This window comes from Actinomycetospora chlora, from assembly GCF_039542135.1.
GTDB lineage: Bacteria > Actinomycetota > Actinomycetes > Mycobacteriales > Pseudonocardiaceae > Actinomycetospora > Actinomycetospora chlora.
On sequence record NZ_BAABHO010000007.1, the window covers coordinates 1 to 57286 of the forward strand.

The window sequence follows — 57286 nt, forward strand, 5'->3', positions numbered from 1 at the left end:
GACCGCCAGGTCGTGGGAGAGTAGGACACCGCCGGAACACCCGACCACCCCCACCAATCCACGGGGGAAATGTCACGAACCCGAGACGTCGTGCGACGTCTCGGGTTTTTTGTCGTCTCCAGCACGAGCCGTTCGGGGGCGTGGACTCCTCCGGCCGCCCGAGCCGACGGCGCAGCGCGGCACGCGCCCGTCCCCACCCCCGTCACCTGTCCACAGGCGGGCGGCTCGCGCTCGCACGGCCGCCGCCCCCGCGCCGATGCTGCTCGGGGCGGGCCGGGGAGCACCTCGGCCGCAGGGGCCGAGCGGAGGTCACGGTGAACGAGACGATGGTGACGGTGACGGGCAACGTCGCGGGGGACGTGGTGTCCCGGCGGGTGGGCGCCAACGAGGAGCACCTCCTGGTGACGTTCCGGGTGGCGAGCTCGGAGCGGCGCTGGGACAAGGCCTCGGAGTCGTGGGTCGACGGCGACCGCTTCACCGCGTCGGTGAACTGCTGGCGGCGCCTGGCCGAGGGTGCGATGGCGTCGCTGGTCAAGGGGGATCCCGTGGTCGTGTCCGGCCGGCTGTCGGTGCGCGAGTACGAGACCGAGGCCGGCCGGCGCTACATGACCGAGATCGCGGCCACGGCCGTGGGGCCGGACCTGGCCCGCTGCTCCGCACAGATCCGCCGCTGGCGACCCTCGGTAGTGGAGGGTGGTGACGGGGCCGTCACCGGCGAGAACGCCGCCGGTGGCGGTGAGGGCAGCGGCCCGTCGACCACGGCGCCCGGGTCGGCGCACGCCGCCGGCGACGGCTCGGAGGTCGGCACCGCCGACACCCCGACCGCCGGCCCCGTGGGGGCGACCAACGCCGGGGTCGCCGCGGGCGACCGCCGGCGGGGCGAGCCCTCGCTGGCGAGCGCCTGAACCGCCCCCGGGGCCGGTGGGCGCCGAGTCGTGGCAACTACCATCGTGGGCGTGGCTGAGTTCATCTACACCATGAAGAAGGTTCGCAAGGCCCATGGTGACAAGGTCATCCTCGACGACGTCACGCTGAACTTCCTGCCCGGCGCGAAGATCGGTGTCGTCGGCCCCAACGGGGCGGGCAAGTCGAGCGTTCTGCGGATCATGGCCGGACTCGACCAGGCCAACAACGGCGAGGCGTTCGCCGCCCCGGGCGCCAGCGTCGGCATCCTCCAGCAGGAGCCGCCGCTCAACGAGGAGAAGACGGTCCTCGGCAACGTCCAGGAGGGCGCGGGCGAGGTGGCCGAGAAGCTCGCGCGCTACAACGAGATCGCCGAGCTCATGGCCACCGACTACTCCGACGAGCTCATGGAGGAGATGGGCGCGCTCCAGGAGGACCTGGACACCGCGGACGCGTGGGACCTCGACTCCCAGCTCCAGCAGGCGATGGACGCGCTGCGCTGCCCGCCGGGCGACGAGCCGGTCACCCACCTCTCCGGTGGTGAGCGCCGCCGCGTGGCGCTCTGCAAGCTCCTGATCAGCAAGCCCGACCTGCTGCTGCTCGACGAGCCGACCAACCACCTCGACGCCGAGAGCGTGCAGTGGCTCGAGCAGCACCTGGCGAGCTACGAGGGCGCGGTGCTGGCCGTCACCCACGACCGGTACTTCCTCGACAACGTGGCCGAGTGGATCCTCGAGCTCGACCGCGGGCGGGCCTACCCGTACGAGGGCAACTACTCCACCTACCTCGAGAAGAAGGCCGAGCGCGTCGCCGTCCAGGGACGCAAGGACGCCAAGCTGCGCAAGCGCCTGGCCGACGAGCTCGCCTGGGTGCGCAGCGGGGCGAAGGCCCGGCAGGCCAAGAGCAAGTCGCGGCTCGCGCGCTACGAGGAGATGGCGGCGGAGGCGGAGAAGACCCGCAAGCTGGACTTCGAGGAGATCCAGATCCCGCCGGGTCCGCGCCTGGGCAACGTCGTGGTCGAGGTGAGCCACCTCGACAAGGGCTTCGACGACCGCCTGCTGATCAAGGATCTGTCGTTCACGCTGCCGCCGAACGGCATCGTCGGCGTCATCGGCCCGAACGGTGTCGGCAAGACGACGCTGTTCAAGACGATCGTCGGGATCGAGAAGCCGGACTCCGGCGACGTCCGGGTCGGTGACACGGTCAAGCTGTCGTACGTCGACCAGAACCGCGAGGGCCTCTCGGGCACCGACAACGTGTGGAAGGTCGTCTCCGACGGCCTCGACCACATCCAGGTCGGCCACGTCGAGATGCCCTCACGGGCCTACATCTCGGCGTTCGGCTTCAAGGGCCCGGACCAGCAGAAGCCGGTGAACGTGCTCTCCGGCGGCGAGCGGAACCGGCTCAACCTGGCGATGACGCTGAAGCAGGGCGGCAACCTCCTGCTCCTCGACGAGCCCACCAACGACCTCGACGTCGAGACGCTCTCGTCGCTCGAGAACGCGCTCGAGAACTTCCCGGGCTGCGCCGTGGTGGTCTCGCACGACCGCTGGTTCCTCGACCGCGTCTGCACCCACATCCTCGCGTGGGAGGGCACGGACGATCACCCGGCGTCGTGGTTCTGGTTCGAGGGCAACTTCGCGGACTACGAGGAGAACAAGATCGCCCGGCTCGGGCCCGACGCCGCACGCCCGCACCGGGTCACCCACCGCAAGCTGACCCGGGACTGAGGGGTCCGGGCGACGTGGAGGTGCCGGCGCGGCAGCCCGCTCCCGGGCTGAGCGTGAGCGCGATCCTGGAGGTCGCGGAGGGTCTGCGGTGGACCGATCCGCAGCTCTCGGTCGCGCTCGCCGAGCACGCCGCCCGGGCCGCCGGGGCCGACGTCGGTGTCCGGGGCGCGGCCGAGCGGTCCGCCGTGCTGGCCCTCGGCCAGTCCGACCGACCGGCCGAGCTCGTGGTCCGGGCCCTGCCGCACCTGCGCGAGGCCGAGAGCGACGGCCGGGCGACCGACGCGGCGGTCCTGCGGTGCGAGCTCGCCCGGGCCGCCGTGCGGTGCGGCGATCCCGGCGCGGCCGAGGCGCTGCTCGAGCCGCTCGCCGGCGGGCGGGTCCTCCCACCGACGGCACGGGCGGACGCCCTGGTGGCCTGGGCCGCCGCCCGTGCGGCGCTGCGCGACGTCGCGGGCGTCGACGCGGAGGCGCGCCAGGTGGAGGACGTCCTCGCCGAGGCGCCCGCCGACCCGCGCCGCGTGGCGGTCCAGCGGGCGCGGGCGCAGGCACGCCGGGTCTCGGCCGACGCGGCCGGCCCGGACGCGGTGCTCGGCGTCGCGACGGCCGCCCGCGGCGGGGACGGTGGCCACGAGGCGGCGCTCGCCCTCGCGGACCACGTCGACGTGCTCGCCGAGCTCGGGCGCCCCGACGAGGCCCGCGCGGCCGGCGCGCCCGCCCTGGCGACCACCCCCGGAGCGACCACCTCGCTGGCCCTCGGACGTGTGCGCTGCGCGCTGGCGCGCTGGGTGCACCTGCCGGCCGGGGATCTCGACACCGCCGACCGGCTGGCCCGGGAGGCCGAGGCCGACCTCGCCGCCCGGGGGCACGAGGCGCAGGTCGCCGAGGCGGTGGAGGTGCTCGCGGACGTCGCGGCGCGTCGCGGCGAGACGGACCGCGCCCTCGAGGAGGTGCGGCGGGCCCACCGGCACGCGACGGCTGCGCACGACGAGACGACGCGGGCCCGCATCGCGCTGGCCGTGGCCCTGGCGGCTCCCGACGACCGCCTCCCGGCGTCCGGCACGGGCCACTCCGCCGCCGCGGACGCGGCACCGGAGGCCGACCTGCCGTCGGTGATCCTGCCGGCCGGCCCCGTGGCCGACGACGGGCCCGACGGCTCCGACGACGGCAGGCTGCGGTCCGACGACGGGCCCGCACGGTTCGACGACCTCCCGGCTCCGTCCGACGGCGGGTTCGCTCCGCCCGAAGGCGAGGCCGAGTCGTCCGACACGTCGTGGATGGCCGCGTCGCTCGCGGCCCTCGACGCCGCCATCGCCGCGAGCGCCCGACCGCGCGCGCCCGCCGAGCCCGCGCCCGTCGCAGACGAGCCCCCGGAACCGTCGCAGCCCGCCGAGCCTTCGGCGGACCCGGACGTCCCGGCCGAGCCCCGCCGCCGGCGCTCGCGGTACCGCGAGGACGCCGAGCCCGACGGACTGCTGGCGGCGGCGCTCGCCGCCCGTGCCGGGGCCGCCGCGGAGGCGAACGGGACGAGCGCGGACGACGCCCGCGGGGCGGCCCCGGACGAGGACGGTGCCGCCGGCCACGAGCCGGCCGACGACGCCGCGGCGACCCGGAGCCGGCGACTGGCACGCGCCCGCGCGCGGTGGGAGACCAGGGACACATGGCTGTCCCGGCGTCCGGACGGCGCGGGCCGGGACGACGACGAGCGGGGCGGACCGTCGCCGGACCTCGGCGGCGACGACCTCACATCGTTCCGCACCGGGCCCTCCGCGCGGGACGACGCCGGCGGCCGCTCCGCGTGGGGCGACAGCAGCCGCGAGCCCGGCGACGATCTCCTCGCCCCGCGGGCCGACGACCGCGCCGTCGACCCGGACCCGGGACGCAACGGGCACGACGGCCACGACCGCCACGACCGCCACGACCGCCACGTCAACGGGCACCGCGACCACGACACGCACACCCCCAGCGGCGCCGCTCCGGACGCGGTGTCGGGGACGCCGTCCCCGGCACCCGCGCTCCCGGTGCTGTCCGCGCCGCCCCGCCCGGCCGGCGTCGACGACGAGTGGGCGCAGGAGCTGGCCCTGACGCTGGTGGACCTGCTCAGCGAGTACCAGGACCCCGGGGTCCCGCTCGGCACGACCCGCAGCCCCGGCATCCCCGCGGCGCCGCCCCCGGCCGCCGACCGCCCGCCGTCGGTCCGGCCGGCGGCCCCGAGCGGTCCGCCCGCCCGCTCCGACGGGCGCTCGTCCGCGCCGAACGGCGGCGTCCCGGCGGCCCGGGGCGACGGCGCCGAGCCGCGGCTGGCCGACCTCCTGGCGGAGGCGATGGACGTCTACCACGCGGCGGGATCGGCCGCCGGGCCCGCCGAGGACCGCCGGGCACGCCGGTGAGCATCGTTAGGGTGGTTCCGTGATCACTCCTCCGTGCCGTGGACGCCTCCGGCCGGGGAGGGCGACGGGATGACCGCGACCACCAGCTCCGGCCGGACGGGTGCCGACGCGACCGGCGGGTGGCCGACCGACCGGGCCGTGCTGCGCGCGGCGGCCGCCGAGGGGGACCCGCCGGATCCGGCGCTGGGGGAGCTGGCGGTCACCTACTTCGACCGCGTGCCCGACGACGAGCTCGTCGCGGACCCCGCGGACGCGCTCGCCACCGTGCGCGCCCACCGCAGCCTGGCGCGTCTGCGCGTGCCCGGGAAGCCGGTGACGGCGGTGCTGGACACCCCGGGGGTGGCGGAACGGATCTCGGTGCTCGTCGTCACCGACGACATGCCGTTCCTCATCGACTCGCTGCTCGCCGAGCTCGACCGCACCGGCGCGTCGGTGCACCGCGTCGTGCACCCCGTCGTGGTCGTGCGCCGCGACGTCCGCGGCGAGCTGCTCGACATCCTGCCGTGGGCGGACGCCGCGGCGCCGCCGCCGGGCACGGTGGCGGAGTCGTGGGTCAACATCGAGCTCGGCGACCTGCCCGGCTCCGATCCGGCACGCGACCTCGCCGCGGACCTGCACGCCCGGCTGTCGAGCGTGCTCACCGACGTCCGCGAGGTCGTCGAGGACGGCGACCGGATGGTGTCCACCGCCCGCGGGCTCGCCGACGAGCTGGCGGCCGCCGTCGGCGAGGACGACGGCCCCGAGGTCGTCGACACCGTCGCGCTGCTGCGCTGGTTCGCGCAGGGCAACCTGATCTTCCTCGGCTACCGCCGGCAGGAGGTCGTCGACACCCCGGAGGGGCCGGCGCTGCGCGGGGTCCTGGCGTCCGGGCTGGGCGTCCTGCGCCGGGACAGCCTGGTCGCGCGCACCCTCACCGCGAGCCCGGACAGCGTGGGGCCGGCCGGCACGGCCGGCGACCCGACGCCGCGGCGCCTGCTGGTGCTGACCCGCGCGAGCGCCCGGAGCACCGTGCACCGCCCGGAGCACCCGCTCTACGTCGGCGTGAGCATCCACGACGAGGAGGGCCGCCTGGTCGGGGAGCACCGGTTCCTCGGCATCCTCACCGTCGCCGCCCGGCACGCCGACGTGCTCGGCATCCCCGTGGTCTCGCGGCGCGTGCACGACGTCGTCGCCGAGACCGGGCTGCCGGTGGACTCGTGGTCCGGCCAGCGCCTCCTCGAGGTGCTGCAGACCTACCCGCGCGCGGAGCTGCTGTGCACCGACCGCGCGTCGCTGGAGGCGACCGCCACCGGCGTGCTGGACCTCGCCGAGCGGCGCCGCGTGCGGCTGTTCCTGCGCCGCGACCCGTACGGCCGCTACTTCTCCTGCATGATCTACCTGCCGCGCGACCGCTACACCACCGCGGCCCGCACGCTCATGCAGGACGTCCTCATGCGCGAGCTGCACGGCACCGACCTCGAGCACACCGCGCGCGTCACCGAGGACCAGCTCGCGCTCCTGCACGTCACCGTGCACACCGGGCGCGAGGAGCCGGTGACGCCCGACCTGGAGGCGCTCACCCACGAGCTCGCCGAGGCCGCGCGCACGTGGTCGGACCGCCTGCGCGAGCACGCGACCGGCGAGGAGCGCGCCGTTCTGGCGACCATCGGCGAGCCGTTCGCCGAGTCGTACAAGGAGGACTTCGGTCCGGAGCGCGGCCTGCTGGACCTGCGGGTCCTCGACGGCCTGACGGTCGCGGGCGACGACGGGCCGGGCCGGGACACCGCGGTGCGGCTCTACCACCCGACGAACCCCGACGCGGGCGACCGCCGGCTCAAGCTCTACCTCGCCGGCCGCCGCGCGACGCTGTCGTCGGTGCTGCCGGCGCTGCAGTCGCTGGGCGTGGTCGTGGTCGACGAGCGCCCGTACGAGGTCACCCGCAGCGACGGCGTCACCTGCTGGATCAACGACTTCGGCCTGCGGCTCGGCACCACCGACACCGTCGACGCCGTGCCGCCGGGCACCGAGCAGGACCTCACCGAGCGGTTCGCCGAGGCCTTCGACGTCGTCTGGACCGGCCGTGTCGGCGCCGACGGGTTCAACGCCCTCGTGCTGCGCGCCGGCCTGACGTGGCGGCAGGCCGCGGTGCTGCGCGCGTTCTCCCGCTACCAGCGCCAGATCGGCAGCCCGTACGGGCAGAGCTACATCACCGAGGTGGTGAACGCCCACTGCGACGTGGCCGTGGGCCTGGTGGAGCTGTTCGAGGCGCGGTTCGACCCGGCGCTCCCGGTGGGCGAGCGGGACCGGCGGGTCGCGGAGGTCGACGCCCGCGTCACCGCCGCCATCGCCGAGGTCACCAGCCTCGACGCCGACCGCATCCTGCGCTCGCTGCTCGGGGTGGTGCGGGCGACGCTGCGCACCAACTTCTTCCGGCGCGACGAGCAGGGCCACCCGCGCCCGTTCCTCGCGCTGAAGCTCGACCCGGCGCAGGTGCCGGGCGTCCCGGAGCCGGTGCCGGCTATCGAGACTTTCGTGCACTCCGCCCGCGTCGAGGGCGTGCACCTGCGCTTCGGCGCGATCGCGCGCGGCGGTCTGCGCTGGTCGGACCGCCTGCAGGACTACCGCACCGAGATCCTGGGCCTGGTCAAGGCACAAGCGGTGAAGAACGCGGTGATCGTGCCCGTCGGTGCGAAGGGCGGGTTCGTGGTCAAGCGGCCGCCGGCCCCGACGGGCGACGCCGGTGCGGACCGCGAGGCCCAGCGGGCGGAGGGCGTGGCCTGCTACCGCATGTTCATCGCCGGCCTGCTCGACCTCGTCGACGACCGCGCCGGCCACGCGGCGGACTCCGCGGTGCGCACCCCGGCCGACGTCGTGCGCTACGACGGCGACGACCCGTACCTCGTGGTGGCGGCGGACAAGGGCACGGCGACGTTCTCCGACACGGCCAACGCCGTCGCCGGCGAGTACGGCTTCTGGCTGGGCGACGCGTTCGCCTCGGGCGGCTCGGTGGGCTACGACCACAAGGCCATGGGCATCACTGCCCGCGGCGCGTGGGAGAGCGTGCGGCGGCACTTCCGCGAGCTCGACCGCGACCTCGCGACCGACGAGATCACCGTGGTCGGCGTCGGCGACATGTCCGGCGACGTCTTCGGCAACGGCATGCTGCTCTCCGAGCACCTGCGGATCGTCGCGGCGTTCGACCACCGGCACGTGTTCCTCGACCCCGACCCGGACCCGGCGGTGTCGTTCGCGGAGCGCCGGCGGCTGTTCGAGCTGCCGCGCTCGTCCTGGGCGGACTACGACACCTCGCTGATCAGCGAGGGTGGCGGGGTCTACCCCCGCACGATGAAGGCGATCCCGGTCTCGCCGGAGGTGGCCCGGGCGCTCGGCACCGAGCCCGGCGAGGTCGACCCGCCGACGCTGGTGCGCGCGGTGCTGCGCGCCCCGGTGGACCTGCTGTGGAACGGCGGCATCGGCACCTACGTCAAGGCGTCGGGCGAGACCCACGCGGACGTCGGCGACAAGGGCAACGACGCGGTGCGCGTCGACGGCGACGAGCTGCGGGTCAAGGTCGTCGGCGAGGGCGGCAACCTGGGGCTCACCCAGCTCGGGCGCATCGAGTACGCGCGCCACGGCGGCAAGGTCAACACCGACGCGGTGGACAACAGCGCTGGGGTCGACTGTTCCGACCACGAGGTCAACATCAAGATCCTGCTCGACTCGCTGGTGGAGCGGGGCGAGCTCGCGGCCCACGAGCGCGACGAGCAGATCGCGGCCACCACCGACGACGTCGCCGCCCTGGTGCTGGCCGACAACGTCGCGCAGAACGAGGTGCTGGGCGTCTCGCGCGCGCACGCGGCCGGGATGATGCACGTCCACCGCGACCTCGTCGCCGACCTCGAGGCGCGCGGCCGGCTCGACCGCGAACTCGACGTGCTGCCCGACGACGAGGGCTTCGCGGCGCGCATGGCCGAGGACGAGGGCCTGTCGAGCCCGGAGCTGTGCACGCTGATGGCGCACGTCAAGCTCGACCTCACCGACGCGCTGGCGGACTCCGAGCTGCCGGACCTCGACGTGTTCACCCGGCGGCTGCCGGCCTACTTCCCGCCGGCGCTCGCGGAGAGCTACCCGGAGGCCGTGGCCGTGCACCCGCTGCGGCGCCAGATCGTCACCACGATGCTGTCGAACACCGTCGTCGACGGCGGCGGGCTGTCGTACGTGTTCCGGCTGGTGGCCGAGGTCGCGGCGAGCCCGGCGGACGCGGTGCGGGCGTACCACGTCGCCACGGGGGTGTTCGGGCTCGACGAGCTCGCCGCCGACCTCGCGGCGGCGGACGTCTCGGCCTACCTCGCCGACCGCCTTACGCTGCAGGCGCGCCGCCAGCTCGACCGCGTGGCCCGCTGGTTCCTCACCCGGCGCCCGCAGCCGCTGGCGGTGGGGGCGGAGATCCACCGGTACTCGCGGGCGATGGCGCTGCTCGGTCCGAAGGTGCCCGAGCTGCTGCGCGGGCAGGAGGCCGAGGGCCTGACCCGCCGCGTCCGCGACTACACGATCGCCGGCGCGCCCGCGGACCTCGCCCGGCGCGCGGTCGGCGGGCTCTACGCGTTCGGGGTGCTCGACATCGCCGACGTCGTCGAGATCGCCGAGCGCGAGCAGGGCGGTGTGCACGTCGACGACGGTGAGGTCACCGACGACGAGGTGCTCGCCGTCGCCGAGCTGTACTACGCGCTCTCCGAGCACCTCGGTCTCGACGCGCTGCTCACCGCGGTGGCCGCGCTGGACCGCACCGACCGCTGGCACGCGCTGGCACGGCTGTCGCTGCGCGACGAGCTGTACTCGTCGCTGCGGGCGATCACCCTCGACGTGCTCGCCGACACGAGCTCCGACGAGTCGGCCGACGAGAAGATCGAGCACTGGGAGCAGGCCAACGCCTCGCGGCTCATGCGGGCGCGCACGGCGCTCGCCGAGATCGCCGACCAGGGCCGTGCCGACCTGGCGACCGTGTCGGTCGCCGCCCGCCAGATCCGCAGCATGGTCCGTTAGCAGGAGGTACGAGACGCGTGGCGCCCTACGTCAACGACGTCGCGGTCCGCTGGTCCGACCAGGACGCCTACGGGCACGTCAACCACGCCCGCGTGGTCACGCTGCTCGAGGACGCCCGCACCGGGCTGCTGTTCGACGCCGCCACCCGCGCCGGGGTGGCGGCGTTCGAGGCGGGCCTGCTCGTCGCGGCGCTCGAGGTCCGCTACCGGCGCCCGATCCCGTGGACGCCGGCGGGGGTGCGGGTGGCGATGACCGCACAGGACGTCAGGGCGGCGTCGTTCCAGGTCGCCTACCGGCTGCTGCTGCCCGGCGACGGCGGCTTCGACGAGGCCAAGCCCGCCGTCACCGCGACCACGCAGCTCGTGCCCTACGACCTGGCGACCTCGCGGCCCCGGCGGCTCACCGGCGAGGAACAGCAGTTCCTGGCGGAGTACACGGAGTGACCCTCGGGATTCCCGACGCCGCGCACCGTGCGGCACTCGCCGACGTCGTCGGGCGGGTGGTGCGTCTGGATCCCGCGGTCGCGGTGCGGCTGCGGGCCACGCCGGACGGCGTCGGGCTGTGGGCGGCGACGCCGTTCGACGTGCTCGTCGCGGCCGGGGTACCGGGACGTGTCCATCCGTCCGACGTCACGGTGGTCGGCTCGGACCTGCTGGCCGCGCTGAGCGTCGTCGACGCCCCGGAGCTCGACCCCGGCGCGCCGGTGGACGACCGGTGGCGCGGAGCGCTGCCGCCCGTCGGGCCGTGGCGCGGAGTGGGGGAGGTGCCGGCCGCCGCGGTGGACGACGCGGTGGCGGGCGGCGCGCTCGACGACACGGCGTGGGAGCACGACGGCGTGCGGGTGCCGGCACGCTGCCTGGTCGCCGTCGCCGGGATGGGGTGGTCCGACGACGGCGGGCCGGTGCCGGTGGAGCTCTCCGACGACGGTGCGTGGCTGCGCCTCGTCGCCGGGCCGCCCGCCGTCGGCGCCGGGATCGTCCGCCATCGCCGCCCCCGGCTGTCGCTCCTGACGTGAGGCGTCAGCCGAGGTTCTCGCGCAGGAAGTCGCGGGTGGCGCTCCACGCCTTGAGGGCCTGCTCGGGGTCGTAGGTGCCCAGGTGGTTCTCGTCGTTGAAGAACGCGTGCCCGGACGGGTAGATGCGGAAGTCGGGGCGGACGCCGGACTCGGCCTCGATGCGCTCGGCCAGCTCCTCGACGGCCTCCGGCGGAGCCATGTCGTCCTCCTCGCCGAAGTGGCCGAGCAGGGGCGCGGAGAGGTTCGCGAAGCTGGGGTAGTCCTCGCCCAGCACGCCGTAGAACGGCACCGCCGCGCCGATCTTGTCGCCCTGCTGCGCGGCGAGGACCAGCACGAACCCACCGCCCATGCAGAACCCGACGGCGCCGACCTTGCCCCCGACGACGGCCTCGCGGGCGAGCAGGAAGTCGACGGCGCCGCCGAGGTCGGTGGCCGCCCGGTCGACCGGGAGCTCCTGCATGAGCCGGCCGGCCTCGTCGGCGTCGTGGGTGGTGGCGCCGCCGTAGAGGTCGGGGGCCAGCGCGACGAAGCCCTCCGCGGCGAGGCGGTTGGTGACGTCGGCGATGTGGCTCGTGAGACCCCACCACTCCTGGATGACGATGACGCCCGGCCCCGAGCCGGACTCCGGCAGCGCGAGGTAGCCGTGCGCCGTGCGTCCGTTGCTCGGGAAGCTGACGTTCTGGAGCGGGTTGTCGGCCATGATCGCGTTCCTACCAGGCCTTGTTCATCATGCTCGTCGCCGCCATCTCGAAGTACTCCCACATCTGCCGGCGGCGTTCGTCGGGCAGGTCGGCCTCGTCGACGGCGACGCGCATGCAGCGCAGCCACGCGTCGCGCTCGAGGGGCCCGATGGGGAACGGGCCGTGGCGCATGCGCAGACGGGGGTGCCCGCGCTGGTGGGAGTAGGTCTGGGGACCGCCCCAGTACTGCTCGAGGAACATCAGCAGGCGCTGCTCGGCCGGGCCCAGGTCCTCCTCGGGGTAGAGGGGACGCAGGACGGGGTCGTCGGCGACCTGCTCGTAGAAGCGGTGCACGATCGCCACGAACGTCTCGTGCCCGCCCACGGCCTCGTAGAAGGTCTCCGGTGTCCGTGGTGCGCTCACCCGGTCAGTGTCCCGGATCCCGCGCGGCCCGTCAGACGGCCGGGGTCGGACGGCCGGGTCAGACGGCTGGGGTGCCGGGTCCGGCGACCCCGGGCCGCCCGGCGAACGGGTACGGCGCGGGGACGCCGGCGTCGTCGAGCGCCGACTTCACCTCGGCGGCCACCGCGCGCTGCACCGCCCACTGCTCGCCGGGCCGGGTGCGGATCGTCAGGCGCAGCAGCACGCCCTCCGCGGTGACCGACTGGACGCCGAGCATCTCCGGGGGTGCGATCACCTTCGCCGCGATCTTCTCCTCCGCGCACTCGGTGATCGCCGCGCGCTCGGCGATCTCGATGGCCTCGTCGACGTCGGCGGAGTGGCCGACGGGGATGTCGACGACGGCGACCGAGTAGCCCTGGCTCGAGTTGCCCACGCGCAGGACCTCGCCGTTGCGGACGTACCAGACCGTGCCCGCGATGTCCCGCAGCGTCGTGACCCGCAGGCCGACCGCCTCGACCGTGCCGGTCGCCTCGCCCAGGTCGACGACGTCGCCGACGCCGTACTGGTCCTCGAGCATCATGAAGATGCCGGACAGGAAGTCGCGCACGAGGTTCTGCGCGCCGAAGCCGATGGCGACGCCGACGATGCCCGCCGACGCGATGATCGGGGCGAGGTTGACCCCGAACTCCCCGAGGACCAGCACGAACGCGACCCCGTAGATCAGGATCGTCGAGAACGAGCGCAGTACCGACCCGATGGCCTGCGCCCGCTGCGCGCGACGCTCGACCATGAGGGGAGCGGCGTCGCGCAGCGTGCGCACGGCCCGGTCGCGCAGCGGGCGCAGCAACGTCGGGACGCGGCCCTGGCCGGCGCCGGCGGTCAGCCGGTTGATCGCCCGGTGGACGGCGAAGCGCAGGACCACCGCGACCACGAGGATCAGCAGCACGACCACGCCGTGCCCGACGAGCTCGTCGGCGGAGCGCGAGAGCCAGTCGGTCTGGGTGAGCTGGTAGACCCGGGCGCAGAGCGAGCCCTGGTCGGTGGCGCAGGCCGGCGCCTGCACCGGCAGCGGTGACGAGAGCGGCGACGACAGGTCCGGCGTGGGCGTCGTGGTGACCGGGGTGGTGGTCGTCGGGGGCGGGGTCGGCAACGGCACCGTCACGGCATCCGACGGTAGAGCACCCGGCGGCGGGGGCCGCCGGGGCCGCCGGGGCGGCCGATCGGACGGGCGCCCGCCGGGGGATGACACGCCCGTGACGCACCGGCGACGCGCCGGTGCGCTCGGTGAGAACACCCGTGCGGACCGGCCCGTTGTGTGGTCGACTGGGTCCTACTCTCCCGGGAGGTGGTCGTGTGCACGAACGACAACCCGGCAGCGTGACTCCGCTGGTCAGCGAGGTCCCGCCCACCACCGCGCCGCACAGCGCGTCCGACCCTCCCGATCCCGTCCCCGAACTGACCGTCGCTCCCCCGCTCCTCACCGACTCCTCGCACCCGCCCACCCCGCCGCCGCCGTCGCCGCCGTGGGGCCGCCGCCGGGTCCTGCTCCTCAACGCCACCTTCGAGCCCCTGACCGCGCTGCCCCTCCGGCGCGCGATCGTCCTGCTGGTCTGCGGCAAGGCCGAGGTGGTGCACGGCGACGCCGCCGGGCTCGTGCTGCACTCGGCCACCGGCGCGGTCGAGGTCCCGTCCGTCATCCGGCTCGTCGCGTACGTGCGGGTGCCCTACCGCGCCCGGGTGCCGCTCACGCGGGCCGCGCTCATGCACCGCGACCGCTTCCGGTGCGCCTACTGCGGCGGACGCGCGGAGACCATCGACCACGTCGTGCCCCGCAGCCGCGGCGGCACGCACACGTGGGAGAACTGCGTCGCGTGCTGCGCGCGCTGCAACCACAAGAAGGCGGACAAGCTGCTCGCCGAGCTCGGGTGGCCGCTGCGCACCATGCCCACCGCGCCCCGCGGGCGGCACTGGCGCCTGCTCGCCGGGCTCGTCGACGCCGACCCGCTGTGGCTGCCGTACCTGGGGGAGACGGCGGCCTGAGCGGGGCCTGCGCCCGTGCGGCAGCATGGGCCAACCGTGAGCGATCTCCACGAGCTGACGGCCCTCGAGACCGCCGCGGCGGTCCGGCGCGGCGACGTCACGGTCGTCGAGGTCGTCGAGGCGGCGCTGGCCCGGGCCGAACGTCTCGGTCCGGCGCTGGGGGCGTTCAGCGTGCTGACGCCGGACCGGGCGCTCGACGCGGCCCGCGCGCTGGACCGGCACCGTCCCGCGGGCCCGCTGGCCGGCGTGCCCACGGCCGTGAAGGACCTGACGGCGACCGCCGGGATCCCGACGGCGCGGGGTTCGGTAGTCCACGCCGGGCACGTCCCCGACCGCGACGACGACGTCGTCGGTCTCCTGCGCGACGCCGGGACGGTCAGCATCGGCAAGACCGCGGTGCCCGAGTTCGGCCTGCCCTGCTACACCGAGCCCGCGGGTGCCCCACCGGCGGTCACGCCGTGGGACCGCACGCGGTCGGCCGGCGGCTCGTCGGGCGGGGCCGCGGCGGCGGTCGCCGCGGGGATCCTGCCCGTCGCCCACGGCACCGACGGCGGCGGCTCGGTCCGCATCCCCGCCGCGGTCTGCGGGCTCGTCGGGCTGAAGACGACCCGCGGGCGCGTCCCGCAGGGACCGGCGGGCGGGGACCCGGCCGGCATGTCGGTGCACGGGCCGATCGCGCGGACCGTCGCCGACGCCGCCGCGCTGCTCGACGCGATGGCGCGGCCGTCGCCGGGGGAGCCGTTCGTGCCGGCCACGCCGCCCGCCGGGGGCTACCTCGCCGCGGCCGCCCGCGACCCGGGTCGGCGCCGGATCGCGCTCGCGGTCGACCCGCCGATCGACGCCACTGTCGTCGACCCGGCATGCCGTCGGGCCGCGGAGGAGACGGGCGCGCTCCTGGCCGAGCTCGGGCACGAGGTCGAGCCCGTGGCGCTGCGGCTGCCCGACGCGGGCGTCGAGGCGTTCCTCGTGCTGTGGAAGGTCCTGTCGCTCGGCGACCCCGTCGACCCGGCCGACGAGCCCCGCCTCCAGCCGCTCACGCGCTGGCTGCGGGCCCGCGGCCGCGAGTACGGCGGGATGGCGGCGATGGCCGCGCTGCAGACGGTGCACGTCGTCACCCGGGCGATGGTCGCGGAGCGCGCGGGCTTCGACGCCGTGCTCACCCCCACCGTCGCCCTGCCGCCCCGCCCGGTCGGGTGGTTCACCGACGGCGGCGACCCGGCCGAGGACTTCGCCCGCCAGGTCGCGTTCACGCCCTGGACCGCGATCGCCAACCTCACCGGCGAGCCCGCGATCTCGCTGCCGCTGTCGTGGGCGGACGGCCTGCCGATCGGCGTCTCGCTGCGCGGGCGGCGCGGTGAGGAGGACGTGCTGCTCGCGCTCGGCGCGCAGCTGGAGGCCGCGCGGCCGTGGTCCCACCGGCGCCCGCCCGTGGTGTGACGTCCTACGACGGGACGTCGTGGACCCCATCCACTACGGTGCTGCGCGTGAGCCCGCTGACCACGATCCTGCTCTACGTGGTGGCGCCGGTCGGGGGATTCCTCCTCATCGCGGCGGCCACCCTGATCCGCCCGTCCTCGCGCGGCGCGCGCTACCGCTCGGGCGACGAGTGGGACCACGAGCCGTTGTGGTGGATGGGCAACCCCCGCGGCTCCGGCGTCGCCGGGCCGACCGTCGAGGCCGTGCCCGCCGGCCCGGCCGCCGAGCACACCGCCCGAGGAGGCGCTCGTGGCACGTGGTGAGGTCGTCCCCGCCGGGCAGGACGCGCCGGGGGAGACCACCCGGCTGACCAGCGGCCCCGGCATCCTCGAGGACCCGGTCGTCGGGGAGGCGCGCGTCGCGACGGCGTCGGGCCGCATCTCCGAGGCGTCCGACGTCCTCGCCGAGGACTCCCGCACGCCGTTCACGTCGTCCCAGCTCTCCCGCCTCGACGAGGCCCTGACGCTGGCCTGCCGCGAGACCGGGCTGCTGTTCACGCTCTACGTCGGCGCGCTCGGCATCCGGTCCCGCGAGCGCGCCGAGGAGCTGCACGCGTCGCTGGGCGACCGCGCGGCGGAGTCGGTCGTCGTCGCGGTGTCGCCGGGCGAGCGCGTCGTCGAGGTCGTCACCGGCGCCGAGTCCAGCCGCCGCATCGACGACCGCGGCGCCAAGCTCGCCGTGATGAGCATGGTCGCGTCGTTCAAGGAGTCCGACCTCGTCGGCGGCATGGTCGAGGGCCTGACGATGCTCGCCGACCAGGCGGGCCACGCGCACTAGGCCGTCCGGCCCGCCCCCCTCGGAAACGAACGGCGCTCTCGCTGCTTCGGAAGCAGCGAGAGCGCCGTTCGTTCGTTCCGGGGGGTGCCGGGGCGGGTGCTCAGCCCTGGTCGAACTCCCGCGCGGCGAGGGCGCGCACCACGCCCGCGCGGCCCTCGGTGACCAGGCGGCGCAGGGCCGGCGGGTGGTCGCCGGCGAGCCAGGCGTCGGCGGCCTCGACGGTCGCCTGCTCGACGGCCCAGGACGGGAAGAGGCCCTGGACCATCGGCTGCGCCTGCTCCGAGGAGCGCCGCGCCCAGACCTCGTCGACGACGGCGAAGTACTTCGGCACGTAGTCCGCGAGCAGCGCCTGCTGGGCCGGGTGCGAGAAGCCCATGATGATCGCCGAGTTGATGGCGTTGGGCAGGGTGTCGTCCTCGACCGCCCGGCGCCACGCCTCGGCCTTGGCCTCCGGGGTCGGCAGCAGCGCCCGGGCCCGCTCGGCCATGCGCCGGCCGGTGGCGGTGTTGTCGCGGGCGTACTCCTCGTCGATCTCCGCCTCGCCGGCCGCCCCGTGGGCGACGAGGGCGTGAAGGAGGCGCCAGCTCAGGTCGGTGTCGACGGTGAGGCCCTCGAGCGGCTTGTCCCCGGAGCGCCAGCCGGCGATGACGTCGAGCGCCTCCGCCGTGAGCACCGAGCCGGCGAGGGCGTTGACGATCGCCAGCTGGTGGTCCGAGCCCGTGTCGGTGTGCACCAGCTCGAGCAGCGTCGCGACGAACTGCGGCCAGCCCTCGGTCACCGCCCAGCTCGGCTCGGCGTACGACGCGAGCGCGGTCTGCGCCTGCAGCAGCAGCCGCTGCACGACGCCGACCTCGCTCTCGGCCGCGAGCCCGCCGGTCACGAGCGCCACGAAGTCGCGGGCGCGCAGCTCGGCCTCGCGGGTCATCTCCCAGGCCGCCGACCAGCACAGCGTGCGGGGCAGCGGCTCGGCGATGTCGCCGACGCGGTCGATCAGCGTGGTCAGCGAGCGCTCGTCGAGGCGCATCGTGCAGTAGGTGAGGTCGTCGTCGTTGACCAGCACGAGCGCGCCCGCCTCGGCGCCGACCAGCTCGGGCACCTCGGTGCGGTCGCCGTCGACGTCGAGCTCGACGCGGTGCTGCCGGACCAGCTTGCCCGTACCGTCGTCGCCGTAGACGCCGACGGCCAGGCGGTGCGTGCGCAGCTCCCCGGCGCCGGGCCGGGCGCCGCCCTGCACGACCTCGAATGACGTGTACCGGCCGTTCTCGCCGACGGAGAACGACGGCGAGAGCGAGTTCAGCCCCGTCGTGCGCAGCCACTGCGCGCTCCAGCCCGACAGGTCGCGGCCGGAGGCCTCGGTGAGGGCGCCGAGCAGGTCGTCGAACGTGGCGTTGCCGTAGGCGTGGCGCGAGAAGTACAGCCGCAGCCCGGAGAGGAACTCGTCCTGCCCGACGTAGGCGACGAGCTGCTTGAGCACCGACGCGCCCTTGGCGTAGGTGATGCCGTCGAAGTTGACCTCGACGGCCTGCAGGTCGGGGATGTCGGCGGCGACGGGGTGGGTCGAGGGCAGCTGGTCCTGGCGGTAGGCCCACGACTTCTCGACGTTGGCGAACGTCGTCCACGCGTTGCGGTACTCGGTGGCCTCGGCCTGGCTGACGACGCTGGCCCACGTCGCGAACGACTCGTTGAGCCACAGGTCGTCCCACCAGCGCATGGTCACGAGGTCGCCGAACCACATGTGCGCCATCTCGTGCAGCACGGTCTCGGCGCGGCGCTCGTAGAGGTAGCGGGTGACGCGGCTGCGGAAGACGTAGTCCTCGAGGAACGTCACGGCGCCGACGTTCTCCATCGCGCCGGCGTTGAACTCGGGCACGAAGAGCTGGTCGTACTTGCCGAAGGGGTAGGGCACCCCGAAGTTGCGGTGGTAGAAGCCGAAGCCCTGCTTGGTCTCGGTGAACAGCCGGTCGGCGTCCATGTACTCGGCGAGGCTCGCGCGGCAGTAGATGCCCAGCGGGATGCTGCCGTGCTCGTCGGTGTAGGTGTCGGTCCACTTCGCGTAGGGCCCGGCGATCAGCGCGACGAGGTAGGTGGAGATCCGCGGCGTCGGGGCGAACACGTGGCGGGTGACGCCGCCGGCCTCGGTGGCGCTCTCGGCGGCCCCGTTGGAGACGACCTCCCAGCTCGACGGCGCCGTCACCGTCATCCGGATCGGCGCCTTGAGGTCGGGCTGGTCGAAGCAGGCGAACATGCGCTTGGCGTCGGCCGTCTCGAACTGGCTGTAGAGGTAGACGCCCTCGTCGACCGGGTCGACGAAGCGGTGCAGGCCCTCGCCGGTGTTCATGTAGCGGGCGTCGGCGTCGACGACCAGGGTGTTGTCGGCCTGCAGGTCGGGCAGGGCGATGCCCTGCTCCTCGTCGTAGCCGGAGACGTCGAGCGGGGTGCCGTTGAGCTCCGCGGAGCGCACGCCCGCGGCGACGACGTCGATCCAGCTCGTGGCGCCGGGCTGCGTCGCGCGGAACCGCACCGTGCTGATCGACCGGAAGGTGGTCTCGCCCGGCGCGCCGGTCGACGCGTCGGTGAGGTCGAGGTCGACGTCGTAGGCGTCGACCTCGAGCAGCTCGGCGCGTGTCGCGGCGTCGGCGCGGGTCAGGTTCGGGGCAGCCACGGCGACACCCTACGGCGGACCGGGAACACGGCGGGGCCTCACGGGGGTTGCCCGAATGAGGACGTCTCAGAAGGGAACCCGACCGCCATGGCAGACAAGACCCGCGTCGATTTCTGGTTCGACCCGCTGTGCCCGTTCGCCTGGATCACCTCGCGCTGGATGCTCGAGGTCGAGCAGGTGCGCGACGTCGAGACGCACTGGCACGTCATGAGCCTCGCCGTGCTCAACGAGGGCCGGGACCTGCCCGACGAGTACGCCGAGATGATGAAGAAGGCGTGGGGTCCGGTGCGCGTGTGCATCGCCGCGGCGCAGCAGAAGGGCGACGACATCCTCGCGCCGCTGTACACCGCGATGGGCACCGAGATCCACAACAACGGCAACAAGGACTTCGACGACGTGATCGCCAAGGCGCTCGACGAGGTCGGCCTCGACAGCTCCTTCGCGCAGGCCGCGCACACCGACGAGTACGACGAGGCCCTGAAGAAGAGCCACCACGAGGGCATGGACCCGGTGGGCATGGACGTCGGTACCCCGGTGATCCACGTCGAGGGCGCGGCCTACTTCGGCCCGGTCATGACCCGCATCCCCAAGGGCGAGCAGGCCGGCCAGATCTTCGACGGCGCCAAGCTGCTCGCGGGCTACGAGTACTTCTACGAGCTCAAGCGCACGCGCGACACCGAGCTGAAGTTCGACTGACGTCTCCGCACTGATCGTCGATCCGAGGACCTGCCGGGCGCCAGGTGCGGCGGAGGTCCTCGGACCGACGATCACGGAGGTCGATGGAGCCGTGCGGCGTGTGTCTGCGTCGAACACGGTGTGGACATCGACCAGTTCCTCGCCACCCACGACGGTGTCGTCAGCCGCGAGCAGGCGCGGACCTGCGGGCTGAGCGACGACGCGATCGCCTGGCGTCTCGCGACGGGTCGCTGGGTCCGGCGCGCGCCGCGCACGTTCCTCGACACCGCCTGGGCGTACACGCTCGCGGCCCGCGTCCGCACCGCTGCGGCGTGGGCCGGCGAGCACGGCACGCTCGTCGCCGTCACCGCCGCGTGGTGGTTGGGCCTCGGCGTCGCCGACCCTCTCCCGATCACGGTCGCGCTCCCGCCGGGCAGCGCACGCCGTGCCCCGCGCGGGATCCGCGTCGTGCAGCGCGAGGTGCGGGTCGACCGCACGCGTCACCGGGAGCTGTGGGTGACCTCGACACCGCTGACGGTCCTCGACGCCGCGGTGGCCCTCGGTCCCGGCGGCCCGCGGTTCCTCGACCGGGCGCTGCAACAGCACGTCGACCTCGACGCCCTGCGCGCCGCCCAGTCGCGGAACCTGGGCCGGCGCGGCTCGCGGGCCGCCGGCCGCCTGATCTCGCGGGCCTCGGACCGGGCAGCCTCGGAGGCCGAGCGCCGGATGCTCGCGCTGCTGCGTGCCGCGGGCATCACCGGGTGGGCCGTCAACCGGGAGGTGCGACTGTCCGACGGACGTCGCGCGCTGCTCGACGTCGCGTTCCCCGAGGTCCGGCTCGCCGTCGAGGTCGACGGGTGGGCCCACCACGAGGACGTCGACCGCTTCGTCGACGGGCGGGCGCGCAAGCGCGCCCTGGTCGCCGACGGGTGGGTGGTGGTCGAGGTGACGTGGCACGATCTGGTGGAGGCGCCCGACCGCCTCGTCGACGAGCTGCGCCGGACGCTCGTGCGCCTCGGGGCGGCAGCATGACCGTCGATCTGAGGATGTGCCGGGCGCCAGCTGCGGCGGAGGTCCTCGGATCGACGATCACCGAGACGGTGGGCGGGCGCCGCGTCGGGCAGGGTGGGGTCGAACGCCCGAGGGATGCGGAGGCAGTCGATGACGACCGGTACGGACACGCTCACGCGGCACTGGATCGACGGGACCTGGCAGGAGGGTCCGGGCTCGATCGCGGTGGTGAACCCGGCGACCGAGGAGACGATCGCCGAGGTCCCGGCCGGCGGGGCGTCGGAGATCGACACGGCGGTCGTCGCCGCGCGGCACGCGTTCCCGGCGTGGGCGGCGACGCCGCTGGCCGACCGGGTGGCGACGGTGCTCGCGATCCGCGAGGGCATCAAGGCGCGCAGCGCGGAGATCGCCGCGTCGATCACCGCCGAGATGGGGTCGCCGACGAAGTTCGCCAACTCCGTGCAGGTCGGGATGCCGATCGCGACGTCGAAGGGCGTCGCGGGGCTCGCCGAGTCGTTCCCGTGGACCGAGGAGATCGGCAACTCGCTGGTCGTGCGGGAGCCGATCGGGGTCGTCGGCGCGGTGACGCCGTGGAACTACCCGCTGCACCAGGTGGTCGCGAAGGTCGCGCCGGCGCTCGTCGCCGGCTGCACGATCGTCCTCAAGCCCAGCGAGGTCGCGCCGCTGACCGCCGGCATCCTCGCCGACATCACCCGCGAGGCGGGGCTGCCCGGCGGGGTGTTCAACGTCGTGCACGGCACGGGCCCCGACGCGGGCGAGGCGCTCGCGAAGCACCCGCTCGTGGACATGGTGTCGTTCACCGGCTCGGTGCCGGCCGGGCGGCGCGTGCAGGAGGTCGCGGCGGCGACCGTCAAGCGCGTCGCGCTCGAGCTCGGCGGCAAGTCGGCCAACATCGTGCTCGACGACGCCGACCTCACCCAGGCCGTCAAACTCGGGCTCGGCAACTGCTTCATCAACGGCGGCCAGACGTGCACCGCCTGGACCCGCCTGCTCGTGCCCGAGTCGCTGCACGACCAGGTCGTCGAGATGGCCGTCGAGCAGTCGGCCAAGTACACCGTCGGCGACCCCACCGAGGAGTCCACGCGCATCGGCCCGATGTCGTCGGACCGCCAGCGCGAGCGCGTCGAGCACTACATCACGCAGGGGGTCGAGGAGGGCGCCGAGCTCGCCGCCGGCGGCCCGGGCCGGCCCGAGGGTCTCGAGCGCGGCGCCTACGTCCGCCCGACGATCTTCTCCGGCGTCCGTCCCGACATGACGATCGCCCAGGAGGAGATCTTCGGGCCGGTGCTGTCGGTGATGCCGTACGCCGACGAGGACGAGGCCGTCGAGATCGCCAACGCGACGGTCTACGGGCTCGCGGGCGCGGTGTTCGCCGGGTCGCAGGAGCGCGGCGTCGAGGTCGCCAAGCGGATGCGCACCGGCCAGGTCGACGTCAACGGCGGGGCGTTCAACCCGCTCGCGCCGTTCGGCGGCTACAAGCAGTCGGGCACCGGCCGCGAGCTGGGGCGCTACGGCCTCGAGGAGTTCCTCGAGGTCAAGTCGATCCAGCTGTAGACCACCCCCGGTGGCCCGGGGCCTGTCGCTCGCCGCGTTCCTGCCGGCCGGCGGCCTGGTCACGTACGTGCTGGTCGTGTTCACCGGCTGGACGGACGAGGACTGCGCGCCCGGCGCGTTCGCCTGCGACCCTGCCGCGGTGCAGGGCGTCCGGCTCGCCTACGGCCTGGCCTTCGCGCTCGCCGTGCTCCTCGGCGTGCTCGGGGTGCTCCGGCACGGCCGCGGCGGCCGGTGGTGCGCGGCGGCGGCGTGGCCGGTGTGGATCGGGGCGGTCGTCGCCACGACCTGGCTCACCCCCGCGTGAGGCCGGCGCCGAGCGCGCCGCGGGTGGCGACGCGGGCGTCGGTGCGGTCCCGGGCGGCCGCCGCCGGCGTCCCGGCTGCGGCGGCGGTCACGTCGCGGACGCGGATCGGCGGGCCGGTGTCGATCCACGTCGGGACGTACTCGGCGCGGGTCACGCGCCAGCGCCCGTCGCCCGCGCGCCCGAACGTGAACCGGGCCAGGGCGCCGTCGTCGGTGCCGGGCGTCTCCTGGTCCGCGAGCTGGTTGCCGAGCCCGTAGGCGACCCACTCGTCGCCGATCCGCTCGAACGGCTGGACGACGTGGGCGTGGCAGCCGATCACCAGGTCGATGTCCGGGCTCGCCAGCAGCTCCGGGGCGAGCCGCCGCTGCTCGACGTCCGGCTCCGGGTCGTTCTCGGTGCCCCAGTGCGCGCTGAGCACGACGACGTCGGCGCCCTGTGCGCGGGCCCGGTGCGCGGCGGCGAGCACGGCCTCCGGGTCGAGCAGGGCGACGTTGCCCGCGGTGGGGGAGCGGTCGCCGTTGAGCCCGTACGTCGCCGAGAGGTGCGCGACGCGCACGCCGTGGACGTCGTAGAACGTCGTCGCGGCGGCCTCCTGCGGCGACCGGGCCGTGCCCGCGTGCCGCAGGCCGGCCGCGTCGAGGGTGGCGAGGGTGCGGTCCACCCCGGCGGTGCCCTGGTCGAGCGCGTGGTTGGACGCCGTGCTGCAGCCGTCGTAGCCGACGGCGGCGAGCGAGCGGGCGACCTCCGGCGGGGCGTCGAAGTCGGGGTAGCCGGCGTAGGGCCCGCCGGGCGGCGCGAGGGGGGTCTCGAGGTGGCAGAGCGCGAGGTCGGCGCCCTCGATCAGCGGCGCGATCCCGGCGAGCTGGGGGACGAAGTCCGGGGCGCCGCGCCCGTCGGCGATCGCCTGCGCCGTGACGGTCGGGTGGACGAGGACGTCGCCGCCCGCGACCAGCGTGAACGACTCCGGGGGAGCGGGCGCCGGTGCCGGGGCGGCCGCCGGGGCCGCCCCGGGAGCGCAGGCGGCGAGGGCCAGCACGAGCAGCAGGACCCGGATCACGGGCCCCACCCTGGAGGCCTCAGGACGCCGCGTCGAGGTGGGTTGCGATCCAGCCGACGCACTCGTGGATGAACGTCACGCGGTTCTCCGTGCGCTGGATCTCGTGGCCCTCGTCGTCGAAGAGCAGGTAGCGGAACGGCACGCCGGCGTCCTTCGCGCCGTGCACGGCCAGCTCGGCCTCGTGCACCGGGACGTTCGTGTCGAACTTCCCGTGCACGACCAGCAGCGGCGCGCGCAGGTTGTCCATCCGGTGCACCGGCGACAGCTCGCGCAGCAGGTTGCGGTCGTGGATCGGGTGGCCGTACTCGCCGACCGCGGCGTCGGCGATCCACGGCTCGGTGCGCGCGAAGAACGTCTCGAAGTCGGCCATCCCGCACACGTCGACGCCGACGGCGAACAGCTCGGGGTGGAACACCAGCGCCGCGAGCGTCAGGTAGCCGCCGTACGAGCGGCCCATGACGCCGACGCGGGCGGGGTCGGCGACGCCGATCTGGACCAGGTGCTCGACGCAGGTGGCGACGTCGCGGATGGCGGCGAAGCGCCCGGCGCCGTTGTCGGCGTTGACGAACGAGCGCCCGAACCCCGACGAGCCGCGCACGTTCGCCGCGTACACGGCGATGCCGCGGGCGAGCAGGTGCTGGTAGAGCGGGGTGAACACCGGACGCTCCTGCGCCTCGGGCCCGCCGTGCAGGTAGATGACCGTCGGGAGCGGCCCGGCCTGCCCGCGCGGACGGTAGAGCCAGCCGGGCAGCGCGAGGCCGTCCGGGGTGGTCACCGTCTCCAGCGTCGGGTGCACCAGCTGGCCCGGCGACCAGCGCGGCTCCTCCTGCGGGCAGATCAGCGCCGTGGTGTCCGAGGACAGCTCGAAGCACCAGACCGCCGCCGGGACCTCGGGGGACTGGATGCCCATGACCAGCGAGTCGCCGTCGTGCGAGAACACCGCGCTGGTGACGACATCGCCGGGCGGCGCGTAGGCCGAGCACTTGCCGGTGGCGATGTCGAGCAGGTCGACCTCGCTGCGCCCGGCCACGTTCCACACCAGCGCGGCGAGCCCGGCGTCCTCGGTGAGCGCGAATCGCTCGAGGTCGGCGTCGTCGCGCTCGGCGAGCACCTCGGGGGTCATCGGGCTCGCGTCGGTGGCGACGTCGACCGCCACCAGGGCCGCCCGCTCGCGGCCGCCGTCGGTGAGCAGCAGCATCCGCGTCCCGTCCGGGGTGAACCGGCCGGCGACGACGCTGGAGCTCCAGGTGATGGCCACCGAGTGCTCCACGGCCCCCGGGGGACCGCCCGGCCCGCGCCCGGAGTCGATCTCGTGCCAGCCCTCGGTGCCGTCGAGGTCCACGATGCCGACGTGCCGCGAGCCGCGCCGCCCGCGCCGCAGCAGCACGCGGCGGCGGTCGCGGCTGACGTCGAGGATCTGCAGGGCGTGCCCGGAGCCGACGCGCTGGCGCTGGTCGGTGTCGGCGTCGACCAGCCAGGCCGTGGTCGTCTCGGGGTCCGACTCGGTGATCGCGAGGACCGAGCCGGTGCGGGTGAAGCGGTCGAGGGTGACCGCGCCCCGGTCGCCGTCGCCGACCCCGCGGATCGGGCGCAGGTCACTGCCGTCGGGGCGGACCACCGCGACGTTGGTGCGCTCGCCGCCGTCGGGCGCGGTCTCGATCGCGAGCCAGGTGCCGTCGGGGGACCAGCGGACCGCCGAGACCAGGTCGTCCCCGGTGTCGAGCGACCACTCCTCGCCGGTGCGGCGGCGGTGCAGGCGGACCTGCGGCTGGCCGTCGCCGTCCCACACGAACGCGATCGTGGTCCCGTCCGGCGAGGGACTGGGCGACCAGCAGCGAGTCGCGCTGATCCACTCGTCCACCGGCCCGGACCCTCCTCTGCTCGACCGCCGTTGACCCGTGGTGAACGGTACCTACGTCATCCCTACGTGATGCCGTGGGCCTGCAGCCACATCTCGAGCAGCGCGACCTGCCACAGCGCGTTGGCGCCGAGGTTGGTGCGCCCCGAGTTGGGGTCGTCGAGCATCGCGGCGACCGCGTCGGGCCGGAAGAGCCCGCGCGACTTCGCCGCCGGGTCGGTCAGCGCGCCCTGCACCCGCTCGAGGACGGGCCCGGAGAGCTGGCGGATCGCCGGGACCGGGAAGTAGCCCTTCTTCCGGTCGATGATCTCGTCGGGCAGCACGCCGCGCGCGGCCTGCTTGAGCACGCCCTTGCCGCCGTCGGCGAGCTTGTACTCCGGCGGGCAGGCGCCCATGGCCTCGACGAAGTCGTGGTCGAGGAACGGGACGCGGGCCTCGAGGCCCCACGCCATCGTCATGTTGTCGACGCGCTTCACCGGGTCGTCGACGAGCATGATCGTGGTGTCCAGCCGCAGGGCCGCGTCGACGGCCGAGTCGGCGCCGGGGCGCGCGAAGTGCTCGGCGACGAACGCCCGGCTGACGTCGGAGTCGACGAGGGCCTCGGGTGCGAGGAGCTGCGCGACGCCGTCGTGCGGGCGGTCGAAGAACGCCTTCTGGTAGGCGTCGACGGCGCCGTCGCGGGCGACGTTCGCCAGCGGCGGGTACCAGTCGTAGCCGCCGAGGATCTCGTCGGCGCCCTGGCCGGACTGCACGACCTTGATGGACTTCGAGACCTCGCGCGAGAGCAGGTAGAAGGCGACGACGTCGTGGCTGACCATGGGCTCGGCCATCGCGGCGACCGCGCCCTCCAGCGCGTCGTCGGTCTCGTGCTTGGGCACCTTGAACCGGACGTGGTCGGTGCCGTAGGTCTTCGCGACGAGGTCCGAGTAGTCGAACTCGTCGCCGGACTCACCGGCCTCGGACTCGAAGCCGATCGAGAAGGTCTTGAGGTCCTTCTGGCCCATCTCGGCCAGCAGGGCCACGACGATCGACGAGTCGATGCCGCCGGAGAGCAGCACGCCGACCGGGACGTCGGCGACCATGCGCCGCTCGACCGCGGTGCGCAGGGACGCGAGCGCGGTCTCGGCCCACTCCTCGGCCGACTTCTGGCCGTCGCGGGCGAACACCGGCTCCCAGAACGTCCAGTCGTCGGTGGCGCCGTCCGGGGCGACCGTGCGGATCGTCGCCGGCGGCAGCTTGCGCACGCCCTGCAGGATCGTGCGCGGCGCGGGCACCACGGAGTGGAAGCTCATGTAGTGGTGCAGGGCCACGAGGTCGACGTCGGTGTTGAGCCCGCCGCCGGCCAGCAGCGCGGGCAGCGACGACGCGAAGCGCACCGCGCCCGGGACCTGCGCGACGTACAGCGGCTTGATGCCGAGCCGGTCGCGCCCGAGCACCAGCTCGCCGGTGCGCCGGTCGGCGATCGCGAACGCGAACATGCCCTTGAAGTGCTCGACGCAGGCCTTGCCCCAGCGGTGGAAGGCCTTGAGCAGGACCTCGGTGTCCGAGGTCGAGAAGAACCGGTAGCCCTCGGCGTGGAGCTCGTCCCGGAGCTGCTGGTAGTTGTAGATGATCCCGTTGAAGACCGCGGTCAGGCCGAGGTCGGAGTCGACCATCGGCTGCGCGCCGGCCTCGGACAGGTCGATGATCTTGAGGCGCTGGTGGGCCAGCGCGAGCGGCCCGTGGCCGACGACGCCCCAGCCGTCGGGCCCGCGGGGCTCGAGCACCTGGGCCATGTCGAGCACCGTCGCGACCTCGGCCGCCCGGCCGTCGAAACGGAACTCACCGGCGATACCGCACACGTGTGGCCTCCTCGGGTCCGTCCGGACGCGCGCTGCTCAGCGCAGGATCCAGGTGTCCTTGCTGCCCCCGCCGCGCGACGAGTTGACCACGAGCGAGTCCGGGGGCGCGACTCGTGTCAGGGGGGTCGGCAGGACGGTCGGGGTGGGCGCGAGCACCACGAAGGCGCGCAGGTCGACGACCCGCGGCTCCAGCACCGCGCCCGTGAACGTCGGGTGCGTGGAGATCTGGACGGTCTCCTGGGCGACGAAGCCCGCCGGGTGCGCGCGCACCTCGGCGGCCGCCTTCTCCAGGTCCTGCTCGGAGGCGTGCTGCCCGATGACGATGCCCTGCCCGCCGAAGCCGTCGACGGGCTTGAGCACCAGTTCGTCGAGGTGCTCCAGGACGTACGCGCACTGGTCGGGATCGGCGCACGACCAGGTCGGGACGGCCGCGAGCGACGCCTTCTCGCCGAAGTAGTACTCGGTCAGCGCGGCGATGAAGGGGTAGACCGCCTTGTCGTCGACGAGCCCGTTGCCCGGCGCGTTGGCGAGGGTGAGACGCCCCGTCCGCACGGCCTCCTGGATCGGGTCGCCGAGCGGGACGCCCGAGGCGTCCGGCGCCGTGAAGAGGACCTCCTCGTCGATGCGCCGGTAGACGACGTCGAGGGGTCGGCCGGTCGCCGCGATCGTGATCATGCCGGCGGCCGCGCGGAGCTCGGAGGGCGTGAGCAGGGGCACGCCCATCTCCTCGGCGAGCACCTGGTGCTCGTAGTACGCCGAGTCGGCCGGGCCCTCGGTGACGACGGCGAGCACCGGCTCGTTCCCGGCCGCCGGCGGCGCGCACGCGAGCAGGGCCTCGCGCAGCAGCGCCGGGCCCTCGTCGGCGTCCAGCACGCCGCCCGGGGCCTGCAGCTCGGGCAGGACGCTGCGCACGACGCGACGGTCGGCCATCGCGTAGCCGATGCCCGACGGGATGCGCAGGTTGTCCTCGAGCACCTTCCACGCGCCCTCGGCGTCGCAGACGACGTCCAGGCCGCTGACCAGGGCGCGCACGGCCCCGGGGTGCAGGTTCATCGCCGCCTCGTGCGGCTGCGGCAGCCAGCGCAGCGCCGCCTCGGGCAGGACGCCGTCGTGCAGGCAGGCGCGCTCGCCGTGCAGGTCCTGCAGCAGCGCCTCGCACGTGCGGGCCCGCTGCACGAGGCCCTCGGACAGCGTCGACCACTCGTGGGGCGTGATGAGCCGGGGCACGAGGTCGAGGGGGAACAGCCGCTCGGCGTCGTCCTCCTGGGGGAAGAACATGCCGCGGGCGCGTTGCTCGGCGTCGCGGCTCTTCTCGTGCACGAGCAGCCCGGACGGGCCGATGCGCTCGAGCGTCGAGACCAGCCAGGAGTACGCCGGGCGCACGGTGTGGTCCTCGGACACCGCCTCGTCGTACGCGGGCGGGGCGTAGCCGGCGAGCAGCACCGGCGCGACGGTGGCGGAGACCGGCGCGTCCACGGGGGAGTCGGGCGCGCCCCGGGTCTCGGCGACGAGCATGTCGACGACGGCCTCGAGGTTGCCGTTGCGGTTGGCGCGCTGGCGCTGGCGGGCCGCGGAGCTGCCGCGGGCGAGGGCCTCGAGCGCCAGCTCCTCGACGACGGCGCGGTCGCCGGCGTCGTCGAGGTCGTCGGCGAGGTGCTCGAGCATGAGGCGCACCGCCCGCGACGGCGGCACGAGCTCGGGCCCGTCGACGTGGACGAGGTCGCCCTCGAGCCCCGAGCGGGCGGCGCGCCAGCTCGCGGCGCGCAGCAGCTCGGGACGGTGCTGCGGCGCAGGGCGGCCCGCGAGGTGGGCGCGCACGCCGTGGCGCACCAGGGCCCGGGCGAGCCCGGCGATGAGCACCACACCGTCGACGCTCGGGCTGGCGTCGCAGATCCGCACCTCGACGGTGTCCTGGTGCGCCGAGGGACGCATGTCGAAATAGACCATGCCCGGGTCGGACATCGTCCCGGAGGCGAGCAGGCTCCCGATGAGCGCGTCGTAGTCCGCGGCGTCGCGCAGGGGTGCGGGCGGGCCGGCGGTGGGCCAGCGGTGCCAGGCCAGGGTGCGCGAGCTCGCGTAGCCGGTGTCCTCGCTCTGCCAGAACGGCGAGCTGGCCGAGAGCGCGAGCAGCACCGGCAGCCACGCCGCGCTGTGCTGCATCACGGTGATCGCGGCATCGCGGTCGGGGACGTCGACGTGCACCTGCGTCCCGCAGATCTGCTGCTCGAACGCCAGCATCTGGTACTCGTCGCGCATCCGCTCGTAGCGGGGCGAGGGCGTGATGCCCTGGGCCGAGCCGTCGATCAGCGGCACGCTGCCCGCCCCGACGACCCCGAGACCGCGCTGCTCGGCGATCTGCGCGAGCATCCCGCGCAGCCGCACGAGGTCGGTGCGAAGGTCGGCCAGATCGGCGGTCGGCCGGGAGTTCGTCTCGATGATCGAGGGCTTGAGCTCCGCGGCGAACGCCTCCCCGTCGAGGCCCTGCAGCTCGCCCAGCACCTCGGGCACCCGCGGGACGGCCGCTCGCGTCTCGAGGTCGACGAGGTGGAACTCCTCCTCGACACCCACGACGACCTGGTCCGCAGGTGTCACACGGCGCTCCGTACGTCGCGCTCCCATAACGGCTCAACCTACGATCGGTGTGTCACGGGGATGTTTCCGAGGTCGCCTCCCGGTGCCCCTCGGCGGTGCGGGTCACACCCGCGAGGGCACCTGACAGACTGCTCGGGTGCGCGTCTTCCTCGGATCGGACCACGCAGGGTTCCAGCTCAAGGCCCATCTGCTGCGCGAGCTGGCCACGGCGGGCCACGACGTCGTCGACGTCGGCCCCGCGGAGTACGACGAGGCCGACGACTACCCGCCGTACTGCATCGAGACCGGGCGCCGCACCGTCGCCGAGCCGGGCACCCTGGGCGTCGTGATCGGCGGGTCGGGCAACGGCGAGCAGATCTCGGCCAACAAGGTGCCGGGCTGCCGCGCGGCGCTGGCCTGGAGCGTCGAGACCGCGCAGCTCGGACGCCGGCACAACGACGCGCAGGTCGTGGCCATCGGCGCCCGCATGCACACCGAGGACGACGCGACGGAGATCGTCTCGGCCTTCCTCGCGACGGCGTTCGAGGGCGGCCGCCACCAGCGCCGCATCGAAATGCTCACCGCCTACGAGCAGACCGGCGAGCCCCCGGCGCTGCCGCAGGGCTGAGAGCGGTCCCTCCGCCCTACCGGTAGTCGGGGTTCGGGTAGTCGAAGCGGCAGCCCGCGTCCCACTCCGAGCGCTGGTTGCCGTGGGCCGGGATCCCACCCGCGTCGCGCAGCATCCGCGCGAGGTGCAGCAGGTTCCACGTCATGAACGTGGTGTTGCGGTTGGTGAAGTCGTTCTCCGGGCCGCCCGAGCCGGGGTCGAGGTACGACGGTCCGGGGCCGGCCTCGCCGATCCAGCCCGCGTCGGCCTGCGGCGGGATCGTGTACCCGAGGTGCTGCAGGCTGTAGAGGACGTTCATCGCGCAGTGCTTCACGCCGTCCTCGTTCCCGGTGATGAGACACCCGCCCACGCGTCCGTAGTACGCGTACTGACCGGCGTCGTTGAGCAGGTGCGAGCAGGCGTAGAGGCGCTCGATGACCCGCTTGGTGACCGAGCTGTTGTCGCCGAGCCAGATCGGTCCGGCGATGACGAGGACGTCGGCGGCGAGGATCCGGGGGTAGAGGGCGGGCCACTCGTCGGTGGCCCACCCGTGCTCGGTCATGTCGGGCCAGACACCGGTCGCGATGTCGTGGTCGACGGCGCGGACGTGGTCCACGGTGACGCCCTGCTTCTCCATGATCGCGGCACTGCGGTCGATCAGGCCCTGGGTGTGGCTGCGCTCCGGCGAACGCTTGAGCGTCGTGTTGACGAAGACCGCCGACAGGTCGTCGTAGGTGTGCTCCACGCCGGTCCTCCCCGCTGTCCGCCGGCCGACACCGTCCCGCGGCGGGGGCCCGGGCACCAGAGCCGAAAGGCCCGGGGGACTGGACGGGGAGCGCGGAGGGTAGGCAGGGCCGGTGCCCGAAGGCCACACGATCCGCCGCCTCGCGCGCACGCACACCACGCGGTTCGTGGGGCACGAGGTGGCGGTCAGCTCGCCGCAGGGCCGGTTCGCCCGCGACGCCGAGCTCGTCGACGGGCGGGTGCTGCAGCGTGCCGATGCGCACGGCAAGCACCTGTTCCACGTCTACGCCGACGACCTCGTCGTCCACGTGCACCTCGGGCTCTACGGCAAGTTCTCGCTCAGCGCCGGCGAGGTCACCCCGCCGCGCGGCCAGGTGCGGATGCGGATGGTCGGGCCGACGCACTGGGCCGACCTGCGCGGCCCGATCGCGTGCGAGGTGCTCACCGAGGGCGAGGTCGAGGGCCTGCGCTCGCGGCTCGGCGCCGACCCGCTGCGCCGCGACACGGACCCGGAGACCGCCTGGGCGCGGATCTCCCGGTCGCGCGCGCCGCTGGCGACGCTGCTCATGGACCAGTCGGTGATCGCCGGCGTCGGCAACGTCTACCGCGCCGAGGTGCTGTTCCGGCACGGGCTCGACCCGCTCCTGCCCGGGCGCGAGCTCGGCCGGGAACGCTGGGAGGCGGTGTGGGCGGACCTCGCCGTCCTGCTCGCCGACGGCGTCCGCCGTGGCGCGATCGACACGGTGCGGCCGGAGGACCGCACGGGGCGCGGCCGCCAGGTGTACGTGTACCGCCGGACGGGCCAGCCGTGCCGGGTGTGCGGGACGGAGATCCAGCGGCGGACCCACGCGAGCCGCAACCTCTTCTGGTGCGAGACCTGCCAGGCCGCGACCTGACCGTTACGTTTCGCGCTCCGCGTCCGATGCCTCACCCGGGAGGGTGACACGGCCGGGACGGGGGTACCGGACGGGCGCCCGCCCGGTCTGTCCGGTATACCCGATGCTGTGAGGTGTTGGTGGCGAACGGTGCCCGATCCGGCCGGCCCCGTCCGCGCTGGCAGATGACCACCCGGTCGCGGTTCGCCCTCGTGCTCGGTCTCGCAGGGCTCGCCGTCGCCGGTGTCCAGCTCGCGATGCTCAGCGACCCGCCCACGGTCGTCCAGCTGGTGGTCGTGGCGTTCTGGAGCGTCGTCGGCGTCGCGTACCTCGGGTCGGCGCTCGCCCAGCACGTCCGCGCCCGCCGCCGCCCCGCCCCGGCCCCGCCGGCGCCCGCGCCGCTCGAGGAGATCGTCCCCGTGCCGGTCCGGCCCGCCCGCCCGCGGCCCCGGCCGGCGCCGACCGGCGAGGGGCACGGTGCGCAGGCCCCGGAAGCCCCGGAGGCTGCGGAACGTGCCGCTCGGCCCGCGGTGCCGGCCACGACGACCAAGGCTCCGACCCCGGCTCCGGCTCCGGCTCCGGCTCCGTCGCCGGCGACGACGGCGGTCCGGCCCGCGCCCGCCGCGGCGGAGGAGACCACCGACGTCCTGGCCGTCCGCACTGCGGCCGTGACCTCGCCGACCCCGCCGGCCCCGTCCCGCCCGGCCCCGTCCCGCCCGGCCCCGTCCCGCCCCGCCGCGTCGCGGCCGGCGCCCTCGCGGCCCGCGTCGAGCCCCGTGCCGTCGAGCCCTGTGCCGTCGAGCCCCGTGCCGTCCCGGCCCCCTGGGCGCCCGGCGCTGCGGGTCGTGCCCGGCGAGGCCGTCCTGCCGTCGGCGCTGTCGTTCGGCCCCACCCGCGGCGGCACCGTCACCGGCGGGACCGAGGCACGCCGGCGTCCGCGACCCACCCCGCCCTCCGGCGAGCCGCGGGTCGAGGTCCCGCCCCGCCCGCCGCTGGCGGCGGTCCCGGACCCGCTCTCGGACCCCCTGCCCGACCTCCCTCCCTCCGTGCCGGTTCCGCTGCCGTCGGCGTCGCCGCTCTCCGCGCCGCTGCCCGTCGCGCGCACCACCCGATCCGGCGCGCACGCCGCCCCGACCGGCGCCCCCCGCTCCTCGCGGCACCGCGCCGACCCGCCCGAGCCGGTCGCCGCCGGTGGCCCCGCGCCGCGGCCCGGCCGGCACGCCGAGCCCGACGCGTCCGCCACGCGGGGCCCACGCCACGGGCGGTAACGTCCCCGGTGTCCGAATCGTCGTCCGGAGGAGCCCGATGACCGAGCCTGCGGGACGCACCGACCGGGACGGGGCCGACCGGGACAGGGCCGACCGGCACGGGGACGACCGGGACCCCACGCTCGGCGCCTCCGACCCCGGCGGCCCGTCGCCCCACCGGCCCTGGGTGCGGGTGGTCACCGTCGTCGTCCTGGCGGTGTTCGTGCTGGCGACGCTGGTCAGCGCGCTGCTGGTGTAAGCGCCGGTCCGCCGCCACGATGGCCGTCGTGGAGTCCGAGGAGCTGGTGGAGCGCCTGCGGGCGATCTGCCTCGCGCTGCCGGAGGCGACGGAGAAGATCAGCCACGGCTCGCCGAGCTGGTTCGTGCGCAAGCAGTTCGCCAGCTACGTCGGGTACCACCACGGCGACACCCACCTCGCGCTCTGGGCGGCGGCTCCCGAGGGGGCGCAGGCGGAGATGGTCGAGGCCGAGCCCGCCCGCTTCTTCGTCCCGCCGTACGTGGGTCACCGCGGGTGGCTGGGCCTGCGCCTCGACGTCGAGCCCGAGGGGCCGGACTGGGACGAGGTCCGCGGCGTCCTCGTCGACGCCTACCGGCACGTGGCCCCGCGGCGGCTCGCGGCGCGGGTCAGCTAGCGCGGTCCGCGTCCGCCTGGGCGCCGAGGCGCTCGACCATCTCCGGTCGCGCCCGCATGTAGGCCGTGCCGGCCGCGGCGCCCCAGGCGTACACGGCGAGGGAGAACGCGGCCACGGCGACGCTGTCCCACGGCGCGGGGAGCAGCCCGGCGCCGTCGAAGCTGCCGATCGCCGAGAACGCCGTGATCCCGACGAGGTAGACGACGAGCCAGGCGCCGCCGACGAGCTGGCCGACCTCGCGGCCGCCGCGCACCCAACTGACCGCGTAGACCGCGACGCCGATCGCGATGATCACCATCGCGATCCGGAGCTCGGACCACGACACCCAGAAGATGATCAGTGACGACACCACGAACGCGATCGGCGCGATGACGCGCATGCCCCGCATCCGCGTGTCGGGCCGCGTCAGCCCCGAGTTGCGGAAGGCGACGAGCGAGACCGCGCCGATCTGGAAGGTGAACGCGGCGATCGACCCGGTGACCTTGATGATCGCGTGCCAGCTCGGCAGGGGCAGCAGGTAGGCGAGGCCGATGACGAAGTTCAGCACCAGGGCGCGCGCCGGGACGCCGCGGGTGTTGAGCCCGGCGAGCCACTGCGGGAAGAAGCCGTTCTTGGCGAGCCCGAAGACGTTGCGGGCGTTGGCGGCGGTGAACACGATCCCCGAGCCCGACGGCGAGATCATCGAGTCGGCGATGAGGGTCCACGACAGCCAGGTCAGCCCGAGGACCATGGCGAGGTCGGCGAACGGGGAGTCGAAGTTGACGCCGTGCCAGCCGCCGGCGAGGGCGGTCCCCGGCACCGCGCCGAGGAACGCGAGCTGCAGCCCCAGGTACAGCACGATGGTGATGACGATGGTGGCGATGAGCGCGCGCGGCACGGTGCGGCGCGGGTCGCGGGCCTCGCCGGAGAGCTCGACGACGTTGCGGAAGCCGGTGTAGGCGAACACCATCCCGGCCGTCGCGATCGAGCCGAGGGCCGCGCTCCAGCCGTAGGGCGCGAGCCCGCCGTGGTCGGTGAGGTTCGTGGAGTCGAACCCGCTGGCGATCAGCAGGACGACCGTCACCACCGGGATCACGATCTTGACCGCGGTGGCGGTGGTGTTGGCGCGGGCGAACAGCCGCACCCCGAACCAGTTCAGCGCGACGAACCCGGCCATGAGCACCGCGGCGATGAGCACGCCGAGGCCGGTGAGCTGCTCGCCGTCGTAGACGCCGGGCAGGTAGGCCGACGCGTACTGCACGACGCCCGCGGCCTCGGTCGGCGGGTTGCCGACGTAGCTCATCCAGTTGGCCCAGCCGACGATGCCCGCGGCGAGCCCGCCGTGGGAGTACAGCGGGTAGCGCACGATCCCGCCGGACTCGGGCTTCGTCATCCCCAGCTCGGCGAAGACCAGGGCCACGCAGAGCATCAGCGCCCCGCCGATGACCCACGCGAGCATCGCCGCCGGCCCGGCGTCCTGCGCGGCGTAGAGCGAGGAGAACAGCCAGCCCGAGCCGATGACGCTGCCCAGGCCGGCGGCCAGCAGCGACCAGAACCCGAGGTCCTTGCGCAGCCCCGCGTCGGCGCCGCTTTCGTCACCCTTCGTCCCGGTCTTCCCGCGTTCGTCGGCATTCGCGCTGGTCACAGGCTCGTCCCCCGTCCGCGTGCGGTCGCCACGAGGTGCCCGGCGCGGGGCCGGGGCACACGCTCCCGCCCCCCCGGACCTTGACCTCGACCGACGTTCAGGTCCCACGCTGGTCGCCATGAGCTCCGACCTGCCGGCCCTGCCCGACGACTGGTCCCGCGCCCTCGCCGTCGCCGCCCACCCCGACGACCTCGAGTACGGCACGGCGGCCGCGATCGCCGCGTGGACCGCGGCGGGCCGCGCGGTGTCCTACCTGCTCGTGACCCGCGGCGAGGCCGGCATCCACGACCTGCCCCCGGAGAAGGCCGGGCCGGTGCGCGAGGACGAGGAGCGGCGCAGCGCGGCGGCCGTCGGTGTGACGGACGTGCGGTTCCTGAGCCACCGCGACGGCGTCGTGGTCGAGGGCCTCGACCTGCGCCGCGACCTCGCCCGCGAGATCCGGCGCGCCCGACCGGAGCTGGTGGTCGTGCCCAGCCACCACGAGACGTTCGGGCCCGGCGCGTGGAACAGCGCCGACCACCGGGCGGTCGGGCGGGCGACCATCGACGCCGTCGGCGACGCCGCCAACCGCTGGATCTTCCCCGAGCTCGTCGACGAGGGCGTCGAGCCCTGGGGCGGGGTCCGGTACGTCGCCGTCGCCGCGTCGATCCAGCCGACCCACGCCGTCGACGTCACCGGGTTCCGCGACGCGGCGATCGCGTCGCTGGCCGAGCACCACACGTACCTGACCGCGCTCGACCCGCGGCCGGTCGTCGAGCAGGCCCGCGAGGTCGTGCTGATGACCACCGGCGGTGGGGAGGGGCCGGCGCGGGTGGCGTTCGAGGTGTTCTAACCGGCGAAGAGCGGGGCCTCGAGGTCGGCGAACCCCCGCCCGTCCACGGTGGCGGCCGGTCCCGGGGTCGCCGGGGCGGTCGCCGGGACCGGCGCCGGGCCGGCGGCGGCGAGCGCGGGCAGCACGCCGAGCGCGTGCCCGTCGGCGGTCGGCCCCCCGGCGAGGAGGGCCTCCCCGTCGGTCAGCGACGTCAGCCAGGGCGCCTCGCCGCAGACGCCGTGCCCGGCGAAGGCGGGGCGGACGTCGACGAAGCGCATCCCGGCGGCCGTCACGCGGTCCGCGAGCACGGCGTCGAGGCGGGTGACGGCGTCGTCGACGCGTGCGGCGCGGGCCGGGTCGGCCGCACCCTGCGGGCACGCACGGCCCTCGGTGAGCAGCGGGTAGCCGACGAACGTCACCGCGGCGCGGGGGGCGCGGGCGCGCATGTCGGCGAGCGCGGCGTCGAGCGCCCGCGGGAGCACGGTGACCGCGCGGTCGAAGCGGGCGGCCGCGGCGTCGCACCGCTCCGGGGTGCCCGCGCTCGAGCACGACGCCGCGAGGGCGCCCAGGCCGGTCGCGTCGCCGCCGACGGTCGAGGTGATCACCTCGGTGCCGGCGTCCAGCGAGCTGAACTGGCCGTTGTCGCTGGTGCTGGCCGCGGCGGCGCAGGCCCGGGAGGTCCAGGCCGCGTCGCCGGCCGCGCGGGCGAGCAGGGGGGCGTAGGCGAGCGTGCTGCGCCGGCACGGTCCCGAGGCCGCCTCGACGCCGCCGGCGGCCGTGCCCGCCGCCCAGGAGTCGCCGAGCGTGACCCGCCGCGTCCCGTCGCCGCCGCTCGCCGGGCTACCGGCGGGGAGTCCCGCCGCGCTGCCCGCGCCCACCACCAGTGCGGCGCCCACGAGCACCGCCGCCACGACCGGCCGCCAGCCCATACCCCGCCCCGATCCTCGTCCCGACCGACCCCGAGAGTCTCGGGGTCACGATCGGCACGAGGCAGGGGCATCACCCACTTGCGTCACACTTTCACTCACATGGGTGGTCGCGTCACGAAGCGACGCGCTGTTCCCCGTCCTCGCCGGTCGCGAGAGCGCGGACGTACCAGTCGAGGAACGACTCCACCGACGCCTCGACGACGGGCGACAGCGGGCCGGGACGGTACCCGCGCGACGCGACGCCCGCGTAGTTCTTCTCGCAGAGCTCCCAGTCCTGCTCCGACGTCGCCCGCCACACCGCGGCCAGCGCGTCCGGGTCGACGTCGGCGTCGCGGGCGGTGAGGAAGCACAGCTCGACGTCCGTCGTGCCCGCGTCGACCGGCGTGAGCCGCGTGGTCACGGCGTAGTCGGCGTTGGCGTGCGCCCACAGGTTCGGCAGCGAGATCACGCGCAGGCTGCCGACGTCGGGGTCCGACAGCGTCCCCATCGGCGGGGCGAGCGGGCGGCCGTCGAGGGTCTCGGAGAGGAAGCCGTCGCGCAGCGGCAGCCGCGCCACCCGGTACGGGGCGCCGTCCGGGAAGCTCACGTCCTGCTCGGGCAGGCCCTGCGCGCGCCAGTGCGCGCGGGCCGCGGCGAGGGCGCGGTCGTAGCGCGGGTTGGTGCGCACGTCGCCGTTGACGCCGACGTCGAAGTTCGACAGCGAGAACTCCGGGTGGCTGCCCGCGCAGTGGTAGCACTCGCGGTTGTTCTCCACGAGCGTCTTCCAGTTGGCCGCCACGGTGTAGTGCTCGCGCACGACGATCCGCGCGTCGGCCAGCCCGTGCGGGCCGAGCCGGGGCTCGAGCGCGGCGGCGAAGGGCTCGAAGGCCGGCGGCCGCTCGGCCAGGCAGACGAACACCAGGCCGGCGGTCTCGCGCACCGCGACCGGGGCGAGGCGGTAGCGCTCGGTGGCGAAGCACTCGCCCATCAGCCGCGCGGAGCGCAGCGAGCCGTCGAGGGCGTAGACCCACTGGTGGTAGGGGCAGACGAACGCCCGCACCTGCCCGCGGTCGTCCGGGGCGACGCGCGAGCCGCGGTGGGCGCACACGTCGTGGTGGGCGTGCAGGGCGCCGTCGTCGCCGCGCACGACGATCACGCGGTCGCGCCCGACGTCGACGGTGCGGTAGCGGCCGGGGGCGTCGAGCTCGGCGGTGTGACCCGCGAACAGCCACTGCGCGGCGAAGACGCGCTCGAGGTCGGCGATGAACACGGCCGGGTCGGTGTAGGCCGCCTGGGGCAGCGACCAGCCGGGGGAGCGGACGACCCCGGGGCGTGGGTGGTCAGACATGGAAGGCACGCCCCCAGCTCGGGTCGGTCAGGGCGGGGCGGTCGAGGCCGAAGCCGGCGATCGGGTGGCGCGTGGTGCCCGTCGTCGCCAGGTCGGCGAGGACGCGCCCGATCAGCGACGCGAACTTGTACGCGTGCCCGGCCCCGACGGCGACGCTCACGCGCGGCTCGCCGGGCACGGTGTCGATCACGTAGTGCTGGTCCGGCGGGATCGTGTAGAGGCAGGTCTTCGTGTAGAGCTCGGGCCCCAGGAAGCCGGGCACGTGGTCGGCGAGGAAGGCCTCCTGCCGCTTGCGCCGCAGGGGGTCCGGCTCGTAGGTCCGCGTGTCGGCCGTGACCTCGTGCCCGCCCATGTGCTGGCCCAGCTTGGTGGCGACCTCGCCGTACACGGGGAAGCCGTAGAAGTTGTCGGCCCCGTGCCACATGAACACCGGGAAGCGCTCGGGGGAGAAGTCCAGGAGGTTCGGCGTCGCGTAGTACGTGACCTGCTCCTGCGTGATCGTCAGCGGGATCCGCACCAGGCCGTCGAGGACCTCGTTGGTGCGGGCGTCGGCGGCGACCACGACGTGCTCGGCCCGCACCACCTCGTCGTCGAGGACGACCTCGACGTGGTCCCCCGACGGGCGCAGCGCGCGGACCGGGCTGTGCTCGCGGACCTCCGCGCCGTGGCCGCGGGCCAGCGCGATGTGGGTGGCGTTGGCGCGGCGGGCGTCCACGATGCCGGTGCGTGCCTGGTAGAAGGCCTGCTCGGTGCCGGCGAGGTGGAACTGGGGCCAGCGCCGCTGCACGGCACGGGCGTCGAGGAGCTCGAAGTCGACGCCGTGGCGGTCGGCGACGGCGGCGTACCCGCCGATGTCGCGGCCCGCGGTCGCGAGGCCGCGCCGGGCCTCGACGTCCTCGATGACGAGGCCGCCGGTCTCGGTGACGAGCTGCTGGCCCGAGACGCGCTCGACGTCGCGCCACGCGGCGTAGGCGGCGGGGGCGAGGGCGGCGTAGGCGTCCTGGTGCTGGGCGTAGCGGATGATCCGCGAGTGGTCCTGGCTCGCGCCGTGGTCGTGGCCGAGGGCGTGGCGCTCGAGGGCGAGGACGCGCCCGCCCGCGGCGCGGGAGAGCCAGTAGGCGGCGGCGGAGCCGAGGCCCCCGCAGCCGACGACGACGAGACGGAGATCGCGGGATCGGGGACCGGTCATGGTGATCACTCCGGGGCGGGTTACCGGTGGTGCGCACCACCGACCCTGGTCGCTCGTCGGGCTGAGCAGTGGGGATCCGCGATCGCCGCTGCCACTGCTGTCATCAGCACGCGCTTATGAGCGGGGGCAGGATCGGCACCATGGATCTCGAGCTGCGGCAGCTGCGGGTGTTCCTCACCGTGGCCTCCGAGCTGCACTTCAGCCGCGCGGCCCGGCGGCTGCACGTCAGCCAGCCCGCGCTCTCCCAGCAGATCCGGGCGCTGGAGAAGACGCTCGGGGCGGCGCTGTTCGACCGCACCAGCCGCGCGACGGAGCTGACCCCGGCCGGCCGGGTGCTGCTCGACGCGGCGCCGCGCGTGCTCTACGAAGCCGAGCGCGCGCAGTCGCTGGTGACCCAGGCGGCGAACGGGGCGGTCGGGCTGCTCGTCGTCGGGTCGGTCGGCACGGCGCTGGCGTCGATCACGCCGCGCATCCTGCGGGCGATGCGCGCCGCGTTCCCGGACCTGCAGCTCGAGGTCTCCCAGCAGGACACCTCCGCGCAGCTGGTGGCGCTCGCCGACGGGCGGCTCGACGTCGGGCTGGTGCGGGCGGCGTCACCCACCGCGGCGGTGTCGGTCGAGCACCTCGTCTCGGAGCCGCTGCTGGTGGCGCTGCCCGGCGACCACCCGCTGGTCGAGGCGACCGAGGTGCAGCCGGAGGCGCTGGCCGACGAGCCGTTCGTGCTGTGGCCGCGGCCGCTCGGGCGGGCGTTCTTCGACATCATCACGGCCTACTGCCGCGACCACGGCTTCAGCCCCCGGATCGTCGCGGAGGGCGCGGACATCGAGACCCAGCTCGGGCTCGTCGCGGCGGGGCTCGGGGTGTCGCTGCAGCCGGCGTACTACGCGAACCTGCGCCTGCCCGGCGTCGAGTTCCGCCCGCTCTCCGGCGACGTGCCGATGATCGCGCTGCAGGTCGCGTGGCGCTCCGCCGACCGCTCGCCCGCCGTGGCCCACTTCGTCGACGCGGCCCGCGCCCTCGGCGACCTACGTGCGTGATCTTCCGAGCTATAGCCCGGAAGATCACGCACGTCGGCGGTCACCAGGGGACGTGACGGCTGTCCTGGAGGAACGAGCCGGAGGGGAACGAGCCGGGGGAGCGGACGACCTCGACGATGCCCGCCGCGCCGTCGGCGACCGGGCGCCCGCCTGCACCGCCCATGTCGGTGGCCGTCCAGCCCGGGCTCACGGCGTGCACGGCGATGCCGTCGCGGGTCAGGGCGTCGGCGAACACGCGGGTCAGCGCGTTGATCCCGGCCTTCGAGACGCTGTAGGCGGGCGACGACGCGCCCATGCGCTGCAGCGACCCGAGCCCGCTGGTCACGTTGACGACGACGGCCTCGCGCCCGGCGCGCAGCAGCGGCGCGAACGCCTGCGTCAGGCGCCACGGGGCGAGCACGTTGGTGCGCCACGCGCCGTCGGCGACCTCGAGGTCCTCGGTGACGGGGTCCGCGCCGGCGTCGAAGTTGATCGCCGCGTTGTTCACCAGCGCGTCGAGCCGGCCGTGGCGCCGGTCGACGGCCTCCACCGCGGCCTGCACCGACTCCGCCGACGTGACGTCGAGGGTGAGCGGCCAGGCCCGCTCGCCGAGCTCCTTGGCCGTCGCCGCGGCCGCCTGCGGATCGCGGGCGGCGACCACAGCGCTATGGCCGGTGTCGACGAGCTGGCGGGCGATCTCGACGCCCAGGCCCCGGCCGGCGCCGGTGACCAGGACGACGCGGGGGTCGTTCGGTGCGGTCATGCCGGACGAGTATCCGGCGGCGCCGCCCCGTAGACGTGGGGTCCGTATGAAACGGCAGCGTGCTCCCACTTCGGGGTACGGTCGCGGGAGTCCGCGCCTGTCCCGACGACGACGGAGGCGACGATGACCACCACCGAGCAGGGCCCGCCCCCGGTCCCGCGCCACATGCGGCGGGACCGCTTCGCCCCGCTGCCCGAGGTCCAGGCCGCGCGCGACGAGCCCGACCTCCCCGAGTTCCGGACGGTGTTCGGCGCGCACGCCCGGCTGGTGACCCGCTACGCCGACGTGCGCGAGGTGCTCGGCGACGCCGAGCGCTTCTCCAACGCAGGCCTGCCGCGCCTGCCCGCTCCCGAGGGTGAGGACGGCGCCGACCCGCGCGCCGGCAACCTGCTCGGCACCGACCCGCCGGAGCACACCCGGCTGCGCCGCCTGCTCACCGGCGAGTTCACCGTCAAGCGCATCCGCCGCCTCGAGCCGCGCATCGCCGAGATCGTCGACGACCACCTCGACGCGATGGCCGCCGCCGGCCCGCCGACCGACCTCGTCAGCGCCTTCGCGCTGCCGGTGCCCAGCCTGGTCATCTGCGAGCTGCTCGGGGTCCCGTACGACGACCGCGCCGAGTTCCAGGGGCGCGCCGCCCGCCAGATCGACCTGAGCCGGACGCTCGAGGAGCGCGGCCGGGTCGCCGCCGAGTCCCGCGCCTACATGGGCGAGCTCGTCGACCGCGCGACGGCCGCGCCCGGCGACGACATGCTCGGCATGCTCGTGCGCGAGCACGGCCACGACATCACCCGCGACGAGCTGATCGGCATCGCGTCGCTGCTGCTCATCGCCGGCCACGAGACGACCGCCAACATGCTCGGGCTCGGCACGCTCGCCCTGCTGCGCGAGCCCGACCAGCTCGCCCACGTGCGGGACGAGGACGGCGCCGTCGCCCCGGCGATCGAGGAGCTGCTGCGCTGGCTCTCGGTGGTGCACTCCGGTGTCCCGCGCCTGGTCCGGGAGGACACCACCGTCGGCGGCCGGCCCGTCGCGGCGGGCGAGTTCCTCGTGCTCTCGCTGCCCGCGGCCAACCGCGACCCCGCGGTGGTCGACCACCCCGACGACCTCGACGTCACCCGCGAGATCGCCCCGCACGTGGCGTTCGGGCACGGGGTGCACCATTGCCTCGGTGCCCCGCTGGCCCGGGCCGAGATGGCGGTGGCGTTCCCCGCGCTGTTCCGCCGTTTCCCGACCCTGGCCCTGGACATCCCGTTCGACGAGGTCGAGTTCCGTTCGGCCACCGTCGTGCACGGGCTGCGCGCGCTGCCGGTCACCTGGTGACCCACCACCACCGAGGGAGAACGCCGTGAAGATCGAGGCCAACCGGGACGTGTGCATCGGCGCAGGCAACTGCGTGCTCGCCGCCGAGGACGTGTTCGACCAGGACGACGACGCGATCGTCGTGGTGCTCCAGGAGCAGCCGTCGGCCGACCAGGAGACCGAGGTGCGCAACGCCGTGGCCCAGTGCCCGTCGGGCGCGCTGAGCCTCGTGGAGGACTGAGGGCGTCGGGCGGGGTGACGCTGATGTCCGCGACGTCCGGTCCCGGCCTGCGCCCGGACCGGCGGCTGCGCGCCGACGCCGCCCGCAACCACGCGGCGATCCTCGCCGCCGCCCGCACGGCGCTCGAGGCCGACGGGCCCGACGTGTCGCTGGAGGAGGTCGCCCGGCGGGCGGGGGTGGCGCCGTCCACGCTCTACCGCCGCTTCGCCGGACGTGACGAGCTCGTCGCGGCGGTGCTCGAGGACTACGTCGCCGAGTCCGTCGAGCCGCTGCTGGCGCACGCCGCGGGCGTCGCCGACCCGTGGGCGGCGCTGACCGGGGTGCTCGAGGGCCTGGTCGACGGCGTGACGCGCCACCGCGGGCTGCTCTCCGCGGCCAAGGCCACGGGCGCGTTCACCCCGGAGCTCGCGGCGCGCACGCTCGCCCCGCTCGGCGAGCTGCTGCGCCGGGGGCAGGCGGCGGGCGTCGTGCGCGCCGACCTCGAGCCGGCCGACCTGCCCGTCGTGGTCCACATGGCCGTCGTCACCGCCGAGCGGGACACCCGGTGCTGGCCGCGCTACCTCAACCTCCTGCTCGACGGGATGGCCGCGCCACGTGAGTGATGTGGGTCGCCACGACGACCCCCATCACTCACGTGGCGAAGCCCTAGCCTGTCGCGCGTGATCAGGGGATGGACGGTGCACGGCGACGGGCGCGCGCCGGCGCCGGGCGAGGTCGTGCGGCCCGACGAGCGGCTGTCGTGGGGGCGCACGGTCGGGCTCGGCGCCCAGCACGTGCTGGCGATGTTCGGGGCGACGTTCGTCTTCCCCGTCCTCATGGGGCTGGACCCGAACCTCGCGATCCTGCTCTCCGGGCTCGCCACGATGCTGTTCCTGCTGATGACGCGGGGGCGGGTGCCGAGCTACCTCGGCACCAGCGCGTCGTTCGTCGGCGTCGTGGCCGCGGTCCGCGCCGACGGCGGCACGAGTGCCGAGGTCACCGGCGCGATCGCGGTGTGCGGGGTGGTCGTCGCCCTCGTCGGGCTCGCCGTGCACCTCGGCGGCGGCCGCACGGTGTCCGCGGTGCTGCCGCCGGCCGTGACCGGCGCGGTCGTCATGCTGATCGGCTTCAACCTCGCCCCGGTCGTCGCCGGCACCTACTGGCCCCAGGACGAGGGCGTGGCGCTGGTGACGATGGTGGTCGTCATGCTCACCGCCGTCGCCGGGCGCGGGATGCTCTCGCGCCTCGGCGTGCTGGTCGGGCTGGTGGTCGGCTTCCTGCTGTCGCTGCTGCTCGACGTCGTGCTCGGCCCGATCACCGCGCCCGACGCCTCGGGCACGGTGTCGACACACCTGCGCGTCGACCTCTCCGGCGTGGGTGACGCACCGTGGATCGGGCTGCCGCTCGGCACGCCCGAGGCGCCCGGGCTGCACCTGCCGGCGTTCAGCGCGTCGGCGATCCTGCTGGTGGTGCCGGTGGCGATCGCGCTGATCGCCGAGAACACCGGGCACGTCAAGGGCGTCGCGACGATGACCGGCGAGGACCTCGACCCGTACCTCGGCCGCGCCCTGGCCGCCGACGGCATCGCGACGGCCGTGGCCGGCGGGGTCGGCGGCTCGCCCACCACCACGTACGCCGAGAACATCGGCGTCATGGCCGCGACCCGGGTCTACTCGACCGCCGCGTACTGGGTCGCGGCGCTGGTCGCGGTGCTCATCGGCTTCTGCCCCAAGTTCGGCGCGGTCGTCGCGGCCACGCCCGGCGGCGTGCTCGGCGGCATCACCGTGGTGCTCTACGGGATGATCGGCCTGCTCGGTGCCCGCATCTGGGTGGAGAACCGCGTCGACTTCTCCCGCCCCGAGGTCCTCGTGCCGCTGGCCGCGGGCATCGTCATCGGCATCGGCGACGTGGCGCTGAAGATCGGCGGCGGGTCGCTGTCGGGGATCGCGCTGGGCTCGATCGTCGTCATCGTCGGCTACCACGTGCTGCGGCGCCTGGCGCCCCGCGACCGCTCGGCCACCCCGGAGAACGCCCCGGAGGACGCCCCGGAGGACGCCGAGCGGGAGTAGCGCCGGTCACGGCATCGTCAGGACGACCTTCCCGAGGGTGTGACCGTCCTCGACCTGCGCCAGCGCCTCGCCGGCGCGGTCGAACGGCAGCACCGTGCGCACCCACGGGTCGAGGTCCCCCGACGCCACCAGCGCGGCGAGGGCGTCGAGCACCCGGGTGCTGCGGTCGCGCGGGACGTCGCGCCCGCCGAGCTCGGCGACCAAGGGCTTGTCGGCGACGGAGAACAGGTGGCCGGGGGCGGTCAGCGGGGCCACCGCCCGCAGCGCGTCGCCGCCGACGAGGTCGAACACGCCGTCGACGCGGTCGATCACCTGCCGGACCCGGTCGGCGACGCCGTCGCCCCCGGTCACCGGGACCGCCCCGAGCTCGGCGAGCAGGTCCTGCTTGGCCGCGCTCGCCGTGCCGACGACGCGCAGGCCGCGCGCCCGGGCGAGCTGGACGGTCGGGATCCCGACGCCGCCGCCGGCACCGTTGACGAGCAGGGTGGCGCCGGCGGGCAGGTCGAGGGCGTCGAGGGCGTCGAAGGCGGTCCCGGCGGCGACGGGCAGCGCCGCGGCGTCGACCGCGGACACCGCGTCCGGGCGATGCGCGGCGAACGACGCGGTGACGATCGCCTGCTCGGCCCAGCCACCGACCATGCCCGGGCACCCGCCGAAGACCTCGTCGCCGGGCGCCACACCCGTGACGTCGTCGCCCACGGCGACGACCGTGCCGGCGACCTCGCGGCCCAGCACCGCCGGGCCGACGGTGCCGTACTCGCCGTTGCGCAGGCGCCAGTCGCCCGGGTTCACCCCGGACGCCCGCACCCGCACGAGCAGCTCGCCGCTGCCCGGCTCGGGCACCGGGACGTCGAGGAACGCCTCCTGGTCGCGACCGCCGGCCTGGTGGAACCCGTATGCGCGCACGGGCTCCTTCCTACCCCCGCCGCCTCGCCCACAGACCGGCGAGACCCGTGACGACGGCGCCGACCAGGGAGAGCCCGGACAGCGCGAGCAGGTACGCCGCGAGCCAGACGTGCTTGAACACCTCGAAGTAGCCGTCGCCCGCCACGGCGACGACCACGAGGGCCAGCGCCGTGCCCGCGGCGAGGCCGGCGGCGAGCGACCAGCGCCCCGCGCGGCCCTGCCACCGGGCGGTGGCCGCGGCGAGCAGGGCGACGACCACCAGCGCGCTGGGCAGCCACGGCGGTCGGCCGGTGTCGTGCAGCACCCGGGCGAGGTCGGGCTGGCGTGAGCCCGACATGCCGTAGTCGCCCGACGTCGACGACAGCATCGACGCGGGCGCCGGCAGGGCGTGGAGGTAGTGGAGGTCGGCGAACGTGGTCGCCTGCAGGCCCACCCCGACGGCCCGGGCCGCGGCCGCCGGGTGCTCGGCGAGCAGCAGGAGCGCCGCGGCACGCGTCTCGGCGGGCCGAGCGATGATCGCGTCCTCCCACCACGCCTCCCCGTCGGGCCGGGGCTCGTCGTTGAAGTAGCCGTCGCCGGTCCTCGCCACCGCCGCCGGCGGCATGCCGAGCTCGGCGGCTGCGGGGGGCCCGAGCTCGAGCAGGACGGTCGTGAAGACGAGGTTGTGCGCGTTGACCGACTCGTAGAACTGCTGCTGGCGCTCGACCGCCGCGGTCACCGGGTAGGCGGCGAGGACCACGGCGGCCAGCGCGAGGGCCGGGCCCGCGCGGCGGGCCCGGCGCGCCCCCACCGCGGTCACCAGGCAGACGAGCACCGCGGCGGCGAGCAGCGGCACGTACGCCACCTTCGCCGTCGTGGCGACCAGGCCGCCCGCGGCCGTGAGCACGAGGGCGACGACCCGGGCCGCCCGGTGCTCGGGTCGCGTGGCGAGGACGGCGGCCACGCCGACCGCCGCCGTGACCGCCCCCAGCAGCCCGGCGGGCTCGCTGTAGGTCGAGACGACGAAGCGGGTGAAGGTCGCGGCGGCCAGCGGGAGCACCGGGACGGCGACGACGAGCGCGCGACGGCGACCCGCCGCCGACGCCGCCCAGGCGCCGAGCCCCACCGCGAGACCGACGAGCACGGCGTAGGTCCAGCCGAGCACGGTGGGGGACCAGGTGCCCGACACCCACGACGTCGTCGCCCGCGCGATCACCAGCGCCGAGGAGGGCACCGGGTCCGCGCAGGTCGGGGGGCCGACCGCGTAGCTCGACACCCAGCCCTGCTTCCAGCTCGAGAAGCCGTCGAGGGTCTCCGGGGTCAGGCCGGCGCCGCAGAACAGCCGGGAGCCGTCGCCGTTGTCCTCGACGCCGAGCGGGCCGGCGGTCGGCAGCCGGGCCGCGAGGACGACGAGCAGCGCGGACAGCACCCCGGCCACGACGCCGATCAGCGCGCGGTCCCGCGGCCGCGGGGAGGCGGCGGGAGCGGGGTCGTCCGGGTCGTCGGGGGTCCCCGTCGTCGCTGTCACGTCCGCCGTCCCGATGGCCATCGCGGCCCATGATGCCGGAGGGGCCCGGCGTGACCCGGGCCCCGCCCGGTCGCCACGCCGGGCCCGGCGGTCAGTCGCTCGTGTCGAGGTTCTGGTCGACGATCGTCTGGCGCTCCGGGGTGATCCAGAGGATCACGCGCTCGCTCTTGATGGCCTCGGGCGGGTAGTCGCCGCCGGTGTAGCGCTGGGCGAGCTCGTCGATGTGCTCGCGGGCCTCGTCGCCGGTGGTAGTGCGCCCGACACGGCCGCGGACCTCGGCGTAGCGGTAGGGGTCGGACTCGTCGCGGATGAGCACCGTGATCCGCTCGTCCTTCTGGATGTTCTCGTAGCGCTTCCGGTGGGTCTCGGTGTTGATCACCAACGATCCGTCCTTCACCCCCACCCACAGGATCTGCGTCTGGATCAGACCGCTGGGCAGGATCGTGGACACCGAGGCGAAGTTGCGGCCCGTGGTGGCCAGCTCCTCGGTCATCGGGTGCAGCTCGGGTCCGTTGCGGGTGTCAGCCATCGTTGCGGCTACCCGGTCGCCCGCACGGTCAGGCGGAGCGGGATCGGTGGAGGTCGAGCAGCAGGCAGATCTCCGCCCCGTGGTGGAGCAGCTCGCGGTTGATGTGCAGCACGAGCACGGCCATCGGCTCGTCCGCGAACGGACCCTCGCTCGGCCCGCAGGGCCGTTCGAGACCCTCCTCGCCGAGGCTGCGCACCCCGTCGCTCCACGCCCCGTAGGCCGCGTCGAGCTGGGCGAGGGCCTCGCGGGCCGTCGCGGCGTAGCGGTGGCTGCCGTAGTCGACCGGCGGGCCGCCGAAGTGGCCGGCCACCCGCATCGCGAGCACGCCGACGATGATGTGCCCCAGCCGCCAGGCGACGGTCGTGACCGGCGGTGGGTCGGGCTCCGGGTACGCGAAGTCGATGACCAGGTCACCCGCGCCGGCGGCCATCGGCGTCGTGGCCTCCGCACGCAGCCGCACGCTCCAGGCGCCGGGCGCGGGCTCCCAGAGGTACTGCTCGTCGGTGAGAGCGTCCAGGCGGGGGCGCAGGTAGCGGTGCCACTGCCAGTCGGCCTGCTCGCGCAACCGCGCGTTCCACCCCACGCCGCCTCCTTCGTCCGGTTCGGTCCACCGTCGCAGACAGGTCCGACACCGAGCCTGACCGCTCGGGTAGGGACCCGGGGGTGTGACCGCGCGCACACTGATCGTGCTGATCACTGACCCGGGCCGCGGGCCCGGCCGAGGAGGTTCCGTGAGCAGGACGATCGACGGCTCGGCCATCGACGGGGTGCTGCAGGCCGCGGTGGACGTCGGCGACGTGCCGCACGTCGCGGCGATCGCGGCCGACGCCGACGGCGTGTTCTACGAGGGTGCCGCCGGGCCGCGTGCCGTCGGCGAGGACGACCAGGTCTCGACGAGCACGCACTTCCGGATCATGTCGATGACCAAGATGGTCGTCACGACCGCCGCGCTGCAGCAGGTGGAGCGGGGCCAGCTCGACCTCGACGCCCCCGTCGACACCTACGCGCCGGCCTTCGCCGACATCCAGGTGCTCGAGGGGTTCGACGGCGACACCCCGCGGCTCCGCGCACCGGCGAGCCGCGCGACCGTGCGCCACCTCGTCACCCACACGTCGGGCCTGGGCTACTGGTTCTTCAACGCGGACATCGGACGGTACGAGCAGCTCACCGGCCTGCCGAACGTCGTGCCGGGGGACAAGAGGGCGCTGGGGGCCCCGATGGTGGCCGACCCCGGCACCCGGTTCGAGTACGGCATCAACACCGACTGGCTCGGCCAGGTCGTCGAGGCCGTCGCCGGCACGACGCTCGACGTCGTCCTCAAGGAGAACGTCCTGGGCCCGCTCGGGATGGACGACACCATGTTCGCCCTCGACGACGCCCGTCAGGGCAACAAGACGCCGGTGCACGTGCGGGGAGAGGACGGCGCGTGGATGTCCGTGGGGAACTTCCTCCCGGACGAGCCGGAGTGGTGGCCGGGCGGCCACGGCCTGCACTCGACGCCGCGGGACTACATCCGCTTCGAGCGCGCGCTGCTGCGGGGCGGCGAGCTCGACGGGACGCGGATCCTGGCGCAGGAGACGGTCGACGCGGCCTTCTCCGACCAGCTCGGCGGCATCCCGTTCCCCGAGGAGATCGCCTCCGCCGACCCGGCGACCACCGACGTGCTCCACCTCGGCCCCGGCTGGACCTGGGGCTACGGCCTGCTGCTCAACACCGAGGACGTCCCCGGCCGGCGGCGGGCGTGGAGCGGTGCGTGGGCCGGGCTGCTCAACACCCACTTCTGGATCGACCGCACGACGGGCATCTGCGCGTCGATCTACACGAACTCGCTGCCGTTCATCTCCGAGCACGAGGCGTGGAAGCTCTACGGCGACTTCGAGTCGGCGCTGTACGCGGCCCTGTAGACCGCGGAGTGTGACGGGCGACCGTTTGCGTTGTCGTTAGCGGTGCTATGGACTGGGGGCCATGCTCCGTGACAGGCGCGCCGGTCCCGTGGTCGTGTCGGCGGAGCCGACCGGCGTCGCGGGGCCGGCGCGGACCTGGCTGGTGCCGGCGCTGAGCGCCCTGTTCGTGCCCGTCTACGCGTCCGGGTTCATCGCCGGCAAGATCGCCACCACGCACATGGCGGTGCCGACGGTGCTGCTGTGGCGGTTCCTCATCGCCCTGGTCGTGGTGCTGGTCGTGGTCGTCGTGATGCGGCCGGCCCTGCCCCGGGGACGGGCGTGGGGCCACCTGGCCGTGACGGCCCTGCTGCTGCAGGTCGGGCAGTTCGCCTTCTGCTACTCGGGCCTCGCCGCCGGCGTCACCGCCGGGGTGACGAGCCTCGTGCTCGGCATGGCGCCGCTGCTCGTCGGGCTGTTCACGCCGCTGGTGCTGCACACCCGGCTGGGTGCGGCGCCGGTGATCGGCCTGATCCTCGGGGCCTGCGGCGTCTACATCGTCCTGTCCGACCGCCTCGGCGGGAGCCTCGGCGTGACGGTCGTGCTGCCGGTGCTCGGCGCGCTCTCGATGGCGGCCGGCACGCTCTACCAGAAGCGCTACAACGACGACACGCCCGTCGCCACGAGCGTCGCGGTGCAGATGGGCACGTCGTTGCTCGTCACCGCGGCCGCCATGCCGTTCCTCGGCGCCGCGTGGCTGCCCACCGACGCGCCCGGCTGGTGGACGGCCGCCTGGCTGGGCGTCGTCAACTCCGCCGGGGCGTTCGTGCTGATGTTCGTGCTGCTGCGGTGGCGCTCGACGGTGCACGTGAGCTCGCTGCTCAACCTCGTGCCGGCGACGACGGCGCTGGCGGCGGTGCCGATCCTCGGCGAGCAGCTCACGGCCCACGCCGTGGTGGGGCTCGTGGTGGCACTGGTGGGGATGTACGTCGGCCTGGGTCTCGCCCGGCGATCCCGCCGCCCCGCCACTGCCAACGTATAGCGCAGCACGGGTCTTGCGGCAAGACCCGGGGCGTCCTCCAGAATCGCGCAGCTCCTTTCCCGCGCGCATTCTCGAAGGAACTGCATGACGTTTTCTGGGCAATCCGATCCCGGCCCCGGTCCCGATGTCGTCGTCGTCGGTGCCGGGCCCACCGGCACCGTGCTGGCCGCCGAGCTGCGGCTGCACGGCGTCCGCGTGCTCGTGCTCGAGCGGGACGCCGAGCCCGCCCCCTACGTCCGCTCGCTCGGCATGCACGTGCGCAGCATCGAGATCCTCGACCAGCGCGGTCTCCTGGACCGCTTCCTCGCCCGCGGCACCGAGCACCCGGTCGGCGGGTTCTTCGCCGGGATCCCGAAGTCGGCTCCCGAACTCGACACCGCGCACGGCTACGTACTCGGCATCCCGCAGCCGGTCACCGAGCGGCTCCTGACCGAGCGCGCCGCCGAGCTCGGCGCCGAGATTCGGCGCGGGGTCGCGGTGACGGGCCTCGACCAGGACGACGACGGTGTCACCGTGGCGCTGGACGACGGCACGTCGGTCCGCGCGGCGTGGCTGGTCGGCTGCGACGGCGGGCGCAGCACGGTGCGCAAGCTGATCGGCGTCGGCTTCCCGGGCGAACCGGCCCGGCACGAGACGCTGCTGGGGGAGATGGAGGTGGCCGCGCCCCGGGAGGAGGTGGCCGCCCGCGTCGCGGAGGTCCGGCAGACCGAGCGCCGCTTCGGGGTGGGGCCGATGGGCGACACGTGGCGTGTCGTCGTGCCGGCCGCGGAGGTCACCGACCGTGCGGTGCCCCCGACCCTCGACGAGTTCCGGGAGCGCCTGTGGGCGGTCGCGGGCACCGACTTCGGCGTGCACTCCCCGCGCTGGATGTCGCGGTTCGGCGACGCCACCCGCCAGGCCGAGCGCTACCGCGTCGGGCGCGTGCTGCTCGCCGGGGACGCCGCCCACGTCCACCCGCCGGCCGGCGGCCAGGGGCTCAACCTCGGCGTGCAGGACGCGGTCAACCTGGGCTGGAAGCTCGCGGCCGTCGTCGACGGGTGGGCGCCGGACGGCCTGCTCGACAGCTACGAGGCGGAGCGGCACCCGGTGGCGGCCGAGGTCCTGGACAACACGCGCGCCCAGATGGTGCTGATGTCCTCCGAGCCCGGCGCGATGGCGGTGCGCCGCCTGGTCGCGGAGCTGATGGAGTTCGAGGACGTCAACCGCCACCTCACCGAGAAGATCGTCGGCCTCGGCGTGCGCTACGACCTCGGCGGCGACCACCCCCTCGTCGGGCGCCGACAGCGGGACGTCGCCGTGGGCGCCGGGCGGCTCTACGCGCTGCTCCACGACGGCCGCGGGCTGCTGCTCGACCGCACCGGCGAGCTGTCGGTGGCCGGGTGGTCCGACCGCGTCGACCACGTCGTCGACGCCACCGCCGGGATCGACGTCCCCGCGCTGCTGCTGCGTCCCGACGGCTACGTCGCCTGGGTCGGCGACGACCAGGCGTCGCTGGACGCCGCGGTGCGGCGCTGGTTCGGCGTGCCGGTCCCGGTGCCCGTGGCGACGTGACCGGTCACCGGCCGGGGTCGACCTGGATCAGCCAGAGGTGGCCGTCGGGGTCGGCGACCGTGCTCTGGTGGCCCCAGCCCGGGTCGCCGGGCTCGACCTTGACCACCGCGCCCGCCGCCCGCGCGCGCTCGGTCAGCGCGTCGACCTCGGCCGGCGAGCCGACGAGGCGGTTGAGGAGGCACTCGCTGGTGCCCGGCGCGGCCACGTCGTGGTCGGCGGTGACCCACCCGAAGCCACCGGTGGGCACGAGGACCAGCATCGCGCCGGGGGCGAGGACGAACTGCAGCGGCTCGGGGAGCCCGTCGTCGGCGAGCTCGCCGATCGGCTGCAGGTCGAAGGCGGCGCGGTAGAAGTCGTGCGCGGCGCGGCGGTCGGCGATGGGGAGGGCGACGGCGAAGGCCATGCCGGTACGGTAGCGCTACGGCGCAGTCCTGGGTCAATACCATCGGCGGCCGACCGATGAGTTCCGTCCGCGCGGGGAGTCCCACCCCTCATGACCCAGCATCGACCGCAGCTCGGGCGGGTGGCGACGATCGTGGTCCCGGTGAGGGACCAGGAGGCCGCGCTCCGCTTCTACGTCGACACCCTCGGCATGGAGGAGGTCAACGACGTCCGGTACCCCACCGGGGAACGGTGGCTCGAGGTGTCCCCGGCCGAGGGCAGCGCCAACCTCTGCCTCGTCCTCGCCCGGCCCGAGCGCCCGGCCGGGGTCGAGACCGGCATCGTGCTGTTCAGCGCCGACGTCCTCGCCGACCTGGCCGGCCTCCGCGCGTCCGGGCTCGAGGTCGACGAGGAGCCCCTGCCGCCGGGCGAGGTGGTCTGGTGGAGCGGGGCGCCGCTCGCCGGCGTCCCGGTGCAGTTCCGGCTGCGGGACCCGGACGGCAACTCGCTCCTCGTCGTCGCCGCGCCCTGAGGCCGGCGCCGCTACCCGCGTACCCCCGCGGCGGGGTTGGGGTGATCTCACGCTGACGGGGCGGCGCGTCGTCACGTCACGGTGGCCAGGTCACGTGACGTCGCCCGAGGAGGCCTCGATGTCCTATCCAGCGCCGTTCGACCTGTCCGGCTCCGTCGCCCTCGTCACCGGAGCGGGGAGCGGGCTGGGGATCGAGTTCTGCGAGGTGCTGGCGCAGGCCGGCGCCGACGTCGCGTGCGCCGACCTCGACGAGGGCGCCGCCGCCGCCACGGCCGCGCGGGTGGAGGGGCTCGGCCGACGCGCGGCGGCGATCACCTGCGACGTGTCCGACGAGGCCGCGGTCGCGGCGATGGTGGACACCACGGTGCGCGAGCTCGGACGTCTCGACGTCCTGTTCGCCAACGCCGGGATCGCCGACCCGAACCCGGCGCCGGTCCACCAGTTCCGCACCGCCGACTGGCACCAGGTGCTGGACGTGGACCTGCACGGGGTCTTCTACTCGTGTCGGGAAGCCCTCGGGGTCATGGTGCAGCAGGGCAACGGGAAGATCATCACCGTCGCGTCCATGTGGGGCCTGACGGGCGCGTCGAGCGTCTTCCCGATCCCCGCCTACAACGCCGCCAAGGGCGCGGTCGTCAACCTGACGCGCGAGCTCGGCCTCGAGTACGCGACCGCGAACATCCAGGTCAACGCCCTGTGCCCCGGCTTCTACCGCACCCGCCTGGCCGGCGGGGCCTACGACGACCCCGACTTCGTCTCGGCGATCACCGCCTTCACGCCGATGGGCCGCGTCGCCGAGGCCGCCGAGATCCGCGGGCCCGCGCTGTTCCTGGCCTCGGCGGCCTCGGACTACATGACCGGCCAGACCCTCGTGATGGACGGTGGCTGCACGGCCAAGTAGGGCCGCGCCCCCGCGCACCGATCAGGTTCCCGCGCCGCGCCCGTCTGTCTCTCCGGGATCGACACGAGGAGGACGGCACGGTGCGGGAACTGATCTACGGCATGAACGTGACCCTGGACGGCTACGTCGCGGCACACGGCGACGACCACGGCTGGAGCGCGCCGAGCGAGGAGCTCTTCGCGTGGTGGCTCGCCCAGGAGAAGGCGATCAGCGTGCTGCTCTACGGGCGCAGGCTGTGGGAGACCATGAGCTCCTACTGGCCGACCGGCGACCAGCAGCCGGGCGCCACCCCGGCGCAGGTCGAGTTTGCCCGCAACTGGCGGGACACCCCGAAGGTGGTGTTCTCCTCGACCCTCGACGAGGTCGACGGGGCCCGCCTGGTCCGCGGTGACGCGGTGGCGGAGATCGCCCGGCTCAAGGACGGTGACGGTGGGCCGATGCGGGTCGGTGGCACGGGCCTCGGCCGGGCGGCGATGCGGGCCGGGCTGATCGACGAGCTCACGGTCGTCACCCACCCGGTGGTGGTGGGCGGCGGCACGCCGTTCTTTGCGGAGCTGGACCGCTGGGTGGAGCTTGACCTGGTGGAGACGGGGACGTTCCCCGGCGGTGTCGTGCTGACCCGGTACCGGACGCGGTGACGACGGGCCTCCCTCCGGCGGTCACAGCGTCGGGGGGAGGCCCAGCCACGGCTTGTCGGTGGCGTCGAACCCGGTGAGCTCGGTGATCTCGCCGGCGGCGATGCGGAGCACCGCGATGTTCAGCAGGCGGTGCTCCGTGCCGCCGTCGGTGCGGACGTAGAGCGCGGCCGCGGGCATGCGGTTGACCGTCGTGGCGAGACCTCGCCAGTCGTCGTAGCCCGGTCCGAAGAGCCCGCCGGCGACCCAGCCCTCCACGGCGTCGCGGGCCCCCACGGTCGTGGTGCCGGAGCCCGGCAGCATCGTGAACCGCAGGTCGTCGCGCAGCAGCGCCGTGAGGCCGGCGAGGTCGTTGCGCTCGTGGGCCTCGATGTAGGACCTCAGCACGTCGCGCTCGTCGTCCGACAGCTCGCGAGCGGCGGGGCTGCGCCAGTCGAGGCGGCGGTGGGAGAGGTGCTCCCGCATCGTGGCGCGCGCCCGCGCCAGCGCGCTGGTCACCGACGCGACGGTCAGCTCGAGGGCGGCCGCGACCGTCGGCGCCGGCCACCCGAGGACGTCGCGCAGGATCAGGACCGCCCGCTGGCGGGGCGGCAGGTGCTGCACCGCGACGACGAAGGCGAGCTCGACCGTCTCCCGCGCCACCACCGATTCCTGCGGGTCCTCGGGGAGCATCCGGTCGGGGTAGGGCTGCAGGTACGGCACCTCCGAGACGGCGTCGGGCAGCCCGGAGGGCACGGGGGACCGGTCGCGGCGCTTCGCGAGGAAGTCGAGGCACGCGTTCGTCGCGATCCGGTGCATCCAGGTGCGCAACGTGGCGCGGCCCCCGAAGGTCTCCCGCTTGTGCCACACCCGCAGGAAGGTCTCCTGCGTGAGGTCCTGGGCGTCGTCGTAGTTCGCGAGCATCCGGTAGCAGTGCACCTGCAGCTCACGCCGGTAGCGCTCGGTGAGCTGCGTGAACCGCTCCGGGTCGCCGGCGCGGACCGCCGTGATGAACGCGGTCTCGTCCGCGCCGATCGTGCTGCCGTCGGTCATGGTCATCGATCCTTCCCGCGAGGTGCCGGCAGAACTGACGACGCGGCGGGGGAATCGTGATCGGTGCTGCCTGGCGACTGCGGGCCGCCCGGCCGCGACGTCGTGGAAGGGGATGCGGCTCGACGCTCTCAGGGCCGGGCGGAGAGCACCTCGAGCACGGCGCGCTGTTCGTCGCGCGGCAGGGGGTGCATCAGCAGACCTTCGATCGTGAAGACGCCCAGGCGCGCCATCGCGGGAATCTGCGCCGCGTCGACACCGGACTGCCGCAGTTCCTCGGCGAGCAGGGCGTCTGTCAGCTCGTGGAAGGCGGAGTGCCAGGTCGCCACCGTGGGGGAGGTGGCGGAGAGGGCGTGGACGGCCGTCACGAGTTTGCTGTGCTCCTGGAGGCGTTCGACCACCCAGAGCAGCCGGTCGGTCCACGAGTGGGCGGCCTGGGCCTGGAGGCCCTGCAGCATCTCGGCGAGGAGGTGGTCGAGGACCGCGACCAGCAAGGCCTCCTTGTCCTGGAAGTACCAGTAGATGGTCGTGGTGGTGATCCCGGCGGATCGGGCCACGCTCGCCATCGAGGTCTTGTCGAACCCGACCTGTGCGAACAGCGTCGCGGCCGCCTCGATGATCTCGGCGGACTTCGCCTCGCGATCACGTGGTCGACGGTTACGGGGCACACACCATCGTATCTTGCACGGCGTTCAAGACCCAACTAGCGTCTTGAACGTCATGCAAGACTGCGCCGCTCGCGAAGGCGCGCACCACCAGGAGGCCCGCCGCCGTGCTCGACGAGACCACCTCGCCACGCCGTGACGTCTGGTTCGACTCCGGAGCCGACCGTTGCCACGCCTGGCTCTATCTGCCCGCCGGCGCCTCGTCGGCCGCACCGGTCCCGGTGATCGTCATGGCGCACGGCCTGGGAGCGGTCAAGGCTCTCCGCCTCTCCGCCTACGCGGACCGGTTTACGGCAGCCGGCTACGCCTGCCTGGTCTTCGACTACCGCTACTTCGGCGACAGCGGGGGCGAGCCGCGCGAGCTGC

53 protein-coding genes (1 of these 53 cut by a window edge) are annotated in these 57286 nt (G+C 74.7%); 32 read left to right on the top strand and 21 right to left on the bottom strand.

What is annotated here, in order from left to right:
- Nucleotides 1-314: 314 nt before the first annotated feature.
- The 6 genes from ABD994_RS05980 (at nucleotide 315) to ABD994_RS06005 (ending at nucleotide 11057) form a co-directional block, all read left to right on the top strand.
- Entirely contained in the window at nucleotides 315-905 is a 591-nt protein-coding gene (locus tag ABD994_RS05980) for a single-stranded DNA-binding protein (protein WP_345411753.1), read from the top strand.
- Nucleotides 906-956: 51 nt separating this feature from the next.
- Nucleotides 957-2633 carry an energy-dependent translational throttle protein EttA gene (ettA, locus tag ABD994_RS05985; protein WP_345411755.1) on the top strand — a complete coding sequence of 559 codons (1677 nt, stop codon included), beginning with the start codon at nucleotides 957-959 and terminating at the stop codon, nucleotides 2631-2633.
- Nucleotides 2634-2686: 53 nt separating this feature from the next.
- Entirely contained in the window at nucleotides 2687-5020 is a 2334-nt protein-coding gene (locus tag ABD994_RS05990; protein ID WP_345411757.1) for a hypothetical protein, read from the top strand.
- A 69-nt stretch (nucleotides 5021-5089) separates the two neighbouring features.
- Complete coding sequence (locus ABD994_RS05995) at nucleotides 5090-10042, top strand: NAD-glutamate dehydrogenase (RefSeq protein ID WP_345411759.1); 4953 nt, start codon at nucleotides 5090-5092, stop codon at nucleotides 10040-10042.
- Between the two features lie 17 nt (nucleotides 10043-10059).
- Nucleotides 10060-10485, top strand: coding sequence for an acyl-CoA thioesterase (locus ABD994_RS06000; protein WP_345411761.1), 426 nt, complete (start codon nucleotides 10060-10062; stop codon nucleotides 10483-10485).
- Nucleotides 10482-11057 (top strand): DUF8010 domain-containing protein, encoded by a 576-nt coding sequence (locus tag ABD994_RS06005; RefSeq protein WP_345411763.1) that lies wholly within the window; start codon nucleotides 10482-10484, stop codon nucleotides 11055-11057. Before ABD994_RS06000 ends, ABD994_RS06005 begins: the two co-directional genes overlap by 4 nt.
- Nucleotides 11058-11061: 4 nt before the next feature.
- On the opposite strand, the gene ABD994_RS06010 is transcribed toward ABD994_RS06005, so the two are convergent.
- From ABD994_RS06010 to ABD994_RS06020, 3 genes are read right to left on the bottom strand one after another with little or no spacing between them, the layout of a single operon-like run.
- Nucleotides 11062-11757, bottom strand: a complete 696-nt coding sequence (locus ABD994_RS06010; RefSeq protein ID WP_345411765.1) for a dienelactone hydrolase family protein — start codon at nucleotides 11755-11757, stop codon at nucleotides 11062-11064.
- A 10-nt stretch (nucleotides 11758-11767) separates the two neighbouring features.
- Nucleotides 11768-12160: a globin gene (locus ABD994_RS06015; RefSeq protein WP_345411768.1), complete on the bottom strand. Its 393-nt coding sequence runs from the start codon at nucleotides 12158-12160 to the stop codon at nucleotides 11768-11770.
- Between the two features lie 58 nt (nucleotides 12161-12218).
- Nucleotides 12219-13232, bottom strand: coding sequence for a mechanosensitive ion channel family protein (locus tag ABD994_RS06020; RefSeq protein WP_345412102.1), 1014 nt, complete (start codon nucleotides 13230-13232; stop codon nucleotides 12219-12221).
- Nucleotides 13233-13594: 362 nt separating this feature from the next.
- On the opposite strand from ABD994_RS06020, the gene ABD994_RS06025 reads away from it, so the two are divergent.
- Genes ABD994_RS06025 through ABD994_RS06040 form a run of 4 tightly spaced genes read left to right on the top strand, consistent with a single transcriptional unit; the run spans nucleotide 13595 to nucleotide 16432 of the window.
- Entirely contained in the window at nucleotides 13595-14179 is a 585-nt protein-coding gene (locus ABD994_RS06025) for an HNH endonuclease (RefSeq protein WP_425550035.1), read from the top strand.
- Between the two features lie 36 nt (nucleotides 14180-14215).
- On the top strand, nucleotides 14216-15616 hold the full coding sequence (locus tag ABD994_RS06030) for an amidase (protein ID WP_345411774.1): 1401 nt from the start codon (nucleotides 14216-14218) through the stop codon (nucleotides 15614-15616).
- A 47-nt stretch (nucleotides 15617-15663) separates the two neighbouring features.
- Nucleotides 15664-15918, top strand: a complete 255-nt coding sequence (gene ctaJ / locus ABD994_RS06035; protein ID WP_345411776.1) for an aa3-type cytochrome oxidase subunit CtaJ — start codon at nucleotides 15664-15666, stop codon at nucleotides 15916-15918.
- A complete protein-coding gene (locus ABD994_RS06040) occupies nucleotides 15905-16432 on the top strand; it encodes a DUF5130 family protein (RefSeq protein ID WP_345411779.1) in 528 nt (175 codons plus the stop codon). Before ctaJ ends, ABD994_RS06040 begins: the two co-directional genes overlap by 14 nt.
- 100 nt (nucleotides 16433-16532) lie before the next feature.
- Here ABD994_RS06040 and pepN read toward each other — a convergent pair whose 3' ends face one another.
- A complete protein-coding gene (gene pepN / locus ABD994_RS06045) occupies nucleotides 16533-19094 on the bottom strand; it encodes an aminopeptidase N (RefSeq protein WP_345411781.1) in 2562 nt (853 codons plus the stop codon).
- An 87-nt stretch (nucleotides 19095-19181) separates the two neighbouring features.
- Between pepN and ABD994_RS06050 the strand changes: the two genes are divergently transcribed.
- From ABD994_RS06050 to ABD994_RS06065, 4 genes are all read left to right on the top strand, one after another.
- Nucleotides 19182-19790 (top strand): mycothiol-dependent nitroreductase Rv2466c family protein, encoded by a 609-nt coding sequence (locus ABD994_RS06050; RefSeq protein WP_345411784.1) that lies wholly within the window; start codon nucleotides 19182-19184, stop codon nucleotides 19788-19790.
- A gap of 120 nt (nucleotides 19791-19910) precedes the next feature.
- Nucleotides 19911-20801: a DUF559 domain-containing protein gene (locus tag ABD994_RS06055; RefSeq protein ID WP_345411786.1), complete on the top strand. Its 891-nt coding sequence runs from the start codon at nucleotides 19911-19913 to the stop codon at nucleotides 20799-20801.
- Between the two features lie 129 nt (nucleotides 20802-20930).
- Entirely contained in the window at nucleotides 20931-22355 is a 1425-nt protein-coding gene (locus ABD994_RS06060; protein ID WP_345411788.1) for an aldehyde dehydrogenase family protein, read from the top strand.
- A 10-nt stretch (nucleotides 22356-22365) separates the two neighbouring features.
- Nucleotides 22366-22659, top strand: a complete 294-nt coding sequence (locus ABD994_RS06065) for a hypothetical protein (RefSeq protein WP_345411790.1) — start codon at nucleotides 22366-22368, stop codon at nucleotides 22657-22659.
- On the opposite strand, the gene ABD994_RS06070 is transcribed toward ABD994_RS06065, so the two are convergent.
- The 4 genes from ABD994_RS06070 to ABD994_RS06085 all read right to left on the bottom strand — a co-directional run bounded on the left by ABD994_RS06070 (nucleotide 22646) and on the right by ABD994_RS06085 (nucleotide 30007).
- Complete coding sequence (locus tag ABD994_RS06070) at nucleotides 22646-23716, bottom strand: CapA family protein (protein WP_345411792.1); 1071 nt, start codon at nucleotides 23714-23716, stop codon at nucleotides 22646-22648. The genes ABD994_RS06065 and ABD994_RS06070 overlap by 14 nt on opposite strands.
- Nucleotides 23717-23735: 19 nt before the next feature.
- Nucleotides 23736-25577 (bottom strand): S9 family peptidase, encoded by a 1842-nt coding sequence (locus ABD994_RS06075; protein WP_345411794.1) that lies wholly within the window; start codon nucleotides 25575-25577, stop codon nucleotides 23736-23738.
- 62 nt (nucleotides 25578-25639) lie between these two features.
- Nucleotides 25640-27415 (bottom strand): N-acetylglutaminylglutamine amidotransferase, encoded by a 1776-nt coding sequence (locus ABD994_RS06080; protein ID WP_345411797.1) that lies wholly within the window; start codon nucleotides 27413-27415, stop codon nucleotides 25640-25642.
- A 36-nt stretch (nucleotides 27416-27451) separates the two neighbouring features.
- Entirely contained in the window at nucleotides 27452-30007 is a 2556-nt protein-coding gene (locus ABD994_RS06085; RefSeq protein ID WP_345411799.1) for a glutamate--cysteine ligase, read from the bottom strand.
- A 136-nt stretch (nucleotides 30008-30143) separates the two neighbouring features.
- On the opposite strand from ABD994_RS06085, the gene ABD994_RS06090 reads away from it, so the two are divergent.
- The gene (locus tag ABD994_RS06090) at nucleotides 30144-30614 is read left to right on the top strand and encodes a ribose-5-phosphate isomerase (protein ID WP_345411804.1); all 471 of its coding nucleotides are present in this window, start codon (nucleotides 30144-30146) and stop codon (nucleotides 30612-30614) included.
- A 16-nt stretch (nucleotides 30615-30630) separates the two neighbouring features.
- On the opposite strand, the gene ABD994_RS06095 is transcribed toward ABD994_RS06090, so the two are convergent.
- A complete protein-coding gene (locus ABD994_RS06095; RefSeq protein ID WP_345411810.1) occupies nucleotides 30631-31338 on the bottom strand; it encodes a flavodoxin family protein in 708 nt (235 codons plus the stop codon).
- Between the two features lie 112 nt (nucleotides 31339-31450).
- On the opposite strand from ABD994_RS06095, the gene ABD994_RS06100 reads away from it, so the two are divergent.
- The 4 genes from ABD994_RS06100 to ABD994_RS06115 all read left to right on the top strand — a co-directional run bounded on the left by ABD994_RS06100 (nucleotide 31451) and on the right by ABD994_RS06115 (nucleotide 34112).
- Nucleotides 31451-32233 carry an Fpg/Nei family DNA glycosylase gene (locus ABD994_RS06100; protein ID WP_345411813.1) on the top strand — a complete coding sequence of 261 codons (783 nt, stop codon included), beginning with the start codon at nucleotides 31451-31453 and terminating at the stop codon, nucleotides 32231-32233.
- Between the two features lie 164 nt (nucleotides 32234-32397).
- Nucleotides 32398-33480, top strand: coding sequence for a hypothetical protein (locus ABD994_RS06105; RefSeq protein ID WP_345411815.1), 1083 nt, complete (start codon nucleotides 32398-32400; stop codon nucleotides 33478-33480).
- 37 nt (nucleotides 33481-33517) lie between these two features.
- Nucleotides 33518-33718 carry a hypothetical protein gene (locus ABD994_RS06110; protein ID WP_345411818.1) on the top strand — a complete coding sequence of 67 codons (201 nt, stop codon included), beginning with the start codon at nucleotides 33518-33520 and terminating at the stop codon, nucleotides 33716-33718.
- Between the two features lie 28 nt (nucleotides 33719-33746).
- Nucleotides 33747-34112 carry an MmcQ/YjbR family DNA-binding protein gene (locus ABD994_RS06115; RefSeq protein WP_425550029.1) on the top strand — a complete coding sequence of 122 codons (366 nt, stop codon included), beginning with the start codon at nucleotides 33747-33749 and terminating at the stop codon, nucleotides 34110-34112.
- Here ABD994_RS06115 and ABD994_RS06120 read toward each other — a convergent pair.
- A complete protein-coding gene (locus tag ABD994_RS06120) occupies nucleotides 34105-35736 on the bottom strand; it encodes an APC family permease (protein ID WP_345411822.1) in 1632 nt (543 codons plus the stop codon). The genes ABD994_RS06115 and ABD994_RS06120 overlap by 8 nt on opposite strands.
- Nucleotides 35737-35854: 118 nt before the next feature.
- Here ABD994_RS06120 and ABD994_RS06125 point away from each other — a divergent pair, with 118 nt between their 5' ends.
- Nucleotides 35855-36568, top strand: coding sequence for a PIG-L deacetylase family protein (locus ABD994_RS06125; protein ID WP_345411825.1), 714 nt, complete (start codon nucleotides 35855-35857; stop codon nucleotides 36566-36568).
- On the opposite strand, the gene ABD994_RS06130 is transcribed toward ABD994_RS06125, so the two are convergent.
- From ABD994_RS06130 to solA, 3 genes are all read right to left on the bottom strand, one after another.
- Nucleotides 36565-37476, bottom strand: coding sequence for a GDSL-type esterase/lipase family protein (locus ABD994_RS06130; protein WP_345411827.1), 912 nt, complete (start codon nucleotides 37474-37476; stop codon nucleotides 36565-36567). The genes ABD994_RS06125 and ABD994_RS06130 overlap by 4 nt on opposite strands.
- A gap of 112 nt (nucleotides 37477-37588) precedes the next feature.
- Nucleotides 37589-38803, bottom strand: a complete 1215-nt coding sequence (locus tag ABD994_RS06135) for an aromatic ring-hydroxylating oxygenase subunit alpha (RefSeq protein ID WP_345411830.1) — start codon at nucleotides 38801-38803, stop codon at nucleotides 37589-37591.
- Nucleotides 38796-39992, bottom strand: coding sequence for an N-methyl-L-tryptophan oxidase (gene solA, locus ABD994_RS06140; protein WP_345411832.1), 1197 nt, complete (start codon nucleotides 39990-39992; stop codon nucleotides 38796-38798). Before solA ends, ABD994_RS06135 begins: the two co-directional genes overlap by 8 nt.
- A gap of 140 nt (nucleotides 39993-40132) precedes the next feature.
- On the opposite strand from solA, the gene ABD994_RS06145 reads away from it, so the two are divergent.
- Nucleotides 40133-41029, top strand: coding sequence for a LysR substrate-binding domain-containing protein (locus ABD994_RS06145; RefSeq protein WP_345411835.1), 897 nt, complete (start codon nucleotides 40133-40135; stop codon nucleotides 41027-41029).
- 40 nt (nucleotides 41030-41069) lie between these two features.
- Here the strand turns inward: ABD994_RS06145 and ABD994_RS06150 are convergent, their stop codons facing one another.
- Complete coding sequence (locus tag ABD994_RS06150; protein WP_345411838.1) at nucleotides 41070-41771, bottom strand: SDR family NAD(P)-dependent oxidoreductase; 702 nt, start codon at nucleotides 41769-41771, stop codon at nucleotides 41070-41072.
- Between the two features lie 123 nt (nucleotides 41772-41894).
- On the opposite strand from ABD994_RS06150, the gene ABD994_RS06155 reads away from it, so the two are divergent.
- The 4 genes from ABD994_RS06155 to ABD994_RS06170 are packed head-to-tail and all read left to right on the top strand — an operon-like array spanning nucleotide 41895 to nucleotide 45362.
- Nucleotides 41895-43094, top strand: a complete 1200-nt coding sequence (locus ABD994_RS06155) for a cytochrome P450 (protein WP_345411840.1) — start codon at nucleotides 41895-41897, stop codon at nucleotides 43092-43094.
- A 25-nt stretch (nucleotides 43095-43119) separates the two neighbouring features.
- Nucleotides 43120-43314, top strand: coding sequence for a ferredoxin (locus ABD994_RS06160; protein WP_345411843.1), 195 nt, complete (start codon nucleotides 43120-43122; stop codon nucleotides 43312-43314).
- Nucleotides 43315-43337: 23 nt separating this feature from the next.
- A complete protein-coding gene (locus ABD994_RS06165) occupies nucleotides 43338-43916 on the top strand; it encodes a TetR/AcrR family transcriptional regulator (RefSeq protein ID WP_345411845.1) in 579 nt (192 codons plus the stop codon).
- 48 nt (nucleotides 43917-43964) lie between these two features.
- Nucleotides 43965-45362, top strand: coding sequence for a uracil-xanthine permease family protein (locus tag ABD994_RS06170; RefSeq protein WP_345412104.1), 1398 nt, complete (start codon nucleotides 43965-43967; stop codon nucleotides 45360-45362).
- A 6-nt stretch (nucleotides 45363-45368) separates the two neighbouring features.
- Here the strand turns inward: ABD994_RS06170 and ABD994_RS06175 are convergent, their stop codons facing one another.
- The 4 genes from ABD994_RS06175 to ABD994_RS06190 form a co-directional block, all read right to left on the bottom strand.
- Nucleotides 45369-46268: an NADP-dependent oxidoreductase gene (locus ABD994_RS06175; RefSeq protein WP_345411847.1), complete on the bottom strand. Its 900-nt coding sequence runs from the start codon at nucleotides 46266-46268 to the stop codon at nucleotides 45369-45371.
- A 10-nt stretch (nucleotides 46269-46278) separates the two neighbouring features.
- Nucleotides 46279-47796, bottom strand: a complete 1518-nt coding sequence (wsfD, locus tag ABD994_RS06180; protein WP_345411849.1) for a glycan biosynthesis hexose transferase WsfD — start codon at nucleotides 47794-47796, stop codon at nucleotides 46279-46281.
- A 70-nt stretch (nucleotides 47797-47866) separates the two neighbouring features.
- Complete coding sequence (locus ABD994_RS06185; protein ID WP_345411851.1) at nucleotides 47867-48304, bottom strand: TIGR03618 family F420-dependent PPOX class oxidoreductase; 438 nt, start codon at nucleotides 48302-48304, stop codon at nucleotides 47867-47869.
- A 28-nt stretch (nucleotides 48305-48332) separates the two neighbouring features.
- The gene (locus tag ABD994_RS06190) at nucleotides 48333-48887 is read right to left on the bottom strand and encodes a DinB family protein (RefSeq protein ID WP_345411853.1); all 555 of its coding nucleotides are present in this window, start codon (nucleotides 48885-48887) and stop codon (nucleotides 48333-48335) included.
- Between the two features lie 148 nt (nucleotides 48888-49035).
- Here ABD994_RS06190 and ABD994_RS06195 point away from each other — a divergent pair, with 148 nt between their 5' ends.
- From ABD994_RS06195 to rox, 3 genes are all read left to right on the top strand, one after another.
- On the top strand, nucleotides 49036-50208 hold the full coding sequence (locus tag ABD994_RS06195; RefSeq protein ID WP_345411856.1) for a serine hydrolase domain-containing protein: 1173 nt from the start codon (nucleotides 49036-49038) through the stop codon (nucleotides 50206-50208).
- 61 nt (nucleotides 50209-50269) lie between these two features.
- Nucleotides 50270-51226, top strand: a complete 957-nt coding sequence (locus tag ABD994_RS06200) for a DMT family transporter (RefSeq protein WP_345411860.1) — start codon at nucleotides 50270-50272, stop codon at nucleotides 51224-51226.
- An 84-nt stretch (nucleotides 51227-51310) separates the two neighbouring features.
- Nucleotides 51311-52777: a rifampin monooxygenase gene (gene rox / locus ABD994_RS06205; protein WP_345411862.1), complete on the top strand. Its 1467-nt coding sequence runs from the start codon at nucleotides 51311-51313 to the stop codon at nucleotides 52775-52777.
- A 4-nt stretch (nucleotides 52778-52781) separates the two neighbouring features.
- On the opposite strand, the gene ABD994_RS06210 is transcribed toward rox, so the two are convergent.
- On the bottom strand, nucleotides 52782-53180 hold the full coding sequence (locus ABD994_RS06210; protein WP_345411865.1) for a VOC family protein: 399 nt from the start codon (nucleotides 53178-53180) through the stop codon (nucleotides 52782-52784).
- Nucleotides 53181-53270: 90 nt separating this feature from the next.
- On the opposite strand from ABD994_RS06210, the gene ABD994_RS06215 reads away from it, so the two are divergent.
- The 3 genes from ABD994_RS06215 (at nucleotide 53271) to ABD994_RS06225 (ending at nucleotide 55229) form a co-directional block, all read left to right on the top strand.
- Nucleotides 53271-53690: a VOC family protein gene (locus ABD994_RS06215; protein ID WP_345411869.1), complete on the top strand. Its 420-nt coding sequence runs from the start codon at nucleotides 53271-53273 to the stop codon at nucleotides 53688-53690.
- A 118-nt stretch (nucleotides 53691-53808) separates the two neighbouring features.
- Nucleotides 53809-54591 carry an SDR family NAD(P)-dependent oxidoreductase gene (locus ABD994_RS06220; RefSeq protein WP_345411874.1) on the top strand — a complete coding sequence of 261 codons (783 nt, stop codon included), beginning with the start codon at nucleotides 53809-53811 and terminating at the stop codon, nucleotides 54589-54591.
- An 80-nt stretch (nucleotides 54592-54671) separates the two neighbouring features.
- On the top strand, nucleotides 54672-55229 hold the full coding sequence (locus tag ABD994_RS06225) for a dihydrofolate reductase family protein (protein ID WP_345411880.1): 558 nt from the start codon (nucleotides 54672-54674) through the stop codon (nucleotides 55227-55229).
- Between the two features lie 21 nt (nucleotides 55230-55250).
- On the opposite strand, the gene ABD994_RS06230 is transcribed toward ABD994_RS06225, so the two are convergent.
- Together ABD994_RS06230 and ABD994_RS06235 are read right to left on the bottom strand one after the other, a co-directional pair.
- Entirely contained in the window at nucleotides 55251-56258 is a 1008-nt protein-coding gene (locus ABD994_RS06230; RefSeq protein ID WP_345411883.1) for an RNA polymerase subunit sigma-70, read from the bottom strand.
- A gap of 128 nt (nucleotides 56259-56386) precedes the next feature.
- The gene (locus tag ABD994_RS06235; protein ID WP_345411885.1) at nucleotides 56387-56923 is read right to left on the bottom strand and encodes a TetR/AcrR family transcriptional regulator; all 537 of its coding nucleotides are present in this window, start codon (nucleotides 56921-56923) and stop codon (nucleotides 56387-56389) included.
- 104 nt (nucleotides 56924-57027) lie between these two features.
- Between ABD994_RS06235 and ABD994_RS06240 the strand changes: the two genes are divergently transcribed.
- Nucleotides 57028-57286, top strand: partial view of an alpha/beta hydrolase gene (locus ABD994_RS06240; protein WP_345411887.1) — the beginning only. The gene runs 686 nt beyond the window's last position; the window shows 259 of its 945 coding nt (coding positions 1-259); the start codon lies at nucleotides 57028-57030; its stop codon lies beyond the right edge, outside the window.

Bases quoted from the DNA above. Each gene is read 5' to 3' on its own strand.
- solA (WP_345411832.1), bottom strand. From the start codon at position 39,992: ATGACCGGTCCCCGATCCCGCGATCTCCGTCTCGTCGTCGTCGGCTGC.
- ABD994_RS06010 (WP_345411765.1), bottom strand. From the start codon at position 11,757: ATGGCCGACAACCCGCTCCAGAACGTCAGCTTCCCGAGCAACGGACGC.
- ABD994_RS06135 (WP_345411830.1), bottom strand. From the start codon at position 38,803: ATGTCTGACCACCCACGCCCCGGGGTCGTCCGCTCCCCCGGCTGGTCG.
- ABD994_RS06200 (WP_345411860.1), top strand. From the start codon at position 50,270: ATGCTCCGTGACAGGCGCGCCGGTCCCGTGGTCGTGTCGGCGGAGCCG.
- ABD994_RS06215 (WP_345411869.1), top strand. From the start codon at position 53,271: ATGACCCAGCATCGACCGCAGCTCGGGCGGGTGGCGACGATCGTGGTC.
- ABD994_RS06110 (WP_345411818.1), top strand. From the start codon at position 33,518: ATGACCGAGCCTGCGGGACGCACCGACCGGGACGGGGCCGACCGGGAC.
- ABD994_RS06155 (WP_345411840.1), top strand. From the start codon at position 41,895: ATGACCACCACCGAGCAGGGCCCGCCCCCGGTCCCGCGCCACATGCGG.
- ABD994_RS06060 (WP_345411788.1), top strand. From the start codon at position 20,931: ATGACGACCGGTACGGACACGCTCACGCGGCACTGGATCGACGGGACC.
- ABD994_RS06165 (WP_345411845.1), top strand. From the start codon at position 43,338: ATGTCCGCGACGTCCGGTCCCGGCCTGCGCCCGGACCGGCGGCTGCGC.
- ABD994_RS06050 (WP_345411784.1), top strand. From the start codon at position 19,182: ATGGCAGACAAGACCCGCGTCGATTTCTGGTTCGACCCGCTGTGCCCG.
- ABD994_RS06185 (WP_345411851.1), bottom strand. From the start codon at position 48,304: ATGGCTGACACCCGCAACGGACCCGAGCTGCACCCGATGACCGAGGAG.
- ABD994_RS06150 (WP_345411838.1), bottom strand. From the start codon at position 41,771: ATGACCGCACCGAACGACCCCCGCGTCGTCCTGGTCACCGGCGCCGGC.
- ABD994_RS06230 (WP_345411883.1), bottom strand. From the start codon at position 56,258: ATGACCGACGGCAGCACGATCGGCGCGGACGAGACCGCGTTCATCACG.
- ABD994_RS06130 (WP_345411827.1), bottom strand. From the start codon at position 37,476: ATGGGCTGGCGGCCGGTCGTGGCGGCGGTGCTCGTGGGCGCCGCACTG.
- wsfD (WP_345411849.1), bottom strand. From the start codon at position 47,796: ATGGCCATCGGGACGGCGGACGTGACAGCGACGACGGGGACCCCCGAC.
- ABD994_RS06210 (WP_345411865.1), bottom strand. From the start codon at position 53,180: ATGGCCTTCGCCGTCGCCCTCCCCATCGCCGACCGCCGCGCCGCGCAC.
- ABD994_RS06125 (WP_345411825.1), top strand. From the start codon at position 35,855: ATGAGCTCCGACCTGCCGGCCCTGCCCGACGACTGGTCCCGCGCCCTC.
- ABD994_RS06220 (WP_345411874.1), top strand. From the start codon at position 53,809: ATGTCCTATCCAGCGCCGTTCGACCTGTCCGGCTCCGTCGCCCTCGTC.
- ABD994_RS06105 (WP_345411815.1), top strand. From the start codon at position 32,398: ATGACCACCCGGTCGCGGTTCGCCCTCGTGCTCGGTCTCGCAGGGCTC.
- ABD994_RS05995 (WP_345411759.1), top strand. From the start codon at position 5,090: ATGACCGCGACCACCAGCTCCGGCCGGACGGGTGCCGACGCGACCGGC.
- rox (WP_345411862.1), top strand. From the start codon at position 51,311: ATGACGTTTTCTGGGCAATCCGATCCCGGCCCCGGTCCCGATGTCGTC.
- ABD994_RS06145 (WP_345411835.1), top strand. From the start codon at position 40,133: ATGGATCTCGAGCTGCGGCAGCTGCGGGTGTTCCTCACCGTGGCCTCC.